Genomic DNA, 55,989 nt, shown 5'->3' on the forward strand with positions numbered 1-55,989 from the left:
GCCGAGGGCGTCATCCTGTTCATCGAAGACATCAACGAGCCGCTGTATCGCATCGACCGGTTGCTGACTCATTTGCGTCTGGCCGGCACGTTGCACAAGCTGCGTGGGGTTCTGGTGGGGGATGTGGCAGGGGTTGATGCGATCGCGCTGAAGAAGTTGCTCAAGCAGACCTTTGCGCCGTTGCGCATCCCCGTGCTGGCCGGATGGCGTAGCGGGCATTGTGATCCGAATTTGACGCTGCCGATGGGCGCGCTGGTCAGGCTGGATGCGGGGGACAAGGCGTTGGTGCTGGAGCAGGATGTGGTAATCAGGTAACAACAGTCGCAAAAAAAGATCGCAGCCTTCGGCAGCTCCTACAAGGTTTTGTGTACACCTGTAGGAGCTGCCGAAGGCTGCGATCTTTTGCTTCTAGCGGCTGCGCAACCCTTCCAGCAACTTGTGCGTCGGATAACCATCCGCCGGCCAGCCAAACGACTGCTGCGCGCTGCGGATCGCTTTGCGGGTATTGGCGCCGATAATCCCGTCGGCGGTCCCTGCGTCGTAGTTCTGGGCGCTCAGCAGGTTTTGCAGCTCGATTCGCTCGGTACGGCTCAGCGGCAAGTCATCTTTTGGCCATAGACCGCTGATCAAACCGCCACCATTGAAGCGCTCGGACAGCAGACTCACGGCCAAGGCGTAGGACGAAGAGTTGTTGTACTTGAGAATCGCGCGGAAGTTATCGAGGACCAGGAACGCCGGGCCGCGATAGCCTGCCGGCAACAACAGGGCGGCCGACAGGTGTTCGGAACCTGCCGGAACCTGGCCGCCATTGGGCAGGGTTACCCCCAGTTGTCGCCACTCAGCCACACTCTTGCGAATCGCGCCATCGGCCAGGACGTAATTGAAGCCGCTCGCCAGTTGTACTTCGAAGCCCCAGGGCTGACCTTTCTGCCAGCCGGAGCTTTGCAGGTAGTGCGCGGTCGAGGCCAATGCATCGGCGGAGCTGTTCCAGATGTCGCGGCGGCCATCGCCGTCAAAGTCTACGGCATGGGTGTTGTAGGTGGTCGGAATGAACTGGGTCTGGCCCATGGCGCCGGCCCAGGAGCCGAGCATTTTCTCGGGGGCGATATCGCCCTGTTGCAGGATTTGCAAGGCCGCGATCAGTTGCGCATGAGCAAAGCCCGGACGTCGACCTTCATAAGCCAGGGTCGCCAGGGAATTGATCACCGACTTGCTGCCCTGGAACTGACCAAAGTTACTTTCCATGCCCCACACCGCGACCAGAGCCTGACGGTCGACGCCGTAGCGCTGTTCGATGCTTTGCAGGATGTCGGCGTGCTCGCCGACAAGCGCCTGACCTTTGCGCACCCGTAGCGGCGACAGCGCGCCATCGAGGTACTCCCACACCGGGCGAGTGAATTCCGGTTGGCTGCGATCGGCACGGATCACGCTGTCGTCCACGCTGACATTGGCAAAAGCACGATCGAACAGGTCGGCGCGAATGCCGGCGGCGAGGGCGTCCTTACGGAAACCCGCCTGCCATTCGGCAAAGGTCTGGGTAGGTTGGATGTCGAGATTTTCACCGGTTGGAACCACCGGCGGAATGACCGCAGGGGCCGTCGCAACGGTGCGGGTCTGAAGCGGTTGGGCGTCGGCAGCGGTGGGTTTTTCCGCGCAGGCGACAAGCAGAACGAGGCTGGAGGCAGCTATCAGTTGGCGAAGAGGCCAACGACGGGAAATACAAAGGGGCATGCACAGGTCCAGAGGATACGAATCAGGTGCAGACCTTAACATGCCTGCTGAGAGAATCGGTCGCTTGGCAAACATTTGGACTGAAAGCTTGCTAGCCAACTGGCTAACCTAGTCCCATTTCATGCTCTCTTCAACTGTCAGATCTGGCAGCTATTCGGGACTCTTTTCAAACTGTTAAATGATCGATACAGGCAACTTTATCGTTCATCGATGGGGACTTTTTACATGAAAAGGATAGTGCTTTCGTTGTTGTTTTTCCTGATTTTGGGCTGTTCGACATCACATGATGTGAGCAACGATTCAATTTACAACAATATGACTACCTCGGCGACGACGGAACCGCCGTTGGCAACTCGCGGTCCGTTAGTGGCAGCCGAGTTGGCTGCGCGTTACAGAGATACTGCCACCACTCGATGCGATGGACTGGATAGAAGGCCAGCATTCTTGTGCAGTGGAATTTTGCTACGTGGAACGGCCACTGCAGACGGATTCGATGTCTGGGATCCGAGCCCTACGGCAGTAAGGGTGGGAGGCACTTCATTTTCATTTGTCCGTTCGGACTACAAGATGAAAAGACTTGCCATGGGCTATAAGAAGGGTCTGATTTTTTACCCTGTTTTGAAAACTCCTCCAAATAAACTCAAGATCCCCGTTTTGTGTTTCTTTCCCGTGGACGGGGATTCCGATCATCGTAGCGACAAGGGTTGCGGCGGTATTTCCGGGTACGCCTCAACCGTTGCCTGCGCTTCTCAGGGTATCGACACCCCTGAAAAATGGGCAGGGAACTACCAACAATATGCTTCTGAAAGTCACAACAGGAGGGGGGTGTGCAGTTTTGATGTCCGAGATTCGATTGATGCGCTTGCCGGCCCCAACTTTGTCAAAGGCATGCAGGCGGGTCGCCTGGTGACGCCTAGAGCTTTTGATATACCCAATGATGTGAAGATGGAAACTTGGGAAAAGGGGGCGGCCGCGGTTCTGCCAATTGAGGCCTTCTTTTATGTCATTGTCGGAAGTTCTTCAGGATTGACGGAAGTGCAAAAGGATCAACTTCGATTCAAGGAGGTCACTGGAGAAAGCATACCCATTATCAAAGTGACAATGCCCGCAACGCTGGACGAAAAAGTGACCTTCGCTTTTCAGGCGCAAGATCAGGCAGTGAATTGATTGCTGATTCAAGCGGCCAGAAAGTAAGAAGCCTCCCAGCTATTAGACTGGAAGGCTTCGCGGCGGTAGCTGCCTTTGCCCTTGCCGGCTCGTTCCTGACGGCTGCGGAACAGTGGCTGGGCGACGATGGATTTGGCCTTGTTGGGGCCATGTTTAGATGGCTTTTTGCTCATGATGATCTCTCACAAGTGAGTGGGTTTTGCGGGGGGAATGATCTGCCGAAGCAAGGATTTTGTCTAGTCCCTACATTGTGTAGGACCTTTCGGCATTCTTTGTAGTGAGGTTGGTTTTTGTGGCGAGGGGGCTTGCCCCCGTTGGGCTGCGAAGCAGCCCCAAAACCGGCTGTGGAGGTACAACAGGTAAAACGCGTTGATCGGATTTACGACTGCTGCGCAGCCGGACGGGGCGGTGCGGCGTTCCGACAAGCCCCCTCGCCACAAAAACATTACTCGGCAGGCAGCGATAATCTCTGGCCAGCCATCAACAGCGTCAACCGACTCAGACTCATCCACGGCGAACCCGCCGCCTGGCCTTTGATCTGCGCATCGATGCGCTGGGCTTCCAACAGCAACTGCGCCCAGCGTTGTGCCGAATAGCGTTGCAGCGCTTTGCTCATCAACGGTTTGCGTTTGTCCCAGATTGGCGGTCGGGCCTGGCTGAAGGCTTTGTCGAGCGGCACGCCTTGGCTGTATTGCAGCGACAGGTTGGCCAGCAGACGCAGTTCCCGGGCCAGCGCCCAGAGAATCACCGGCGGTTCGACGCCTTCGCCGCGCAACCCTTCGAGCATGCGCAGGGCGTGAGCAGCCTCGCCATTGAGAATCGCATCGGTCAGGCCGAAGACATCGAAACGGGCACTGTCGGCTACTGCCGCTTGCACGGTTTCGACGGTGATCTGGCCACCCTCGGCCATCAGCTTGAGCTTTTCGATTTCCTGGGCGGCAGCCAGCAGGTTGCCCTCGACCCTGGCGGCAATCAGTTCGACGGCGTCCTGGCTGGCGGAAAGCCCGGCCTGGGACAGGCGTTGACGGATCCAGCTCGGCAACTGGTTGGTGTCCACGGGCCAGATCTGCACGAACTGGGTCTGCGGGCCTTCGACCAGCACCTTGCCCCACTTGGTCTTCTGCGCACTGCCGTCAAGCTTGGGCAGACTGATCAGCAACACCGTGTCTTCGGCGGGGCGCGAACAGTATTCGATAAGTGCCGCGGCGCCTTTGTCTCCGGGTTTGCCGGAGGGCAGACGCAGTTCCAGAAGACGTTTTTCGGCGAACAGCGACATGCTGGCGCCGGCCTGCAGCAGCGTACCCCAGTCGAAACTGGCGTCGGCGGCAAAGACCTGGCGTTCATCGAAACCTTGCTGGCGGGCAGCTGCGCGAATGGCGTCGGCGGCTTCCTGACACAGCAGTGGGTCATCGCCACTGATGACGTAGACCGGCGCGAGGGCACCTTGCAGGTGTTTAGCGAGTTGGGCGGGGGCGAGTTTCATAAGAAGAGGCAAACGGGGCGCCTGAGCGCCCCGTAAGGCTTATTGCTGCGGAAGTTCGATAGGCGACTGACGCGGCGTCTGCGCTTCAGCTTTCTGTGCCGCTTCCAGCGCGTCGGTTTCAGCCTTGGCCTTGGCGTCAGCGGTCTGCTGCAGCTGTTCCAACTGAGTTGGGGAGAGCTGTTGCAGGCGCAGCATCATGCGTTGAACCAGTTCACGACGCATTTCCTTGCGGGCATCGTTGGCTTCCTGGTCGGAACCCACCAGGTTGTTGCCGTCATGGATGAAGACTTTCTGCACTTCGAGCTTGTCGCTCAGCAGTGGCAGGTTGCTCTGACCCCGGATGTCGTAGTTCAGCACCATGGTCATCTGGTACTCGCCAGTACGACCGGCGCCTGCGTAACTGAGGATGCGCTGGCTTTCCTGCTCATCGGTCAGCACCAGTTTGTGAGGTGCGCCGCTGTAGACCTTGACGCCACTGCTTTCCAGCACCTGACGCAATTGCGTTACGGTTTCGCCGTAGGCATTGCGGGCGTTCAGATCGAGTTCCTTGATCGCCAGTTCAGTGGTGCCGGTGCCGCGCAGCTGGAAACCGCAGGCGCTCAGCAGGACTGCAAGGCCCATCACCAGCAAATTGCGTTTGATCATCTTGTTGCTCCCCTTGAAACCATGTGGGCCGGTCAAGCGGCCCGAAAGGTTTTACTCGGCGCCAGGCATCACCTGGCGCCCGATCCAATTTAGCTGGCGACGATATTGACCAGTTTCCCGGGCACTACGATCACTTTGCGAATAGTCAGGCCATCGACGAAGCGCAGGACGTTTTCGTTGGCCCGTGCGGCCGCTTCGACTTCTTCGCGGCTGGCGCTGGCCGGCATTTCGAGGTGGCCGCGCAGCTTGCCGTTGACTTGAATGACAAGCTGCAGGCTGTCCTGTACCAAGGCGCTTTCATCCAGCACCGGCCAACCGGCATCGATGACCGGATCGGCGTGACCCAGGCGATGCCACAGTTCGTGGCTGATGTGCGGGGTGATCGGAGCCAGCAGCAGGACTACGGTTTCCAGACCCTCGTGAATCAGTGCGCGATCCTGTTCGGTGCTTTGCGCGGCTTTTTCCAGCACGTTCATCAGCGTCATCACTTGGGCGATGGCGGTGTTGAATTTGTGGTTCTGGCCGACGTCGTGGCTGGCCTGCTTGATGGCCTGGTGGATCGAGCGGCGAATGGCTTTCTGCTCGTCGTTCAGGCTGGCGATGTCCAGTTTGCCCGGCAGGCCCTGAGTGACGTGCGCTTGAGCCAGGCGCCAGACGCGCTTGAGGAAGCGGTGCGAACCCTCTACGCCGGAGTCGGACCATTCCGCGCTCATGTCGGGTGGCGAGGCGAACATCATGAACAGGCGGCAGGTGTCTGCGCCGAACTGGTCAATCATCGACTGTGGGTCGACGCCGTTGTTCTTTGACTTGGCCATCTTCTCGGTGCCACCGATTTCCACCGGCAGGCCGTCTGCGATCAGCTTGGCGCTAATGACCTTGGCCTTACTGTCGCGTTCAAGTTCGACATCCGCCGGGTTGAACCACGTGTAGGCACCGTTGGCTTCGCGACGGTAGTAAGTCTCGGCGATCACCATGCCCTGAGTCAGCAGGTTCTTGAACGGCTCGTTGGAGCTCACCAGGCCTTCATCACGCATCAGCTTGTGGAAGAAGCGCGCGTAGAGCAGGTGAAGAATCGCGTGTTCGATACCGCCGATGTACTGATCCACCGGCAACCAATGGTCGGCCGCCGATTTTTCCACCAGACCACCTTCATAGTGTGGCGAGGCGTAGCGGGCGTAGTACCACGAGGACTCGACAAAGGTGTCCATGGTGTCGGTTTCACGCTTGGCTGCAGCGCCGCATTTCGGGCAGCTGCACTCGTAGAACTCGGGCATGCGCGCCAGTGGCGAACCGGCGCCGTCCGGTACGACGTCTTCCGGCAGCACCACGGGCAGTTGATCTTCCGGGACCGGCACATCACCGCAGGTGTCGCAGTGGATGATCGGGATCGGGCAGCCCCAGTAGCGCTGACGGCTGATGCCCCAGTCACGCAGGCGGAACTGGGTGCGCGAGGCACCGAGGTTTTTCTTGATCAGCGCCACTTCAATGGCGTCGAAGGCGCCTGCGAAGTCGAGGCCGTCGAATTCGCCGGAGTTGATCAGCGTGCCGTGCTCGCCGTACGCATCCTGCCAAGGAGCCGGGTTGGTGTCGCCGGAACTTGTGCGCACCACGGATTTGATCGGCAGGTTGTACTTGGTGGCGAACTCGAAATCACGTTCGTCGTGAGCCGGAACAGCCATGACCGCGCCATCGCCGTAATGCATCAGCACGTAGTTGGCGACCCATACCGGGAGTTTCTCCCCGGTCAGCGGGTGTTCGACGAACAGCGAGGTCGGCAGGCCTTTTTTCTCTTGAGTGGCGACGTCGGCTTCGGCAACGCTGCCGCCCTTGCATTCAGCGATGAACGCTTGCAGCTCAGGGTTGTTCTGCGCGGCCAGGGTCGCCAAATGGTGTTCGGCGGCCACCGCAACGTAGGTTGCGCCCATCAGGGTGTCCGGACGGGTAGTGAAAACTTTCAGTGCGCCGGCTTCGCCGATGGAATCGACGTCGTACGGGAACTGCACTTCCATGCCGCGGGATTTGCCGATCCAGTTGCGCTGCATGGTCTTGACCTGTTCAGGCCAGCCCGTCAGTTCGTCGAGGCTTTCCAGCAGCTCATCCGCGTAGGCGGTGATCTTGAAGTAGTACATCGGGATTTCGCGCTTTTCGATCAGCGCGCCGGAACGCCAGCCGCGACCGTCGATCACTTGCTCGTTGGCCAGAACGGTCTGGTCGACCGGGTCCCAGTTCACAGTGCCGCTTTTTTTGTAAATCACGCCTTTTTCGAACAGGCGAGTGAACAGCCATTGTTCCCAGCGGTAGTAATCAGGCTTGCAGGTGGTCACTTCGCGCGACCAGTCCACCGCCAGGCCCAGGCTGCGCAGCTGGCTTTTCATGTAGGCGATGTTTTCGTAGGTCCACTTGGCGGGCGCTACGTTGTTCTTCATCGCGGCGTTTTCCGCCGGCATGCCGAAGGCGTCCCAACCCATGGGTTGCAGGACGTTCTTGCCTTGCATGCGCTGGTAGCGGGAGATCACGTCGCCGATGGTGTAGTTGCGCACGTGCCCCATGTGTAGCTTGCCGCTGGGGTAAGGGAACATCGACAGGCAGTAGAACGTCTCCTTGCCTGGCTGTTCACTGACTTCAAAGGACTTTTGCTCGTCCCAGAATGACTGGGCGGCGGCTTCGATTTCACGGGGCTGATATTGTTCGTGCATGGCTACTTTTGAACTGAATAGGGGTGGCCTAATCCTCTTCAATGCAACGCTGGACGGTGATAACGCCAAATCGGCGTTTCGGTGCCCAGGCGAGCTGGAAGTGGAGTTACAGGAAGCGCCGTAGCATACATGACCGCACTCTACCGAGGGAAACCCTGATTACACGCCAGGACGTGGCCAATACCCGCTCCGAGGGCCGTTGGTCGCGGCACTCAGCCGGTTTTTTCAGCAAGGCTAAGCTCTAAAAGGGGAGTGAGTCTTATCTTCAATGAGGTGATGGATGGTTGAGTCACAGCAAAAAGCTACAAAACCGGAGCTGTACGAAAAACTGATAGACCGTCTCGCAATGGCGCTGGATTCGGCCAAAACTGCCGGACGGCTGCGTGATGAGCGTCCCCTGGAGCTGGAGCTGCGTGGTTTGAGCCCCGCGGAGTTTGAACTGGTCAAGGCCTATCTGGATCGTAGTGAACGTGAAACGCAGGGATGCTTGTCAGCAGCAGTGAAGCAACTCGAGGCACCACGTTCGGCCAAGATCATCTGGCTCAAGGATAAGGCACCCGGCAAAGGCGCGGGAAAGGTCCGGTCTTTGCAATTCAAGTAAGGGCACTTGAAGCCATGGAATATGGTTTTTTGAAACAAAGTCCTTCCACATTTGTTGTCGCATTGCGTCAACCCACCTAGGCTTCGGGCATCTATGGAGATGCCCGATGCCTTTTCGTTATTTCATTAAACAACTTCTTCTGCCGCCCGGCATTTTATTGCTGCTGCTGGTACTTGCCTGGTGGTGGCGCCGCTCAAGGCCGAGGCTGGCGGGGGTGTGTTTCATCTTGGGCGTGGGCGGCTTCTGGTTGATGAGCCTGCCGGTCGTGGTGGAGTGGAGTGCCAAGGCGCTGGAACGCGAGTCGCCGCTGGCGCGCGAGGAATGGGCAACCTTGGGCCGACGGGCGGACGCGATCGTGGTGCTGGGTTCAGGGCGTGAGCGGGGCGATCCGGCCTGGGGCGTTGACCAGCCGACCGGAGTAGGCCTGGGACGTGAGCGCTATGCCGCGCGCCTGGCCAAGGCGTCCGGCTTGCCGATTCTGACCAGCGGCGGCCTGCATTACGGCACTCCACCGACCGAAGCGAAGCTGATGGCGGACTCATTGCTCGATGATTTTGGCGTGACGGTACGCTGGCAGGAAGGGCGCAGCCGCACGACCTGGGAAAACGCGCAATTCAGCGCTCAGGTGTTGTTGCCCGAGGGGATCAAGCGGGTGGCGGTCGTGACTCAGGCCTGGCACATGCCGCGAGCGGTCTGGAGTTTCCAGCAGGCGGGATTTGAGGTAGTGCCCGCGCCAGTGGGGTTTTTAGGCGTGGACAATGCCCGGCCGCTGGGTGGCTGGATGCCGGAGTTCAAATCGATCTGGCAGAGCGGGCAGTTGATGAATGAGGCGGTGGGGCAGATCGGGTATTCGTTGTTTTATCGAGGCGATGTTGACGCTGATTGATGTTGTGCCTGTGATTCCGTCTTCGCGAGCAAGCCCGCTCCCACAGTAGATCTGCGGTGAACACAGTATGTGTGAACACTCGAGATCAAATATGGGGGCGGGCTTGCTCGCGAAGCTTTAAACGGTTTTCGCCATCCGGTTGGCCACCAATGCCCAACCAAACAACAACACGCAACTGATGATCAACGGCCACGAACGCCATTGCAGGTAGGGCGTCAGGTTGTGCATCGGCACCACTTCGCCATACAGAATGCCTTGTTCGAACTGCGGGATCTGCACAGTGATCTGGCCAAACGGGTTGATCAGGCCGGTCACGCCGTTATTGGTGGCGCGGATCATCCAGCGGCCGGCTTCAAGTGCGCGCATCTGCGCCATCTGCAAGTGTTGCAGGGGGCCGATCGAGGTGCCGAACCAGGTGTCGTTGCTGATGGTCAGCAGCAAATCGCTACGGGCGGCGAGGCCGGCGGCGAATTCCGGGTAGACCACTTCGTAGCAGATGAACGGCGCAATCTGATAACCCTTGGCTTGCAGCAGCGCTTGATCGGCCGGCCCTCGGGCGAAGTCGGACATCGGCAGGTCGAAGAAAGCGATCAGGCCGCGCAAGACTTCCTGCAGTGGCACGTATTCGCCGAACGGCACCAGTTTCTGTTTCAGGTAAGTGCCATCGCCTTCACCGACGACGGTAATGCCGTTGAAATAGCGCTTCTCGTGATGGAGTTCCTGGCGAATCGGCACGCCGGTGATCAACGCGGATTTACGCTCGGCGGCGAAGCTTCCCATCATGTTCAGGTAGCCCTCGGCGGACTCCTTGAGCACCGGGACCGCCGTTTCCGGCCAGATCAGCAGGTCGACGCGTTTGGAGCTGAAGCTCATGTCGCGGTACAGCGCCAGCTGCGCATTGAGCTGCGAGGGGTCCCACTTCATGCTTTGTTCGATGTTGCCCTGAATCGCCGCGACGCTCAGTGGTGCGCCTGCCGGGCTGGTCCAGGCATGTTCCTTGAGCGCCATGCCGGCCACCCATGGTCCTGCCAGCAGTAACACGCCGACAGCGATGAAGCCTTTACGACCAGTGCGTACCAGGCGCGCAGCGTTGTAGATCAGCGCAGCCGTCAGGGCCAGGGTGAAGGAAATCAGCCACATTCCGCCGACCGGCGCGAGCCCGGCCAATGGGCCGTCGAGTTGGCTATAACCGGAATAGAGCCATGGGAAACCGGTAAGGAACCAGCCGCGAAAGGCTTCCTGACCCACCCACAACGCCGCAAATGCCAAGGCATCGGCCAGAGGCGCTTCGTTACGGCGCAGCCAGCGCGCCCAAATCCAGGCGGGCAGGGCGAAGAACCAGGCAATCGCCGCGGTGAACAGCAGCATCAAGAATCCGGCCAGCAGCACCGAGGCGCCACCAAAGTTGTGGATGCTGTAGTAGATCCAGCTAGTGCCCGCGGCAAACAGGCCGAAACCGAAACACCAGCCACGGCCCAGGGCCTGACGGGGGTTCAGTTCACGCAAAGCGGCGTAAAAGAAACCGACCGCCAGCAATGCCAGCGGCCAGATATCGAACGGCGCCAGGGCCAGAGTGGTGAGTGCACCGGCCGCCACGGCCAGCAGGTTACCGGGCCAGCCGGGGCGGGTCATCCAGTGCATTTCTTTCCTTAATTTTTACCGGGCAATAGGTGTCAGACGCAGCAAGTGAATCCGACGGCTGTCGGCGTTCAGGATGCGGAAGCGATAGGCGCCGATTTCAGTGATTTCGTTGCGTTTTGGCAAGTGCCCGAACGCGCTCATCACCAAGCCACCGACGGTGTCGAATTCATCGTCGGAGAATTCGCTGTCGAAGAACTCGTTGAAGTTATCGATCGGCGTCAGGGCCTTGATCAGGAAGTCACCGCTGGGCAGCGGCTTGATGTAGCTGTCTTCTTCGACGTCGTGCTCGTCTTCGATGTCGCCGACGATCTGTTCCAGCACGTCTTCGATGGTCACCAGACCGGCCACGCCGCCGTATTCGTCAATGACGATGGCCATGTGGTTATGGTTGGCGCGAAACTCACGCAGCAGCACATTCAGGCGCTTGGACTCGGGCACGAAGGTCGCCGGGCGCAGCAGGTCCTTGATGTTGAAGCTGTCGCCGTTTTCCTTGAGGATCAACGGCAGCAAGTCCTTGGCCAGCAACACACCCATCACGTCATCGTGGCTTTCGCCGATCACCGGGTAGCGGGAGTGGGCCGAGTCGACCACGGCGGGCAGGAACTCGCGGGGTGTCTGGGTCGCCTTGATGCTGATCATCTGCGAGCGCGGGACCATGATGTCCCGTACTTGCAGGTCTGCAACCTGGATGGCACCTTCGACGATGGCCAGCGCTTCGCTGTCCAGCAACTTGTTTTGATGTGCATCGCGCAGCAGCTCCAGCAGCTCCTGGCGGTTTTTCGGCTCGTGGGCAAAAGCCTGGGTGAGCTTACCCAGCCATGACTTCTGCCCGTTGCTCGATCGATCTTCGCTCATAGCGATTACTCTGAATCCTTTGTTGTTACGATTGGGGATGTGTCTGTTTCGTCGTCCGCATAAGGGTCTGGATGACCCAACTCTGCAAGCAACGTTCGTTCCAGTGCTTCCATTTCTTCGGCTTCATCGTCATCTATATGGTCGTAACCAAGCAGATGCAAGCAGCCGTGAATGACCAGGTGCGCCCAGTGAGCCTTTAATTCCTTGCCTTGTTCCGCCGCTTCGCGCTCGACCACCGCTACGCAGATCACCAGATCGCCGAGCAGGGGAATATCGAGAAACTCATCGGGGACATCGGCCGGAAATGACAAAACGTTGGTGGCGTAGTCTTTCTGCCGCCAGGTGAAGTTCAGTTCGCGGGCTTCCTCTTCGTCGACCAGACGGATGGTCATTTCGGAGTCGGCAGTACGCTGGCGCAGGGCCAGTTCGCACCATTGGCGGAATTCGGCTTCGCTTGGGGCAGACGCTTCGGTAGCCAGTTGCAGGTCAAGCTCAAGCATCGGGGCGAGTGTCCTTGGGAGAGGGCTTCGCCGTTTCGTCGGCTGTGCGATTTTCGAAGCGCTCATAGGCCTCGACAATGCGTTGCACCAACGGATGGCGCACCACGTCCTTGGGCATGAAGTGGGTGAAGCTGATCCCCGGAACGTCTTTGAGCACCTCGATCACATGATGCAGCCCGGATTTGGTGCCTTTCGGCAGATCGACCTGGGTGATGTCACCGGTGATGACCGCAGTGGAGCCGAAGCCGATGCGGGTCAGGAACATCTTCATCTGTTCGATGGTGGTGTTCTGGCTTTCGTCGAGGATGATGAAACTGTTGTTCAGCGTACGCCCGCGCATGTAGGCCAGTGGCGCGACTTCGATCACTTGACGCTCGATCAGCTTGGCCACGTATTCGAAGCCGAGCATTTCGTAGAGCGCGTCGTAGAGCGGGCGCAGGTACGGATCGATCTTTTGCGACAGGTCACCCGGCAGGAAGCCGAGCTTTTCGCCCGCTTCAACCGCCGGACGAACCAGCAGAATGCGGCGAATCTGCTCGCGTTCCAGCGCATCTACCGCGCAGGCAACGGCCAGATAGGTCTTGCCGGTACCGGCCGGGCCTATGCCGAAGTTGATGTCGTTACCGAGGATTTCCTTCACATAGCGCACCTGATTCAAGCCGCGAGGGCGAATCATGCCTTTCTTGGTGCGCAAGGCGACGGACGGTTCGGCGGGGGAATGGTTGTCCAGTTCCTCGACGGCCGATTCCTGCAGGAACAGGTGAACCATGTCTGGCGACAGCTCGGTACCTTTGGTTTCCCGGTACAAGCGGCGCAGAAGGTTTTCCGCGGAGGTGGTGTGCTTGGGCTCGCCGATCAGTTCGAACTGATTCCCGCGGTTGCGGATCTCGATCGCGAGGCGCTGTTCGATCAAGCGCAGATGCTCGTCGAATTGCCCGCACAGATTGGCGAAGCGGCGAGCTTCAAAAGGCTCGAGGATGAAACGATGTGGTTCTATGGGTGCGTTCAAGGTCGTATTTAGCCGCCCTGGGGCAATTATGATGAATCAAGGATAGCGCCAGTCGCCTGGGTACGAAAGCTCTTAAATATCGCAAAGTCGGTCACCGTCCCTGTGGGAGCCGGGCTTGCCCGCGATGAACGATAACGCGGTTTGTCAGACAGACCGCGGTGTAGCCATCGCGGGCAAGCCCGGCTCCCACAGGTGACGAGGTATTATTGGAGCAGCGAGCCCCGCAGCGAGTGCGGTTGCGCGGCATCGATATGCACGTCGGCGAACTGGCCGATCAGGGTCGGATTGTCGCAACGGAAGTTGACGATACGATTATTCTCGGTCCGGCCTTGCAGTTCACCGGGGTCTTTTTTCGAATAATCGGTGACCAGAATCCGCTGAATGGAGCCCACCATTTGTCGGCTGATCTCGAAACCTTGCTGGTTGAGGCGATGTTGCAGGGCGTTCAGGCGTTCTTTTTTCAGTTCTTCCGGCGTGTCGTCGACCAGATCGGCAGCCGGTGTACCCGGACGCTGGCTATAGACGAACGAGTAGGAAAAGTCGAAACCGACGTCTTCGATCAGCTTCATGGTCTGTTCGAAGTCTTTTTCGGTCTCGCCCGGGAAACCGACGATGAAGTCAGAACTGATGCAGATCCCCGGCACGGCAGCCCGCAACTTGCGCAGTTTGGATTTGTACTCCAGGGCGGTGTGGTTGCGTTTCATCGCCGCGAGGATCCGGTCGGAACCCGATTGCACTGGCAAATGCAGGTGTTTCACCAGCTCCGGCACGTCGGCGTGGGCCTGGATCAGGCTGTCGGAGAATTCCAGCGGGTGCGAGGTGGTGTAGCGAATCCGGTCGATGCCATCGACAGCGGCTACTACCCGGATCAATTCCGCCAGATCAGCCAGGCGCCCATCATGAGTGGTGCCGCGATAACCATTGACGTTCTGCCCCAGCAAGGTCACTTCGCGCACGCCGTTTTCGGCCAGGTGAATGATCTCGGCAATCACGTCGTCGAACGGTCGGCTGACTTCTTCACCGCGCGTATAAGGCACCACGCAGAACGTGCAGTACTTGCTGCAGCCTTCCATGACCGACACGTAAGCGCTTGGCCCGTCGATGCGCGGTTCGGGCAAGTGGTCGAATTTTTCGATTTCCGGGAACGAGACGTCGACTTGCGGCAGTTTGGTCAGGCGCGCGGCGTCGATCATTTCCGGCAGGCGGTGCAGGGTCTGCGGGCCGAATACCACGTCGACGTACGGAGCGCGATCACGGATGGCCGCGCCTTCCTGGCTGGCCACGCAGCCGCCGACGGCGATGACCATGTCCGGGTTAGCCAGTTTCAATTCGCGCCAGCGACCCAGCTGGGAATACACCCGGTCCTGGGCGCGTTCGCGGATCGAGCAGGTGTTGAGCAGGATCACGTCGGCGTCTTCAGCGCGAGCGGTGACTTCCAGGGCCTGGTGTTCACCCAGCAGATCGACCATGCGCGAGCTGTCGTACTCGTTCATCTGGCAACCGTGGGTTTCGATGTAAAGCTTCTTGGCCATGGATAGAGTCATCACGTGATTCAAAGAACCGCGCATTATAGGGAACATGCACCAAGGTTCCTACCGTTGCGCGTCCGGTGGCTATGCTATAGTTCGCGCCCTCATTTTTATCCCCGATGTGTTACCCGCCCACCATGACCAAACGTGAAGCTCCAATCTACAAGGTGATTTTCCTCAATCAGGGCCAGGTGTACGAAATGTACGCCAAGCAGATCTATCAAAGTGATCTGTGGGGCTTCCTGGAAGTGGAAGAGTTCGTCTTTGGCGAGCGCACGCAAGTGGTCGTCGATCCGAGCGAAGAGAAGCTCAAGGCTCAGTTCGAAGGCGTTGTGCGCAGTTTTGTGCCGATGCATTCGATCGTGCGCATCGACGAGGTCGAGCGCCTCGGCACGCCGAAAATCAGCGAAGCCCGCGGCGCGGTAGGCAATGTCATGCCGTTTCCGATGCCGATGCCTGAGAAGTAAGCCGCGGATTGATTGGCTAGAGGGGCTTGTTGTGGCGAGGGAGCTTGCTTCCGTTGGGCTGCGAAGCGGCCCTGAAACCCTGGCCCCTGCAATTACAGTCTGTCTGGCACACCGCATTCTTCGGTTTTACGACTGCTGCGCAGCCGAGCGGGAGCAAGCTCCCTCGCCACAGGGGCCAGCTTCAATTCAGGGAAGTGGCGAAAACGGCGTACGCCCATCGGCGCTCTGCAACTCCATCAGGTATTTACGGAAAATTTGCCCCAGCACCTGGGTAGCGACTTCCAGATCTTCGCGGGGCATTTTTTCGGCGACTTCGTCGGCGGTGTCCAGCGCCTCTTCGGCGCCGTTGACCGCGGCCATTTTCAGCACGATATACGCCTGAACGTTATTGGCCGGTACGCCTTCGCCATGGAAGAACATGGTGCCAAGTTTGAATTGCGCCTGGGCGTGGCCTTGCAGCGAGGCCTTTTCGAAGTAGCTCAGGGCTTGATTGAGGTCGCGCGGCGCGTTTTTGCCGTCGTAGTAGAACTCACCCAACTCGTATTGCGCTTGCGCATCCCCTTCATCCGACGCTTTCTGACAGGCGGCGAGCGCTTGTGTCAGGTCTTGCGGCTGAGTATTGAGGGTGCAGCGACCCATCGCCGGGATCAACAACGAGTTGCCGCCTGCTTGTGCGAGCGCGAGCAGGGGCTGAAGGAGCAACAGGCAGCCCAATGCAAGGGTGCGGCCGGTGCGGTTCATGGGAATCGACTTACCTCTGAGGGGCGCGTGGACCCATCGAGGGATCCAATAAGCGCGCATTATGAAATAAGCAGGGCCAACCTTACAAAGTCTTTACTCGTTTTTCTGCTGCGCGGGGAATATATCGCCCACTTTGCGGGGGATTATTGGCAGATGAGTAGGAAAAAGGGGCGGATGTAGGTGAAAGCTGACGTTGGCAATCGCCAACGTCAGCGTTGCAGCTTTATTTCAATGCGGCGAATGCACGCTCGGCGGCGTCCAGTGTCAGTTTCAACTCGGTCTCACCGTGGGCGATCGAGGTGAAACCGGCTTCGAAGGCGCTTGGCGCCAGGTACACGCCGCCTTCGAGCATCAGGTGGAAGAAACGCCCGAACAGGCCGGCATCGCTGGCCATCACATCCTCGAAGGTCACGATGTCGTCGGCGCCGCTGAAGTACAGACCGAACATGCCGCCGGCCTGAGTGGTCACGAACGGAATGCCGGCGGCGTCGGCGCGCTGTTGCAGACCATCAAGCAGACGGCTGGTGTAGTCGCTCAGCTCGGCGTGGAAACCAGGACGACTGATCAGGCGCAGCGTGGTCAGGCCCGCCGCCATCGCCAGCGGGTTACCCGACAACGTGCCGGCCTGGTAGACCGGCCCCAGTGGCGCGATTTGCTCCATGATCTTGCGTTTGCCGCCGAAGCAGCCAACCGGCATGCCGCCACCGATGATCTTGCCGAAGGTGCTCAGGTCCGGCGTGACGCCGTAGTGGGCTTGGGCACCACCGAGGGCGACACGGAAACCGGTCATCACTTCGTCGAAAATCAGCACCACGCCGTGCTTGTCGCACAGGGTCCGCAGGCCTTCGAGGAAGCCCGGTGCCGGCGGTACACAGTTCATGTTGCCGGCCACTGGCTCGACAATGATGCAGGCCACGTCCTGGCCGACTTCGGCGAGCATGGTTGCTACCGCGTCGATGTCGTTGAACGGCAGGGTCAGGGTGTGTTTGGCGAACGCCGCCGGTACACCGGCCGAACTTGGTACGCCTTGGGTCAGGGCGCCGGAACCGGCCTTGACCAGCAGGCTGTCGGAATGGCCGTGGTAGCAGCCTTCGAACTTGATGATGCTGTCACGGCCGGTAAAGCCACGGGCCAGGCGGATGGCGCTCATGGTCGCTTCGGTGCCGGAGCTGACCATGCGCACCATTTCCATCGACGGCACGATCGAGCAGACCAGGTCGGCCATTTCGGTTTCCATCGCGGTCGGGGCGCCGTAGGACAGGCCGTGTTCCAGCTGTTTGCGCACCGCGTCCAGCACGTCCGGATGGCTGTGGCCGAGAATCATCGGGCCCCAGGAACCGACGTAATCCACATAACGCTTGTCATCTTCGTCGGTGACGTAGGCGCCTTCGGCGTGTTTGAAGAACAGCGGCGTGCCGCCAACACTCTTGAATGCACGAACAGGCGAGTTCACGCCTCCGGGAATGTGTTTCTGGGCATTGGCAAACAGGGTTTCGGAACGAGACATGATCGGGCTCTCAAAAATCAGGATTTGAACAATTCGTTAAAGGCGCGGGCACGACGGGTCACTTCAGCCGTGTTGTCGGCGCCAAACAGGCCATGCACCACCGCCAGCAAGTCGACCCCGTGGGCCACCAGTGGCGCAGCGTTGTCCAGCGTGATGCCGCCGATCGCGCAGATCGGCAGATGCAATTTGCTGCGGGCCTGATCAAGCAGTTCGAGGCCGCAGGCCGGTGCGCCGGGTTTGGTATTGGAATTGAAGAAGCGGCCGAAGGCGACGTAACTGGCGCCTTCTTTGGCGGCTTGCTCGGCGAGTTCGAGTTGCGCATGGCAGGTCGAGCCGATGATGGCCTGACGACCGAGGAGTGCCCGAACCGGCATCAGCGGGCCATCGGTCTGGCCCAGGTGCACGCCGACGTTCAGGCGTGCGGCCAGTTCGGCGTCATCATTGATGATCAGATGAGTCTTGTAACGTTCGCACAGATCGCGCAGGGCTTCGGCTTCGCGCAGGCGGCGGGCCTCGTCGCTGCTCTTGTCACGGTATTGCAGCAGGGTGACGCCGCCTTCGAGCGCCGCCTCCACGTACGAAAGAAATTTCCCGGCCAGTAACTGGCTGTCGGTAATGGCGTACAGGCCACGTAGTTTCATCGGACAAGCCTCATGGCGTTACGAACAGAAGTCCAGTGGCAAGCGGCGCGGCACGAACTGGCCTTTGCCCAGCTGCTCCGCATCACGCAAGGTGCGCCAAGTGTAGTCAAGCGCGGTCTTTACGGCACTGGCGAGGTGTTCACCCTGGGCCAGACGACCGGCGAGGGCGCTGGCCAGTGTGCAACCGGAACCGTGATAACTGCCGGGCAGGCGCTGGCAGGTAAAGGTTTCGCGGCGACCGTCGCGGCTGTACAGGCGATTGTGTATTTCGTGTTCGTCGCCATGACCGCCGGTGATCAGCAGGTGTTTGACGAATGGCAGAAGTTTTTCAGCGCACTCGTCCGCGGTGCCTTCCGGCAGTTCGGCGAGAATGCGAGCTTCGGGAAGGTTGGGGGTGGCAATGATCGACAGCGGCAACAGGCGTTCGCGCATGGCGTAGCCGACTTCGTCCTTGCCCAGTCGTCCACCGCCGCCGGCGCGCAGCACCGGGTCGCAGACCACCGGCAAATGCGGGTGTGCTGAAAGCAGTTCGACCACGGTGTCGACCATTTCCAGGGAGCCGAGCATGCCCAGTTTGACGGCGGCGACTTCGGAGTCATTGAGCACGGCGTTGGCCTGGGCCAACACCCACTCGCGATCGAGAACGCGGAAGTCAGTGACGTTGACGGTGTCTTGCACCGTCAGGGCGGTGACGGCCGGAGCGGCATGACAACCCTGAGCGAGCAGGGCTTCGATATCTGCCTGCAAGCCGGCGCCACCACTAGGGTCGTGGCCGGAGAGACAGAGGACAACGGGGCGAGAGCTGTAGATATTCATGGTGCGCGAGCTTACCACCAAACATGTTTTTTCGGGTGTTGTGGCAGCCATCGCGGCCGATACATTGTGGTGAGGGGGCTTGCTCCCGTTCGGCTGCGCAGCGGTCGTAAACCTGCCAATGCGGTGTTCCAGACAGAAGGCAAAGGGGGGCGCTTCGCACCCCAACGGGAGCAAGCTCCCTCATCACAGGAATCGCTGCGCATTGAGGCATTGTCACAACCTGACCAAGCCAACAGCTCTAACTCAATGTATAGAGCTGGAACGCTTGTTCTAGAGCCTTTTCAGGAAAAATTTCAATGGTGCTCAATGGCCACCAACGGCTATGCTAGAGTGGATCCAAACCAATAACAGGTAATACCGGTTTTACGTCTACTCAAAAGGAATGGGGGGCTTCCTGACAGAACCGGACAGGCCACGCTGGGGCTTAAATGCGCTATTTGCTGATGTTGCTGTTGTGCTTGCCCCTCCTGGCGAGCGCCGTCGAATTCGACGAGTTCACCCAGAGCCTTCCCCTGGGCCGAACGATGCAGGTTTATGAAGACGCGGGCGGTCAGGCGACCATCGCCGATGTCCGTGCGCAAGCGGCGGCCGGGCAGTTCAAACCTCATGATAAAACCACCCTGAACGCCGGTTATTCGCGTTCGGCGTTCTGGCTGAAAATCGATCTGCAGTACCGCCCGACCAACCCGTCGGCGCAACGGACCTGGTTGCTGGAACTGGCTTATCCGCCCCTCGATCACCTTGATCTGTACTTGCCCGATGCTGGCGGTGACTATCAATTGGTCCGGCAGACTGGTGATGCGTTGCCGTTCGCCACTCGCGAGATCCGCCAGAACAACTATCTGTTTGGTCTGAACTTTGCGCCCGAGCAGGCGCAAACCGTGTATTTGCGCCTGCAAAGCCAAGGCTCGATTCAGGCGCCCGTCACCTTGTGGTCAAGCACCGCTTACCTCGAAGAGCAGCCGGTGCGGCTTTATGTGCTGGGGCTGATTTATGGTGTGTTGCTGGGGATGCTGGTCTACAACCTGTTCATCTTTCTCAGCGTGCGCGACACCAGCTACTTCTATTACATCGTCTATATCGCCTCGTTCGGCTTGTATCAGCTGTCGGTGAATGGCGCGGCCGTGGAGTATTTCTGGCCGAACAATCCCTGGTGGGCCAACGCCGCGACGCCGTTCTTCATCGGCTGCTCAGGATTGTTCGGCAGCCAGTTCGCCCGCAGCTTTTTGCAGACGGCCACCCACAGTCGCTGGCTCGACCGTTTGCTGCTGGCGTTGATTGCGTTCAGTGCGCTGGTGGTCGGGTTGTCATTGATGACCAATTACGCCCTGGCCCTGCGGCTGGCGACGTTGCTGGCGTTGGTTTTCACCGTGGTGATTTTCGCCGCCGGGATTTTCGCCTGGTGGCGTGGCCTGCGGGTCGCGCGGTATTTCATCATTGCCTGGTCGGCGTTCCTGCTCGGTGGTGTGGTCAACACCCTGATGGTGCTGGGTTATTTGCCCAACGTATTCCTGACCATGTACGCCAGCCAGATCGGCTCGGCGATCGAAGTGGCGCTGCTGTCCCTGGCCCTGGCCGATCGCATCAACGCCATGCGCGAGCAACAGGCGCAAACGCTGTTTGATGCCGGCCAGAAGCTCGAAGTGTTGAACCAGCAACTGGCTCACAGCAACAAGCTCAAGGACGAATTCCTCGCCACCCTGACCCACGAACTGCGCACGCCCATGAATGGTGTGATCGGTTCGCTGGAGTTGATGCAAACCGTCGAGATGAACCCTGAGATGGAGCAATATCAGCAAACGGCTGCAGGTTCGGCGCGGGACATGATGCGCATGGTCAACGGCATCCTCACCCTGACCGAATTGCAGGCCGGCAAGCTCAAGGTCTATCCGGACACCTTCAGTTTGCGCGGTGTGGTCGAGGCCTTGCGTCTGCAGTTCGATGGCAATGCGGCGAGCAAGTCGCTGGACTTCAAGGTCGAGGTGACATCCGGGCTGCCGGATCGTTTGCACGGCGACAGCGGCAAGCTGACACAATGCCTGGAATGCCTGCTGGATAACGCGATCAAATTCACCCGGGTCGGCGGATTGGCGCTGCGGGTGACGGGTAAACCGGTAGCGCCCGATCGGCTGGCACTGTCCTTTGCAGTGATCGACACTGGCATTGGCTTCACCGATTTGGACGAGGCAACGCTGTATCAACGCTTTTTTCAGGTCGACGGCTCGATGACCCGTGAATATGGTGGTTTGGGTGTTGGCCTGGCCATTTGTCGGCAACTGGTCGAATTGCTCGGCGGGCGCCTGAGCCATCGCTCGGAACCGGGTCGCGGTAGTCGCTTTCAACTGGACGTCGAGTTCGAGCTGCCGTTGCCGGTGGTGGAATCTGCACCCGCAATCACCCGGCAAACCACCGGCCTGCGTTTGCCTCAGGACTGCACGGTGTTGCTGGTCGATGACAACAGCATCAATCAATTGGTGATGCGTGGCATGTTGCTCAAGCTTGGGTTCCGCGTGCGCACCGCTGACAGCGGCGTCGCGGCGCTCGATCTCTTGCAGCGTGAAACCGTTGATGCGGCGCTGCTCGACTGTCAGCTGCCGCCACTGGATGGCGCCTCGATCTGCGGTCGGATCCGCGCCTTGCCGGGTTGTGCCGAGTTACCCGTGTTCATGATTGCCCAGAGTGCGGATCGGGCCTATTGCCCAAGCGACACCTTGGTCGACTACCTGAGCAAACCGGTGAAATTCGAAGATTTGCAGGCGGCGCTCTATCGGCGGGTGCTCTGTCCGGGGCAAGGCGAAAGCGCCGACAGTTAGGCAGATATGCCACTTTGTTCAACCTCGGGGCGGTGCTTAACTGAAAGTCCCTTGGCTGACCAAAGGAGCCCCGTCATGAACCTGCATCAGTTCGCCGAAACCCACGAAGTCACCAATCAGCCGCCGTCGCTGGACGGCGCCAATCTCTATCGCATCGACCTGCCTTTGCAGGAGTGGTCGCAGCGTTTCGATGCCGGTTGGGCCGAGTCGCGAATTGACGCTTATGGCGTATTGGCCGGCGGGCCGCTGATGGAGGCGGGGTTTGTGGCCAATCAGAACAAACCGGTGTTTGTCAGTCATGACCGTTACGGCCATCGCATCGATCTGGTGGAGTTTCATCCCGCCTACCACGAATTGATGCGCACGGCGGTGGAACATGGCCTGACCGGTTTGCCCTGGACCGACCCGCAACCGGGCGCTCACGTTGCCCGCGCGTCCATGACCTATTTGCACAGTCAGGCTGAAGCCGGCAGCGGTTGCCCGTTGACCATGACCTTCGCCAGCGTCCCGGCGATGCGCCTGCAACCGGATCTGGCCGAACAATGGCTGCCGAAAATCCTCGCCACCGAATACGACCCGCGCAACGTCGGCATGGCCCACAAGGCCGGGGTCACCATCGGTATGGCCATGACGGAGAAACAGGGCGGCACCGACGTGCGGGCCAACACCACCAAGGCGTATCCGGTCGGCGCCAGTGGCCCGGGCCAGGCGTATGAACTGGTGGGCCACAAGTGGTTCTGTTCGGCGCCGATGTGCGACGCCTTCCTGACCTTGGCCCAGACCGACAAAGGCTTGACCTGTTTCCTGCTGCCGCGTCATCGCCCGGACGACACACGCAATCAGTTCTACATACAGCGGCTGAAGAACAAACTCGGTAACTGGTCCAATGCCTCCAGCGAGGTGGAGTTCCGCGGCGCCCTGGCCTGGATGGTCGGCGAAGAGGGCCGGGGTGTTCCAACCATCATCGAAATGGTTGCCATGACCCGCTTCGATTGCATGGTCGGCTCCAGTGCGCTGATGCGCCAGGCCCTGACCCAGGCCAGCCATCACTGCGCCCATCGCAAGGTCGGTGGCAAATTGCTCAGTGAGCAACCCTTGATGCAAAACGTGCTGGCCGACCTGGCCCTGGAAAGCGAAGCGGCGTTGGCTTTGAGTTTGCGCATGGGCCGGGCGCTGGATCATCTGGATGACGATCACGAAGCGAAATTCGCCCGACTGGTGACGGCGGTGGGCAAGTACTGGATCTGCAAACGCGCGCCCGCGATGATCAATGAGGCTGCCGAATGCATGGGCGGCGCCGGTTATGTCGAAGAAAGCATCCTGCCGCGTCTGTACCGTGAGGCCCCGGTCAACTCGACGTGGGAAGGTTCCGGCAACGTGCAATGCCTCGACGTATTGCGCGCATTGTCGAAAGAGCCGGGTGTGCTTGATGTGCTGTTCAGCGAGTTGGGCGACGGTCATGGCGACAAACGTCTGGCGGCGCACATCAGCCAATTGCAGGCCGCGTTCAAGGACACCGCCGACATTCAATACCGCGCCCGCCAGCTCACCGAAGACATTGCCTTGGGGCTTCAGGCCAAGTTGTTGCTGGAGGCGGGGAATGCGGCGGTCAGTGATGCTTTTATCGCCAGCCGTCTGGGTTCGGCCGGTCGGGTGTATGGAACATTGCCGCGCGGGCTGGATGTGGAAGCGATTGTTGCCCGGTCGACCCCGCAAGGTTTCTGACCACAATTGAATAAACACCACAAAACCTGTGGGAGCGGGCTTGCCCGCGATAGCGATTATACATTCAACAGAGATGTTGGCTGATAGAGCACTATCGCGGGCAAGCCCGCTCCCACAGGGTCTGTCTGCGCATCACATCTTGGTGTACAACCAACACGCCACTGTTCCCGTGAAGCGATGATGCAGGCAAGATGAAGGTCTGCAAGTCAGAACACAGGAAGCTGATCGTGACCGAAGCGTTTATTGTCGTTCAAACCGCCGAGCAAGCCGTGGATCGGCTTGCTGCCTTGCACGAGCGTGCAACCACCGCGCTGAATCAGGCGCTCAAGCGTTATCTCAAGGATCGCGTCGAACCGGACGCTGAACAGCGGGCTCTGTTTCGTTATCCCGAGTTGCGTCTGACCTACCTTTGCCAAGGCGAAGTCCCACAGACCACTCGCGCCTATGCCAAGGTTCAATTGCCGGGGACCTACAGTGTCACCGTCACCCATCCCCGCGCTTTCCGCAAATACCTGCTGGAACAACTCGTCCCGTTGATGCACGACTTCACCGTGACCGTGGAAGTCGGCGTCAGCCAGCAGAACATTCCTTATCCGTACGTGGTCGAGCAGGGCGATGAACTGGCCGGTTCCGGCGTTACGGCGGCGGTGCTGGCGCGAGTGTTCCCGAGTACGGATCTGTCGGCCGCCACCGATGGCATCGCCGATGGCTTGTACGACTGGGAAAACACCGACCCGTTGCCACTGGCCCTGTTCGACGCCGCGCGAGTGGACTTCTCCCTGCGCCGGCTGGTGCATTACACCGGCAGCGACTGGCGCCATGTGCAGCCGTGGATTCTGCTGACCAACTACCACCGCTACGTCGACCAGTTCATCGTTCATGGCCTGGAGCAACTGCGCAATGATCCGCGTTTTGTGCGCATGGTGTTGCCCGGTAACGTGATCATCGAAAAGGGCATGGACCACGGCGAGGCGTCGGCGATTGCCGCGGGCGTGGTCTGGCACCGTTACCAGATGCCGGCCTATCACCTGATCGCCAGCGACGGCCATGGCGTGACCCTGGTGAACATCGGCGTCGGCCCGTCCAACGCCAAGAACATCACCGACCACCTGGCGGTGCTGCGTCCGCATTGCTGGCTGATGATTGGTCACTGTGGCGGCTTGCGTCAGTCGCAGACCATTGGCGATTACGTGCTGGCCCACGCTTATATGCGCCGCGACGGGATTCTCGATCGCGTCGTGCCGCCGAACATTCCGATTCCGGCCCTGGCTGAAGTGCAGATGGCGTTGCAGCAAGCGGCGGCCAACATCACCGGTGAGAAGGGCGACGAACTGAAGAAGCGCCTGCGCACCGGCACCGTGCTGACCTACGACGACCGTAACTGGGAACTGCGCTGGGCGCAGGAGCGTCCGCTGATCAACCTGTCCCGCGCCGTGGCGGTGGACATGGAAAGCGGCACCATCGCCGCCCAGGGTTATCGCTTGCGGGTGCCGTATGGCACGTTGCTCTGCGTATCGGATAAGCCGTTGCACAGCGAAATCAAACTGCCGGGTTCGGCCAACGCCTTCTATGAGCGCGCGGTCAGCCAGCACTTGAAGATCGGCATCGAAGCGGTGGATCTGTTGCGCACCGAACTCAACTCGCTGCACTCGCGCAAACTGCGCAGCTTCGATGAGCCGCCGTTCCGCTGATCGAGAGTTGTCATGGTCATTTGGCGGTCAGGGCACTAGCATTAGCAGCCCTGACCGTTAGATGTTCTTTTCGCCATGCCTCGTCCACCTCGTCCTGCCTCCCGCCGTCCAGGCGTGAAGCCTGCGCCATCCTCTTCAGCCCCGCGCCGTGTCGCCAAAGCGCCGCCTGCCGAGCCGAAGCTGATTCTGTTCAACAAACCTTTCGATGTGCTGACGCAATTCAGCGACGGCGAAGGGCGGGCGACGCTCAAAGACTTCATCGAGATTCCGGGAATTTACCCGGCAGGGCGGCTGGACCGTGACAGCGAAGGCTTGCTGTTGCTGACCAACGACGGCCAGCTTCAGGCGCGAATTGCCGACCCGAAACACAAACTGGCCAAGACTTACTGGGTGCAAGTGGAAGGTGAGCCAACCGCCGAGCAGTTGCAGCGATTGCGCGATGGCGTCGAGCTGAACGACGGCATGACGTTGCCGGCCGAAGCGCGACAATTGGATGAGCCGCAACTGTGGCCGCGCAACCCACCAGTGCGCTTTCGTAAAAGCGTGCCGACCAGTTGGCTGGAACTGGTGATTCGCGAAGGCCGCAACCGTCAGGTACGGCGCATGACCGCGGCGGTCGGCTTGCCGACGTTGCGTCTGGTGCGGGTCAGAATCGGCGACTGGACGATCGAGGGGCTCGATCAAGGCCAGTGGAAGGAAGTGCCGGCGCGCTTATAGAGTGCCGGATTCGATCAGGCCGATCACCACGCTTTTGATCACGAACGCGGCCACGCCCAGCCCCAGTACGAAGAACAGAATGAACGAGCCGAAGCGCCCGGCCTTGGATTTTTTCGCCAGATCCCAGACGATGAAACCCATGAAAATGATCAGGATGCTGACCAGTCCAGTCATCATCCACTCTTCGAGTACTGCAGGATCCATTGAACATCTCCAGCGTGGGCGGGGCTAAAAGGCGCTGGAGTATACGCCATGGGGGATTGGCGGGGCATTGACCTGCGGCAGTGTGCCGCACCGTGGCGAGGGGGCTTGCCCCCGTTGGGTTGCGAAGCAGCCCCAAAACCAGCCAATGAGTTGTACCTGACACACCGCGTTGTCTGATTTTACGACCGCTGCGCGGCCGAACGGGGGCAAGCCCCCTCGCCACAGAGGCATTCTCAGCTGCGCAGATGAGTCAGCGGCAACTCGGTGCTGTTGAGCACCTGGTTCAACACAAAACTCGACCGCACGCTGGTCACCCCTTCAATCCGGGTGAGATGCCCCAGCAGCAGTTTCTGATAGTGGTCCATGTCCGGCACCACCACCTTGAGCTGATAATCGGCATCCATCCCCGTCACCAGGCTGCATTCCAGCACCTGCGGCAAGGTGCGAATGGCGGCTTCGAAGTTCTCGAAACGCTCGGGAGTATGGCGGTCCATGCCGATCAGCACGTAGGCGGTCAGGCTCAGGCCGAGCATCTTGCGGTCCAGCAGGGCGACCTGGCGGGTGATGTAACCGTCGTCTTCCAGCTGCTTGACCCGCCGCGAGCAAGGCGAAGGCGACAGGCCGATGCGTTCGGCCAGCTCCTGATTGGAGATGCGCGCGTCGCGCTGTAATTCAGCCAAAATGCTCAGGTCGTATCGGTCGAGTTTGCTCATCAATCAGGCCTTTGTCATAACTATTGCGGCGGATTATCTATCCTGAGTTAAAAATTGCGCAAGTGATGTTTATTTGAGCAATCTTCGCAATCCTCTGCCGGTGCTCCGGGCCTATTCTTATCACCAGAATCACTGCTCGGACAAACAGTCCAGTGCGGCTCGCCCAATCAGGCCAGCTGCGGTCGCCACCCCCACCGGGGATGTGTTGACCCCCGAGCTACACACTGTCCAGAAGACGGCGTGAGGTGAGCCGACGTCATAAGCGTCGAGCACGGACGAAGTTCTCAAAGGGAGGCCGACGGGTCTCCCTTTTTTCTTGCCCGGAATTTATGGGCGACCCTCAATAAATAAGTTGCGTGACTGATAACCTGTTGCAGAACCGGCCTGTGCTTTCCCAGTCTTACGTACAGGCCCTAACCCGCAGTGAGGAAAAGCATGAAGTCGCGCATCTGGCGTTTGGCCGGTGTTGGTTTGCTATGTGTGAGTGTCACTGCGCAATCGCTGGCCGATGAGCCGCAAATCCGTGGGCCTGATGGCGGCCAACGCGGGCCGGATCATCAGGGTAAAGGTCAGGGTCATGACGGTAACAATCAGCCGCACCGGCAGAACAACGAAATCATTCGGGGTGACAACAGCCGCCAGTTCGAGCTCCACGACCAGAATCAGGGCGGCGAGCATCAGAACCGTCCGTCGTACGATCCCAATGTTCAGGGCCGACCGCCGCAACAACCCGGTAACAATCTGCCGATCCAGGGCCGGCCCGATACTGTGCGCCAGACCCAGGAACCCCGGCGTGGCTACTATCAGGATGAGCAGCCGCGCAACTATGACAACCAGCACTGGCAGACTGGCGGGCAGGGCTCACGTCATGATGATCGTCGCTGGCCCGGTCGCCCGGATGGGCGCGGCAATGGCTGGGGCCCCGGCCCACAGTATCGCCCGGGGTACGTGATCGACCGCTTTCCGGAGCGCAACTACCGCGTGCCGTATCGTGGCCAGGATTATTTCTATTCCGGTGGTTATTGGTATCGCCCGCAAGGCCCGCGTTACGTGGTGGTTCAGCCACCTCGCGGGATTCGGGTCAGCTACTTGCCCGATTACGCGCGTGAAGTGTGGATTGGCGGTGCGTTGTTGTTCCTGGCGGCCGGCGCGTATTACGCCTATCAGGAGAGCACTCGGGATTACGTCGTGGTCGAACCACCGGTGCAGCCGCAACCGGTGAGCAGTGGTTATGACGTGGTGGCGTATCCGGCCAACGGCCAGTCGCCGGAGGAGGTCAGTCGGGACGGTTACGAGTGTTATCGCTGGGCCGTGGAGCAGAGCGGTTTCGATCCGCGTGCCGTCACCTACCAACCGGCCCCGTCGGTGGTGCAAGTCTACCGACAGGCCCAGGGCAACTGCCTGAGCAGTCGCGGTTATCAGGTGAGTTACTGAGCCCTGGCGGCGTTCACCACTTCCTGCGGGTCGGCGTGCACCAGCACTTCGGCTCGCGGGTAAGCGGCGTGAATTGCATCGGCGGCTTGATCGCTGATGCCGTGGGCGACTGACAGCGTCAGCTCTCCCGGCAACTCCAGATGCAATTGCACAAACCACTGGTTGCCGGAGATTCGTGTGCGCAGATCGTGGGCGCCCAAAACCCCCGGCACGCTGCAGGCCAGTTCAAGCATGTGCTGGCTGACACCCGGCGGCAGCTCTTCATCCATCAGCACGGCAAAACTCTCTCGGGCGATATGAATGGCACTCCAGAGGATGTAGGCGGCGATCCCCAATCCGAACCAGGGGTCGACTTGATGCCAGCCAAACCCGGCCAACACCAGCGCCACCAGAATGCTGCCGTTGAGCAGCAAGTCTGAGCGGTAATGCAAGGAGTCGGCACTCACGACGTTAGAACCGGTTGCCTTGATCACCCTATGTTGCAACATCAGCAGGGCCACGGTCAGGGCGAGGGAGAACACAATCACCCCGATGCTGAGCCACGCAGCACCTATCGGCTCCGGATGTTTCAACCGTTCGATCGCCTGCAACGCAATCAGCACCGCACTGCCGCCAATGAACAGCGCCTGAGCCATGCCCGCCAATGATTCGGCCTTGCCATGCCCGTAGCGGTGATCGTCGTCGGCCGGGCGCAAGGCGTAATGCACGGCCAGCAGATTGAGCAGCGAGCTGACGCCATCGAGTGCAGAATCGGTCAGCCCGGCGAGCATGCTCACCGAACCGCTCAACCACCAGGCGATGGCTTTGGCGACGATCAAGATGCACGCCACCGCCACCGAGGCGCGCGTCGCCAGCCGTAGCAGGCGGGCGTGTTCGGTACTGCTGGTCATAAGTGCGGCTTTTCCTTTTTGGTGCACCGATTACGCGGCCGGTTGCAGGCCGAACATGGCCAGTTGCTGGGTGCTTCCCTTGTGCTGGATCAGGCGTGGATCGTCCAGCGGGAAGCTGCGGCCCAACTCAGCTTCGAGAATAGTCTGCAACTTGTGGTTATCGACCTTGCCGTCGGCTCCGATGGCCTCCTTGAGTTTTTCCGGAGCCACCTGGGCGGTTCGGCCGGGCTCGTAGTAAATGGCGCCAGTCGCAAAGTCCACCGCAAAGGCAATCAACCCCGGAATGATATAAAACAGCAGGCCCACGGCATCCAGCGCGACGATGACCGGGTCGATCTTGCCATCGATCTGCCCGCGACGATCGGGGTAGAAAATCGTGCCGCAGGCGGTCATTTGGGTCAGCAAAGTCGCGACCAATACACCGCCGATCAAGCGAAAGGGAGCACGCATGTGAAATCTCCTGGGTTATCTGGAAACGAAGGGACGTCTATATGAATTAGGACCGCGCCGAACGCCGTTATACTCGGCCCTCTGTTTGGGAGCCAGCATGATTTCTTTGCCGATTGATGAAGTTTTACCCGCCCTGCGTGAAGCCCTCGCTACACGCCACGAAGCCGTGCTCGAAGCACCGCCCGGCGCCGGTAAAACCACCCGCGTGCCCTTGGCCTTGCTCAACGAGCCATGGCTGGCCGGGCAGACCATTCTGATGCTCGAACCGCGCCGCTTGGCCGCACGGGCGGCGGCGGAGCGGTTGGCCAGTGAGCTGGGTGAGAAGGTTGGCGAAACCGTTGGCTATCGCATTCGTCTCGACAGCAAAGTCGGCCCCGACACCCGCATCGAGGTGGTCACTGAAGGTATCCTTACCCGGCGCTTGCAGGATGATCCGGCGCTGGAAGGCGTGGGTTTGCTGATTTTCGATGAATTCCACGAACGCAGCCTCGACGCCGACCTGGCGTTGGCCCTGAGCCTGAATGGCCGGGAGCTGTTTCGCGATGACCAACCGCTGAAAATTCTGTTGATGTCGGCAACCCTGGAAGGTGAACGCCTGGCCGGGTTGCTCGATGATGCGCCAATCCTGCGCAGCGAAGGTCGCATGTACCCGGTGGCGATGCGTTGGGGGCGACCGTTTCAGCCAGGTGAATTTATCGAGCCAAGGGTGGTGCAGACCATTCTCGACGCGCTGAACGATGAGACCGGCAGCCTGCTGGTGTTCCTGCCGGGGCAGGCGGAAATTCGTCGGGTGCATCAGCAACTCGCCGATGCGCTGGGCGATAGCACACAGGTTTTGCTTTGCCCGTTGCATGGTGAACTGGACCTGGCGGCGCAGCGTGCAGCGATCGATCCGGCGCCCGCCGGCAAACGCAAAGTGGTGCTGGCCACCAACATCGCCGAGACCAGCCTGACCATCAACGGAGTGCGCGTGGTGATCGATGCCGGGCTGGCGCGAGTGCCGCGTTTCGACCCCGGCAGCGGCATGACTCGCCTGGATACTCAGCGGATTTCCAAAGCCAGCGCCACGCAGCGCGCAGGTCGGGCTGGGCGGTTGGAGCCCGGCGTGTGTTATCGCTTGTGGTCGCAGGATCAGCATGAGCAACTGGCGGCTTACGCCAGTGCGGAAATTCTCTCGGCGGACCTCGCCGGGCTGGCCTTGCAACTGGGTCGTTGGGGCGTGACGCCGGGGCAGTTGGTTTGGCTCGATGTCCCTCCGGCAGCAGCTTATGCACAGGCTCAAGATCTGCTTGAACGTTTGGGCGCGCTGGAGGGCGAGGCGCTGACCCGTCACGGTCAGGCCATGGCTGAACTGCCGGCCCATCCACGGATCGCTCATTTGCTGTTACGTGGCCAGGCGCTCGGTCTCGCCGACATGGCCTGCGATGTCGCGGCATTACTCGGTGAGCGGGATATCTTGCGTGGTGCCGGGGCGGATCTGCACAGCCGATTGGTGCTGTTGTCCGGCGAAGAACGGGCTGCTCGTGGTGCCCAGGGCGGTGTTCAACGGGCTCGGCAACTGGCGCGGCAGTATCGCGGTTATCTGCGGGGCAAAGCGTCGGAGCCGGTCAGCGATCCTGAACATCCGCGCTGGCTTGGCGCGTTGCTGGCGTTGGCGTATCCCGACCGAGTTGCGCAACAGCGGCGGGCCGGTGGCGCGGAGTATCGTTTGGCCAACGGTCGCGCAGCGCTGTTCGCCGAAGCCGACAGTTTGATGAAACAACCGTGGCTGGTGATCGCTGATCTGGGCAGTCGCCAAGGCCAGCGTGAGGAACGGATTTATCTGGCGGTGGATTTCGATCCGGCGTTGTTCGATTCGGTGCTGGCCGAGCAGGTGCGTTGCGTCGATCAACTGGATTGGGATGAGCGCGAAGGCGTGCTGCGGGCCGAGCGTCAGCGCAAGGTCGGCGAATTGATCCTCAGCCGCGAACCGCTGACCGGGCTCGATGAAAGCGCTCGCAGTCAGGCGTTGGTGAATCTGGTGCGGCGTAAAGGCCTGGAGCTGTTGCCCTGGACGCCAGAGCTGCGTCAGTGGCAGGCGCGGGTTGCGTTGTTGCGTCAGTTGGATCTCGGCAGTAAGGAGCAGAGTGAATGGCCGGATGTCAGCGACGCTGCACTGCTCAAAAGTCTCGAACACTGGCTGATGCCGTATCTGGGCAAGGTCTCGCGACTCAGTCACTTCGCCAATCTGGACCTGTCGAGCATCGTTCATAACCTGTTGCCGTGGCCGCTGCCGCAACGGCTCGAAGAACTTGCACCGCATCATTTGAGCGTGCCGTCGGGCTCATCGATTCGTCTGGATTACAGCGAACAGCCGCCGATACTGGCGGTGCGTTTGCAGGAGTTGTTCGGCTTGGCCGAGACCCCGCGCATTGCCGGTGGCCGGCAAGTGGTCAAGCTTCATCTGCTGTCCCCGGCACGGCGGCCGGTGCAGGTGACGCAGGACCTGGCGAACTTCTGGCGCAGTACGTATGCCGAGGTGAAGAAGGATTTGAAGGGACGGTATCCGAAACATTACTGGCCGGATGATCCACTGGTGGCCGAGGCGACGGCACGGATCAAACCCCGAAAATAATCTTCCTCAGACAACGAAGAACCCTGTGGGAGCTGGCTTGCCTGCGATGACGTCGTCACATTCAACATCTATGTTGCCTGACACACTGCTATCGCGGGCAAGCCCGCTCCCACAGGTTTTGCATTTGCCTGACGTCATGCGCTAAGGCGAAGCCGGCAACAGAAACCGCGCAATCACCGGCAAGTGATCGGAAATGCGCAACGTATCGTCCTGCCTCACCCTCGCCTGGACCCGTTTGAGGTGCGGGCTGTAAAACAGGTAGTCGACAGTCCGGTCCGGGCCGTTCAGGCCGGGATCATTCGGGTAATGGGTCAGCCATTGGGCCCGGTCGATACCGCTGGCTTCGTTGTTGGTGGGGATCATCGGGTATTTGTCCCACAGCACATGCAGCGCGCTGTCGGCGGAGTAGGGCGTGCGTTGCTCGGAGGGCAGGCGTCGATACTGGCCCAACGGCAACAGGTTGAAGTCACCACCGATCAGCCACGGCGTGCCGCGGCTTTCGTACTTGTCGAGGACCTTGGCCACGGCTGTCACCTGGCGTTGCAAGGTTTCGTCGAGCGGGGGCGTGGCACGTTCCAGATGGGTATTGAACACGGCCATTTGGCCGCCATTACTCAATGGCAGGTGAGTGACCAGCAAGGCGTTTTTCGGCTTGAACTGACGGCTGATGAAATTGGCCGGTGCGACCGGTAATTGCAGGCGTTCGGCATGTTCGATCTGGTAGCGGCTCAGGGTTGCCAATTGCCGGCCAACGCTGCCGTAGATGGGCGGTTCAGGCACGAAGTCGGCGTTCCAGTCGAAGGCTTGAGCGCTGCAGGGATACAGGTCGGTGACTCGATCCTGAAGCAATTTGAACTGGTTCTGGTAGTCACTGGCCTTGGCGCCGTCATCGAGTTCCTGCAACAGCACGATGTCCGGTTGCTCGTCGCGAATCACCCGCGCCACTTCGTCGAGGCTGAAGGCCATGTCTTCAGGCGTAGGGCGCTCGTCGTTCCCTGCGGCCAAGTCATTCCAGAACACATAGCGCTTGCCCGCCAGGTACTGGACGTTCCAGGTCATCACCTTCAGCGCCTGGCCGGGCACCAGCATCGGCGCCTGGGTGTTGCAACTGACCGGCAGCACTTCCTTGGCCTGGGGGCGCCAGGTCAGGCTGTAGATCAGCGATGCAATCAGGCCAATGGCAATCAGCAGGCCCAGCAGGGTGTAGCGCAGTAGACGGGTCATGGCTCGGCTTATAGCGTTACAAAAGATGGCCCCGAGCATAACCGAGCGCAAACGGCATGCCCATCAATTAGCCGAGACACATTGTTCCTCAAAGTGCCCCGTCAGCCTTCTCGGGCGCATCGCTAATCAGCATGAACAAGCGGAACACCACCACGCTGGTGAACAGTTGCAGGAAGCTGTGGGCGCTGTCGATCAGCAGCGAGATCACCGGGTTCTGTGGATCAGGGTAAACCGCCAACGTCGCCCCCTTGAGCACCCACAGCGGGCCCATCACGCACAGAATGCACACCAGAATGCGCAGGAAATTCCCGCGGGTCAGGCGCAGGCTTTCTTTCATCGCCGCCAGCGGTGCCAGGCCGCGCAGCACCAGCAGGTACTCGCCGAACGCCAGTGTCACCATCAACCAGATCCCCGGCAGGAAATACAGCGACAGGCCGATCAGAATCAGCAGGGTATTGAGGGCGGTCAGCAGGGCGAAACGCGGCCACAGGGTCGCGGAAGTCGCCAGCAAGTCGCGGGTGCGCGGCGTTTCGCCACGGCTGCGGGCATCGAGAAACAGGATCAGCGCGGCGGTGTATAGCGGATACACCAGCAGGCCGACAATCACACTGATGCCGGGGAAACTGTCCGGCTCCGTGGAGTGGTCGACCACTTGTTGCAGCAGCGCCTCGACAATCACCAGCGGCAGGCACAGCTGCATGATCTGGCGCAGATTGCGCTTGAAGAAATACAGAGAGTCACGCAGTACATCGAACGGATTCATCAGTCGGTATCGCAGGTCGAAAGCAGGTGCCTCACTTTAACCGATGAACCCCTTTGGGGCGCAAACGTAAACGTTCGGTAAAGGTCATTGAAACATCCTGTATCAGCCCCATTACTGGTGAGCACCTTGTCCACCGTGGATGAGGGCGACGATATTCCCGGCAATCTATGAGGTCGCCATGAACAGCGAAGAACAAACCCTGATCGATGGACTGTTTTCCCGGCTGCAACAGGCCGAAACGGATTCAGCCCCGCGCGACGCCCAAGCCGAAGCACGGATCAAGGAACACCTGACTCGCCAGCCAGCGGCGGGCTATTTCATGACCCAGGCGATTCTGGTGCAAGAGGCTGCCATCAAGAGCCTCGACGAACAGAACAAGCAACTTAATCAACAAATCCAGCAATTGCAGGCTGAGCTGCAATCGGCCAAGGCTCAGACGACGGCACCGGTGCCGAGCAGCGGTGGCTTTTTGTCGAGCATCTTCGGTGGTGGATCTCGTGATCCACAGCCTGCGCCGACTCAAGGCGCAACCCCGTCGAATGGCGGCTGGCGTGAACCGGGGCGGCCGTCATTCAACTCGCAGCCGCCACAGCAAAACTTCAGTGCGCCGGCTACTCAGCAGAACTTCGGAGCGCCGCCCCAGCAAAACTACGCACCGCAACAGGCCGCCGGTAGCAGTTTCCTCGGTGGTGCATTAAAAACTGCAGCGGGCGTGGCCGGTGGCGTGATGCTGGCGCAGGGCATCAGCAGTCTGTTTCAGCATCATCAGCAGCCGGAAGTGGTTGAAGTCATCAAGGAAGAGCCGGCTCAGGTCAACGATCAGAGCGACAGCGGCAATGATCAGCGCGTGGCTGACAATTCCAGCGATCAAGGCGGATACGCCGACGCCGACTATAGCGATGACAGCTCATCGTTCTTCGGTGGCGACGACGATTCCTTCGTCTGACACATCTGTGGCGAGGGAGCTTGCTCCCTCACCACATGGCCGATTATTCGCGGAACAATCCTTCGGGCTGGCATACTGGGCAACTTTTCGGGCCTGGTGCCTGATCCTGCCCGCGCTTCGGCACGCCAAAGAGGATGTACGGTGAAAAAAATCGCAGTGTTCGCCGATGTCCAGAACCTCTATTACACCGTGCGTCAGGCTTATGGTTGCCACTTCAACTACGCCGCGCTGTGGGCTGACGTCAGTAAAGAAGGGCAAATCGTCGAGGCCTATGCCTATGCGATCGATCGTGGCGACAGCAAGCAGCAGCAATTTCAGCAGATCCTGCGCAATCTCGGCTTCATTGTGAAGCTCAAGCCCTACATCCAGCGCAGCGACGGTTCGGCCAAAGGTGACTGGGACGTGGGTATCACCCTCGACATCATGGACGCCGCCGACCATGTCGACGAAGTGGTGTTGGCCTCCGGTGACGGTGATTTCGATATGTTGCTGGAGCGCATCATCAGCAAGCACGGCGTGCAAGCGGTGGCCTATGGCGTGCCCGGTCTCACCGCCAATTCGCTGATCCGCGCTGCCAGCCGTTACGTGCCGATTGAAGGCGCGTTGCTGCTCAAGAATTGATTTTTATGGAGTTGAAACAGGTTTGGAACGCATAGCAGTCATCGACTTTGAAACCACCGGACTCTCCCCAAGCAGCAGCTGCCGGGCCACGGAAATTGCCGTGGTGATTCTTGAACAGGGGCGCATCGTCGAGCGTTACCAAAGCCTGATGAACGCTGGCGTGCGGGTGCCGGCTTTTATTGAGCAACTCACCGGCATCAGCAACGCCATGCTGCGCACCGCGCCCTCGGCCGAGCAGGTGATGAACGAGGTCAACGAATTCGTTGGCATCACGCCGCTGCTGGCGCACAACGCTGCATTCGACCAGAAGTTCTGGGACTACGAACTCGGGCGAATCAAACGCACACGCTTGCAGAACTTTGCCTGCTCGCTGTTACTCGCCCGCCGCCTGATGCCCGCCGCGCCGGACCACAAACTCGGCACCCTCACCACTTTCGCCAGCCTGCCCAATACCGGCAAGGCTCACCGGGCCATGGCCGATGCCGAAATGGCGGCCAACCTGACGGCGCACTTGGCTGAAGAGTTGCGACGCAAGCATGGGTTGCGGGAGTTGTCCCATGATCTGCTCGTCAGTTTGCAGAAAGTGCCGGCGGCGAAGATCAATGAGCATTTGAAGCGGTATCGTGGGTTCTGAAACGTACCTAAACCCCTGTGGGAGCGGGCTTGCCCGCGATGAGGCCGTCACATTCAGCATCGTTGTCGACTGACAGTCCGCTATCGCGGGCAAGCCCGCTCCCACAGGGACCGTGCAACATCACGATTTTCCATTCCCTTCCAACTGCCCCAACGGCACGCGCTTCTCGATGGCGCTGGACAGCACGATCGAGGTCTTGCTGAACCCGAACGTGGCAATCCGGTTGATCAACTCTTCCAGCTCCGGCATCGAGCCCACCGCCGCTTGCATGATCACGCACGGGTCGCCGGTGACGCGGTGGCATTCGGTGAGTTGTGGGATTTTGATCAGTTCGTCGTAGGTTTTCTGGTTGCCGTGCTGGTTGAGGCGCAGTTCGATGACGCACTGGATCGGCAGGCCGAGTTTGGCCATGTCGACTTTCGCCTGGTAGCCGGTGATCACCCCGCAGGCCTCAAGTTTGGCCACGCGCTCGGCCACCGCCGGAGCGGACAGGTTCACCTTGCGCGCCAGTTCGGCGTAGGACGCACGACCGTTTTCCAACAGGGCACTGAGGAGCATGCGGTCGTATTTGTCCATCGTGGTATTCCTGAAAAAAGACTGACTTTCGAAAGTACGGTTTATAGCGCTGAACTCCGTGTTTTGAAAAGTGTACCGGCGCTATAAACAGGTTTTGTAACTTATTTTCCGCTGCTGGCCTTTCTAGAATAGCGGCTCTCTTTGTCTTGTTCTCGAGCTGCCCATGCCTGGCATACGCCGTTTTTCCTTACCGCTGATTGCTGCTTTTTTCGCGCTGTACGTGATTTGGGGATCCACCTACCTGGTGATTCGAATCGGCGTGCAGTACTGGCCGCCGTTGTTGCTCGCCGGTATTCGTTTCGTGATCGCCGGTACGTTGATGTACGCGTTCCTGCGCTGGCGCGGGGCACCGGCACCGACGTGGGCGCAGTGGAAAGCGGCGGGGATCATCGGGATTTTGCTGCTCACGTGCGGTAACGGGGCGGTGAGCGTCGCCGAGCATACAGGTGTGGCCTCCGGCGTTGCCGCGTTGGCGGTGGCGACGGTGCCACTGTTCACTTTGTTGTGTGGATATTTCTGGGGCGCGCGTAATACCCGTCTCGAATGGGCCGGGATTGTGCTCGGGCTGATCGGTATCGCCATGCTCAACCTCGGTTCCAATCTGCAATCGAGCCCGTTGGGCGCGGCATTGCTGGTGTTCGCGGCAGCGTCCTGGGCGTTCGGTTCGGTGTGGAGCAAACACTTGCCGTTGCCACAAGGCGCGATGGCCAGTGCCGTTGAAATGCTGGTGGGCGGCGTGGTGTTGTTGATCGGCAGCGCGGTGAGCGGTGAGCATCTGGAGGCTATGCCGCCGATCGAAGGTTGGGCCGCATTGGCCTATCTGACGTTCTTCGGTTCGATCATCGCCTTCAACGCCTACATGTACCTGCTGAAACACGTGCGTCCGGCGGCGGCCACCAGTTATGCCTACGTCAACCCGGCGGTGGCGGTGTTGCTGGGTATCGTATTTGTTGGCGAGACCATTGGTATTGAAGAAGCGCTGGCCATGACAGTGATCATCAGTGCCGTGGTGCTGATCGGATTGCCGCAGTGGCGCCGAGGTGCGGATCGGCCTGGCGTAGTGGTGCCGACAGAATCCCGCGCGAATTAGGGTAAACTGCGCGCCATTGCATCTTGTTTTGCACACTTGTTTTGAAAAACCCGCGCTGAATTTTCCTACGGTACTCCCATGACTTTCGCCACCCTTGGCCTGATCGAACCTTTGCTGCGCGCTCTCGAGACGCTCGGCTACCAGACTCCTACGCCGGTCCAGGCGCAAGCCATTCCGGCGGTGCTGGCCGGTCGCGACCTGATGGCCGCCGCCCAGACCGGCACCGGCAAAACCGCCGGTTTCGCCCTGCCGCTGCTGCAATTGCTGGCCATGGAAGGGCCGAAAGTCAGCGCCAACTCCGTGCGCGCACTGATCCTGGTGCCAACCCGCGAGCTGGCCGAACAGGTTCACGAAGCCGTGCGCCAGTACGCCGAGAACCTGCCGTTGAGCACGTACGCGGTGTACGGCGGCGTCAGCATCAACCCGCAAATGATGAAGCTGCGCAAGGGTGTCGACCTGTTGGTGGCGACTCCGGGCCGCTTGCTCGACCTGTTCCGCCAGAACGCGCTCAAGTTCAACCAGTTGCAAACCCTGGTGCTGGACGAAGCCGATCGCATGCTCGATCTGGGCTTTTCCGAAGAGCTGGGGAATATCTATAAAGCCCTGCCGAAGAAACGTCAGACGCTGTTGTTCTCCGCGACCTTCTCCGACGCCATCCGCACGCTGGCCGGGCAAATGCTCAACGACCCTCTGAGCATCGAAGTCAGCCCGCGCAACGTCGCCGCCAACACCGTCAAGCAATGGGTGGTGACGGTGGACAAGAAGCGTAAGCCGGAACTGTTCGTTCACTTGATGCGCAAGGGCAAGTGGAAGCAGGTGCTGGTGTTCGCCAAGACCCGTAACGGCGTAGACGCGTTGGTGGAAAAGCTCCAGGGCCTGGGCATCAATGCCGACGGCATCCACGGCGACAAACCTCAGGCGACTCGTCAGCGGGCACTGGATCGTTTCAAGGCCAGTGAAGTGCAGATCCTTGTAGCCACCGACGTGGCAGCGCGTGGCCTGGATATCGAAGATTTGCCATTGGTGGTCAATTTCGACCTGCCGATCGTGGCCGAGGACTACATCCACCGCATTGGTCGCACCGGCCGTGCGGGCGCAACCGGGCAGGCGATTTCGCTGGTGTGTGCTGATGAGGTGAATTTGCTATCGGCTATCGAGACGTTGACCCGTCAGACGTTGACTCGCCAGATGGAGCAGGATTTCGAGCCTGAGCACCGCGTGCCGGATACGGATGCCAGCGGTCAGGTGGTCAAGAAGCCCAAAAAGCCGAAGAAGCCCAAGACCTCCAGTGGCGGCAAGCACAATTTGGGCAAGTGGGTCGAGAGCGGTGATGCCTCGGCGCCGGAGCCTTCGATCAAGCCTGTGCGTAAAGTGCCGGTGTTTAATACCGGGCCGCGTAAGCGTAAGCCTTGATTAGCTGCGGCGCCTGTTAGGCCGCCATCGCGAGCAGGTTCGCTCCCACAGGTGACCGAGTTCTTTCATAGGAATACGGTCAATGTGGGAGCGAGCCTGCTCGCGATGGACGCGACACGGTCTTCAATCCTTGCGCTGCAACCACTCCACCATCCCCAACCCCGCTGCTCGCCCACTGGCAAAACACGCGGTCAGCAGATAGCCGCCGGTCGGCGCTTCCCAATCGAGCATTTCCCCCGCGCAGAACACGCCGGGCAGTTGCTTGAGCATCAAACGTTCATCCATCGACTCGAACATCACGCCCCCTGCGCTGCTGATGGCCTCGTCCAATGGCCGGGTTTTCACCAACGTCAGCGGCAATGCCTTGATCGCTTTGGCCAGCAATGCCGGATCGGTAAAACAGTCGGCCGGTGTCAGCTCTCGCAACAGCGCCGCTTTCACCCCATCAAGCCCAAGCTGACTGTGCAGGTGTTTGGCCATGGAACGGGAGCCGCGAGGTTTGCTTAGCGCCGCCTGGATTTTATCCACAGGCTTGCCCGGCAACAGATCGAGATGAATGGTCGCCGAGCCGTGCTGATTGATCGCTTCGCGGATTGGCGCCGACAGGGCGTAGATCAAACTGCCTTCAATCCCCGTGGCAGTGATCACGCATTCCCCGAGTCGCGGCACGTCGTCATTGAGGCCAATGGCGATGTTTTTCAGCGGGCTGCCTGCGAATTTGCTGACCATCAATTCGCTCCAGGCCTGCACCTCGAAGCCGCAATTGCTCGGTTGCAACGGCGCCAGTCCTACACCGCGCTGTTCCAGCGCCAACATCCAGGCACCGTCCGAACCGAGGCGCGACCAACTGCCGCCGCCTAGGGCCAGCAGGGTCGCGTCGGCTTGAATGGTTTTTTCACCTTCGGGGCTGTCGATGCGCAAGTCACCGTTGTGATCCCAACCAAGCCAGCGATGGCGGGTGTGGATAACTACGCCGGCATCGCGCAGGCGTTTGAGCCAGGCACGCAACAGGGGCGCGGCTTTCATGTCGGTAGGAAACACCCGGCCGGAGCTGCCGACAAAGGTTTCGATGCCCAGGTCATGAATCCATTGGCACAAGGCGTCGGCGCCGAAGGACCGTAACAGCGGCGCAATCTGCGGTGCCCGTTCGGCATAGCGTGAGAGAAACTCCGGGTAGGCCTCGGAATGGGTGATGTTCATGCCGCCGACCCCGGCGAGGAGGAATTTTCGCCCCACTGAAGGCATGCCGTCGTACAGATCGACCTTGATCCCGGCCTGGCTCAGCACTTCAGCCGCCATCAAACCGGCGGGGCCGCCGCCGAGGATGGCGACGTGAGGGGGGAGGGAAGTGGAGGGCTGGGTCATGGCGAGAGCTGCGGTATGGCGGAATAAGCCGCGCATTCTACCAGTGCACGATAACTGTGGGAGCGGGCTTGCCCGCGATAGCGGACTGTCAGGCAACAAAGAGGTTGAATGTGCCGGCCTCTTCGCGGGCAAGCCCGCTCCCACAGGATTGTGGGTGGATTCGAATGCTGGTTAAAAAACAACCACCGCTCTGTAGCCTACACCCCGCATGGCCTGCAGACCCTTTCACTCAGGTTATCCACAGGCGGTTCCACAGGCATTGTGGGTAAAGACTCACACATCAATGACAACCTGATGACTGCCACACCCGTTGGGCGCTGTGATGGAGGATGCCATGACGGCGCGCCAGGGCCTTGCGGTCTTTGCTGTAACCGCCGCCGATCACGCCGACCACCGGAATATCCCGGCCCAGGCAATGGCGCATCACGCTTTCATCGCGAGCGGCGACGCCTTCGTCTGTCAGTTTCAGATAACCCAGTGCGTCATCCTTATGCACATCGACACCGGCGTCGTACAGCACCAGGTCCGGTTGGTAGAGCGGCAGCAAATAGTTGAGTGCGTCGTCCACCACTTTCAGGTAATCGGCATCGCCCATGCCCATCGGCAACGGAATATCCCAATCACTTTCGGCTTTGCGTGCAGGAAAATTCTTTTCGCAGTGCAGGGAAACGGTTATCGCCTCAGGGGTGTTGTGCAGGATTCGTGCAGTCCCGTCACCCTGATGCACATCGCAGTCGAAGATCAGCACCCGATTCACTCGGCCACTTTCCAGCAGGTAATGGCTGATCACCGCCAGGTCATTGAAGATGCAGAACCCGGCGGGATGATCGTAATGCGCGTGGTGGGTGCCGCCGGCCAAGTGACAAGCCAAACCATGTTCCAGTGCCTGTTCGGCCGCCAGCAGCGAACCGCCGACCGCTCGCACCGTGCGCCGGGCCAGCGCTTCGCTCCAGGGCAAGCCGAGGCGTCGTTGATCTTCGCGGGACAATTCGCCGCCCATGTAGCGTTCGATATACGCAGGGTCATGGGCGAGGGCGAGAATCTCTGGCGGGCAGAGGTCCGGGCGCAGCAAATCGGTGTCGCGGGTCAGCCCACTGTCCACCAGGTGATCGCGCAGCAGGCGAAACTTGTCCATGGGGAAGCGGTGATCCGCCGGGAACTCGGGGCTGTAGTCTTCGTGGTAGATCAGTGGCAGGGGCATGGCAGATTTATACAGGAAGGCATGTAGGAATGAGTGAACGATCCTACCAGCGATGTAGACTTGCGGCATGGAAACGGGGGAGAAGGCACGATGGAGCCGATACTGGAACTCGAAAGCGCACGACTGTTGTTACGGCAGTGGCGTGATGAGGATTTGCCGGCGTTTGCGGCGATGTGCGCCGATCCACAAGTGATGCGTTATTTTCCGGCACCCTTGAGTCGACTGGAAAGTGCCTCGTTGATCGGGCGGATTCGCGGGCATTTTGCCGAGCATGGTTTCGGTCTCTGGGCACTGGAGCGCAAGGACACCGGGGCGTTCATCGGGTTTACCGGGCTGGGTGTGGTCGGCTTCGATGCGCCATTTACGCCTGCCATCGAAATCGGCTGGCGCCTGGCGCGCGAGCACTGGGGGCTGGGTTATGCCGGTGAAGCGGCGTGGACCGCTCTGCGCTGCGGGTTTGATCGGTTGGCGCTACAAGAGGTCGTTGCATTCACCACAAAGACCAATTTGCCATCCGAGAAAGTCATGCAAGCGATCGGCATGCACCATGCCCCCGCCGATGACTTCGAGCACCCGCGGCTTGCAGCCGATCATCCGCTGCGTCCGCACGTGTTGTACCGCATCACCCGTGAGCAATGGCTGCAAACCTTGCATGGATAAGCAGGCGCGGACGTTTACAATGGCCCTCATGTTGAAGCGGGCCATAAACTGAATCGACCGCCGCAGCCAAGACTGCGCGGCATTGCGTTGTGTGAGGAGAGTCTGAATGAGCCAAGTGTTGGAAGATCTGGTAGACCTGCTGACCCTGGAACCGATTGAAGAAAACCTGTTCCGTGGCCGCAGCCAGGACCTGGGGTTTCGTCAGTTGTTCGGCGGTCAGGTACTCGGCCAGTCCCTGTCGGCGGCCAGTCAGACAGTCGAGCCGGCGCGCCATGTGCATTCGATGCACGGTTATTTCCTGCGCCCGGGCGATGCCAAATTGCCGGTGGTGTATCAGGTCGATCGGGTGCGCGATGGCGGCAGTTTCAGCACGCGCCGGGTGACGGCGATCCAGAAGGGCCATCCGATTTTCACTTGCAGCGCCTCGTTCCAGTACGACGAAGAAGGCTTCCAGCACCAGACTGAGATGCCGCAAGTGGTCGGCCCGGAAAACTTGCCGTCGGAGCTGGAACTCACCCAACAGCGCGCGCACCTGATCCCTGAACACATGCGCGAAAAACTGCTGTGCCCGAAACCGATCGAAGTCCGGCCGGTGACCGAAAAAGACCCCTACAACCCGCAGCCTGCCGATCCTGTCAAATACGTCTGGTTCCGCGCCGACGGTGCGTTGGCTGACACCCCGGCGCTGCACAAATACCTGCTGGCCTACGCGTCGGACTTCGGTCTGCTGACCACCTCGATGCTGCCCCACGGCAAATCGGTCTGGCAGAAAGACATGCAGGTCGCCAGCCTCGATCACGCCTTGTGGTTCCATGCCGACCTGCGCGCCGATGACTGGTTGCTGTACGCCATGGACAGCCCGTGGGCCGGCAACTCGCGCGGATTCTCCCGGGGCAGCGTGTTCAACCGTGCCGGGCAACTGGTGGCTTCGGTCACTCAGGAAGGCCTGATTCGCCATCGCAAGGATTGGGCATGAGCCTGGCCGAGGTGCGGCACTGGGTGTTCGACATGGACGGCACCCTGACAGTGGCCGTGCACGACTTCGCGGCGATTCGCGTGGCATTGGCGATTCCCGCCGAACACGACATCCTGACCCACCTCGCTGCGCTGCCGGCCGATGAAGCCGCGGCCAAACACGCGTGGCTGCTGGAGCACGAGCGGGATCTGGCGCTGGGTTCGAAGCCGGCGCCGGGCGCGGTGGAACTGGTGCGTGAGTTGGCCGGGCGCGGTTATCGCCTGGGCATTCTCACGCGCAATGCTCGTGAGCTGGCGCATGTCACGCTAGAGGCTATCGGCCTGGCCGACTGCTTTGCGGAAGAGGATGTACTGGGCCGCGATGAAGCACCGCCCAAGCCGCATCCTGGTGGATTGCTGAAACTGGCCGAAGCCTGGAAAGTGCCGGCGAGCGAGATGGTGATGGTTGGTGATTACCGCTTCGATCTGGATTGCGGCCGGGCGGCGGGGACGCGGACGGTGCTGGTGAATCTGCCGGATAATCCGTGGCCGGAATTGACTGATTGGCATGCTGCCGATTGCATCGAGTTGCGGCAATTGCTTTCAGCTTGAGAAATTGGTCGTCACCGCAAGACTCACTGATCAAACAACACCTTCTGCCCCTCAGGCGATGTAAACATCCCATCCCCATTGTGCCCGACCCCAGGCACTTCAATGAGCTGCTGACTCAACCCTTGCGGATGGCGCCGTTTCAGATAATTGAAATAATGGCGCCCACGAATCAATCGAGAAGCACCCTGGGCTTTGGCCTCGCAACTTTTATCCAGCGCCGGATGATTCGGGTCGATGTCCTGCTGCCCGAGTAAATAAACGATGTCACGTTTGACGTAGTTGTCTTCGAGTTGCGCAGGTGTTTGTCCATCGGCATAGGGGGGCAGATCCGCCAGCCCGTATTTCCAGCGATTGAAATTCGGACATTTCGCGTGACTGAACGCCACTGGCCGTTGCTCATTGAAGTAAGCGTACGACGAAGCATTGGCGATCACATAGCGCACCTTCACGCCCTCCGCCTCGAGGGCTGGCTGAGGGTGGCTCAGCAAGGCATAACGTTGAACCACCTGAGCGCCGCCGGAGTGGCCGGCAATGACGATTTGCTTCACGTCCGGAAACTGTCGCCGATCACCCAGTCGCGCGATGATTTCGTCGAGCGCCGCATAGGAACTCAGCGTAAACGGCGCGGTGGATAAACCGCCGGCCATCCAGTCATTGCCTTGCCAGCGTAAAACACTGTCAGGCACCGGATGGCTCGCGACGTCGGTTTCGTTGAGAAACTGCGGGGCGAGCACCAAGGTGTTCGCGCTTTGCCCGGCCTGCTCGGCAGCGCGTTCGGCGCTTTGGCGATAGGTTTCAGCATCGCGTAATCGACCATGGACGATGATCACTACGCGTTCGATTTTTTCCGGTGTCGGGCCCATGCTCACCGCGATTTCCCCGGCGCTCAACAGCAGGCGCCCGGAACTGATCGCCTTGACCCCTTGCTCGGCAGCCTGGGTGCTTGCGCAGGTGATTAGCAGAGCCAGCAGCCACTTGCGCATCACAGACTCTTCGCCGCGAAGGTGTCGCACTGGCCGACTTGGCCCTGTGCGAACCCGGCCTTGAACCAGCGCACTCGCTGGGCCGAAGTGCCATGGGTGAAGGAGTCCGGCACCACGCGGCCCTGACCCTGCTGTTGCAAGCGGTCGTCGCCGATGGCGTTGGCGGCGTTCAAAGCTTCTTCGATGTCACCGGGTTCCAGCCAGTTCAGACGTTTTTGCGCATTGTGGGCCCAGACGCCGGCCAGGCAATCGGCCTGCAATTCCTGACGTACCAGCAAACCATTGTCGCCTTCCATTTGCCGGCCCTGTTGGCGAGCGTCCTGAATCTTCGCGGAAACGCCGAGCAGGGTCTGCACGTGGTGCCCGACTTCGTGAGCGATCACGTAGGCCTGGGCGAAGTCGCCGGCGGCGGAAAAGCGTTGGGACATCTCTTGAAAGAAACTCATATCGAGGTAGACCTTCTGGTCAGCCGGGCAATAGAAGGGACCGGTCGCCGAAGTCGCCAGGCCGCAGGCCGAATTGACGCGGTTGCTGAACAGCACCAGGGTCGGGTCTTTATATTGTCGATCGGCCTGCTGGAAAATCTGGCGCCAGGTGTCTTCGGTATCGCCGAGGATCGAGCGCACGAATTCGGCCCCTTCATCATTGGCCGGTGGCGCCTTGCGGGTTTGGGTGGGGGCCGGGGCTGACTGTTCACTCATTTGCCCGGTCAGTTGGCCGAGGATCTGCAGCGGGTCCTGGCCAGTGATCCAGCCAATCCCGACGATCAACAGGATTGCCGTCAGGCTCAGGCCCTTGCCTCCACCGAAGCGCATTCCACCGCCCCCACCACCGACGTCATCGCCACGGGCATCGACCACGTTGTCGCTGCGTCGGCCTTTTTTCCAAAGCATGGGGGATCCTCTTTTTTACCTGATGAAGGCGCATGGTGATGAGTGTTGCCGGTGAGTAGGTATGGCGCCAGTCCGGTCGTCTGACAGCCCTTGGCGACTGGGGTTCTCCTAAGTGGCGACATTAGCGGTTTCATGGACGGACGGGGACTGCAGGTTCGGTCAAGACTGCTGTCGGACAGGTTCCAGATTTTGCTTCTTTCGAGTTGTCTTTTAGAATCAGTCAAATTTCGTTTTGGAATCCCCATGGCAGGCAGTCAGATCGAACGTGTTTTCAGCGTGCTGGAAAGCCTTGCCGGTGAACCTCAAGGTTTACCGATGCAGACCCTGGCCGAGCAACTGGATATTCCCAAGAGCGCGACCCATCGTCTGCTCGCCGAACTGATTCGTCTGGGGTATGTGCGGCAGAATCCGCAAAACCTGCGCTATCACTTATCGACCAAACTGGTCGCCATGGGCTTTCGTTACTTGTCCGGCAGTGGTGCGGACATTGTCCAGCCAGTGCTGGATCGGCTGGCCCGGGAGACCGGTGAGCTGGTGCGTCTGGGGGTGATCGAAGGCGAGCGCCAGACCTGGATCGCCAAATCCCAGGGCGCCCGTTCCGGCCTGCGTTACGACCCGGACATGGGGCGCGATGCGCCGTTGTTCTATACCGCTTCCGGGCATGCGTGGCTGGCCAGCATGAGCGATGCCGAAGCGTTGTCGCTGGTTGAACGCCAGGCCATCGAGACGCCCGAGGGCCTGGGGCCCAATGCGCCACGCTCCAACATCGAACTGCTGGAGCGGCTGCGTCTGGCGCGGGAGCAGGGCTATGCCTGGGTCGAGGAAAGTTCGGCGGTAGGCACGTCGGCGATTGCTGCCGTTATCCGTCATCCCTTGCAGGGGCGAGTGATCGGCGTGCTCAGCATTGCCGGACCGAGCGCGCGGATGCCGGGGGCGCGACTGCATGAACTGGCGCCGACGTTGTTGGCGTTCGCCCAAGAGCTGTCGGCAGCGAGTCAGGCGTCGGAGCTCTTTAGCGGATAGCGCTTGCCCCCATCGATCCGGAAGTCGATTAAAAAACCGTGCGCTGTTCGCACACTTTCAGGCGGTGCGACTATAAGAATCTGGAACCGGGTTCTAAATTATTGGAATTATCCCGCCAGAAGAGAACCTCGCCTTGACGTCGTCTATCAGCACCCCGCTCTGCGGCGTCAATCATCCTTTCAAAGGGATCCTGCTGGTGGTGGTCGCCACCTTTCTGTTTTCCAGCCATGACGCCTTGTCGAAATACCTCTGCGGGTTTTACCCGGTCGTTATGGTGGTCTGGGCTCGCTACGTGATTCACACCTTGTTGATGGCCGGGATTTTTCTCCCGCAATCCGGGTTGCGCGTCCTGCGCACCAAGCGGCCATTGCTGCAGTTGATGCGGGCGTTGTGCTTATTGGGAACCAGCCTGCTGTTTACCGGTGCGCTGTTGTTCATCCCGTTGGCCGAAGCCACGGCTGTGAATTTTCTCGCACCGGTATTGGTCACGGCGTTGTCGGTGCCACTGCTCGGTGAACAGGTGACGCGCGGGCAATGGCTGGCGGTGATTTGCGGGTTCATCGGGGTGTTGATCATCGTCCATCCCGGCGGCGAACTGTTCACGCCTGCGGTGTTGCTGCCGTTCTGCTCAGCGCTGTTTTTCTGCTTCTATCAATTGCTCACCCGCAAGCTCAGCGAAATCGATAGCCCGACCACCAGCAATTTTTTCGCCGGGCTCTGCAATACGTTGGTGATGAGTGCGCTGGTGCCGTTCTTCTGGCAAGTCCCAAGCGTGGGTCATGGAGTTTTGATGGTGGCGCTGGGGGCGTGTGGAATGACGGCGCATCTGTTGTTGACCCAGGCTTTCCGTCACGCCGCGCCCGCGTTGTTGGCGCCGTTCGGCTATTGCCAGATTGTCTTTGCCGGTTTGCTGGGCTGGTGGCTGTTTTCCCACACGCCGACCCTGACTACGGTGATCGGGATCGTGGTGATTTGCTGCAGCGGGTTGGCAGCGGCGTGGCAACAACGGCGTCGACAAGAGGAGGGCGGCAGGCCTGGAATCAGGCCTGCCGGGGGAAGGGAGTTTACGCGGTGACGGTAGGAATTTTGCGCGGTGCCATGAAGTACATCCAGATCAGTGCGATGAAGTACATCGCCGGAATCATGGTGAACAGCACGGTGTAGTTGTTGTGGGTGACCGTCAGAATGTGGCCGACCAACTGGGTCATGAACATCCCGCCGATTGCCGCGCACATCCCGCCGAAGCCGAACACCGTACTCATCATGTGCTTGGGCGTGTAGTCCATCACCAGGCTCCAGATGTTCGCGGTCCAGGCCTGGTGCGCACCGATGGCCAGGGAGATGGCGAACACCGCGAGCCACAGGTTGCTTGAGCCGGCGGCCATGACCACGCCGATGATGCAGCAGGCGAACAGGAACATGGACATCAATCGCGCCTTGATCGGGTTGATCCCGCGACCGATCAGGAACGAGGACAGGATGCCGCCGCCGACACTGCCGAAGTCAGCCGTGAGGTAGATGATGATCAGCGGAATACCCATCTGGGTCACGTTGATTCCCAGGTTGTATTGCTGATTGAGAAACGGCGGCAGCCAGTACAGGTAGAACCAGAACACCGGCGCGGTAATCGAGTAGGCGAGGGCGAAGGCCCAGGTGCCACGCATGCGCAGGATTCGCGAGAACGGTACGCGGGATTGTTCCGGCTCGACTTCCTTCTGGATGTAGTCCAGTTCCGATTGCTTGACGCTCGGGTGCTCTTCCGGGTTGAAGTACTTCAGACCCCAGAACAGCAACCAGATGCCGCCCAGTGCCGCCATGCACAGGAACGCGGCTTGCCAGCCCCAGGCGTGGAGGATCAGCGGCAGCAGCATGGGCGTGAACATCGCGCCAACGTTGGTCCCGGCGTTGAAGATGCCGGTGGCCACGGCACGCTCGCCGGCGGGGAACCACAACCGGGTGGTTTTCACGCAGGCCGGGTAATTCGCCGCTTCAGTCAACCCGAGAATGAACCGGCAGACCATGAAGCCCACCGCCGAAGTGGCCAGGCCATGAGCACCGGTGGCCAGGCTCCAGAGCAGCACCGCGCAGAAGAACACGCGTTTGACGCCGACCCGGTCGATCAACCGGCCCTGCAGCACAAAGCCGATGGCGTAGCCGACCTGAAACCAGAAGTTGATGTTGGCGTAGTCCATCGCCGTCCAGCTCATTTCCTTGGCCAGGATCGGCTGCATGACGCCCAGGGCAGCACGGTCGATGTAGTTCAGAGTGGTGGCGAAAAACACCAGCGCCAGCATCCCCCAGCGGGTTTTGCCGACCGCCATGGCGCCGCGGATTTTGTCGCCGATGCCGCCAGTGGCGACGCCCATGGCCGGAGCCACGCGAGAGCTTTGAGAAGGAATCATGTGTATGTGCCATCCGTTCAATGACTGACAAGCGAGGCTTGTCGGGACTTCAAGGGCGCGTGATCAATCGACGGCGCCAGGCGCGGGTGTGATTGATCGGCTGAGGTGTTTTCGTCGGACTGACGACAACGCGTTATTCAGCGAGCGGCACGGTTCGGCCGAGAGGGCGCAAGGTTCGGATGGATGCCAGATACAGCGTGAGGGTGGAGCAAGCAAACAAGGCGTTGAATAAGCGCATGAGCGTGTACCCGTTTTTTGAAATTTTTATGTGGTGTTCAGGGTCTTTGGTAACCGAGTCCATAGGGTCGCGGCCGGACTCAATGTGGTGTCGATGTTGCGCAGTGGACGAAAAATCGTCAATTCGCCAACCGCCATTGTGTTCGATAATCGCCCGCAAAACTAACCGGGTAGTACACTTTGAATTGCTGTGTGGATTCGTCAAGCCAATAATTTGCCCAACAAGAATGTCCCCACCACCGGGAGTCGACACATGCAGCGTTCCATTGCCACCGTTTCCTTGAGCGGCACCTTGCCGGAAAAACTCGAAGCCATCGCCGCCGCCGGTTTTGACGGCGTGGAGATTTTCGAGAACGACCTTCTCTACTACGACGGCAGTCCGCGGGAAATCCGACAGATGTGCGCCGATCTCGGGATCGCCATCACGCTGTTTCAACCCTTTCGGGATTTCGAAGGTTGCCGCCGCGATCGCCTGCCACGCAATCTGGAGCGGGCCGAGCGCAAGTTCGATTTGATGCAGGAACTGGGCACCGACCTGGTGCTGGTGTGCAGCAACGCCTCGGCCGACTCCATCGGTGATGAGCAGATCCTGGTCGATGACTTGCGCCTGCTCGCCGAACGGGCCGGCGCTCGTGGTTTGCGGATCGGCTACGAAGCGCTGGCGTGGGGTCGACACGTCAACACGTATCAGCAGGTGTGGAACATCGTTCAACAGGCCGATCATCCAAGCCTCGGCGTATTGCTGGACAGTTTTCATACGCTGTCGCTCAAGGGCGACCCGAGCGCCATCGCCGAGATTCCCGGCGACAAGATTTTCTTCGTGCAAATGGCCGACGCGCCGATCCTGGCCATGGATGTGCTGGAGTGGAGCCGACACTTCCGCTGCTTCCCGGGTCAGGGCGAATTCGATCTGCCGGGCTTCCTTGCGCCCATCATCAAGAGTGGCTACACCGGGCCGCTGTCGCTGGAGATCTTCAACGACGGCTTCCGCGCCGCACCGCCACGAGCCAACGCCGCCGACGGTTTGCGTTCGTTGCTGTATCTGGAAGAGAAAACCCGCCAACGTCTGGAACAGGAAGCCACGCCCGCAGCCAATCGCGACATTCTGTTCCAGACCCCAAGCGCCAGCGAATACAACGGCATCGAGTTTCTTGAATTCGCAGTGGATGAAAGCCTCGGAGCCAAGCTGTCCCATTGGCTGGAGCGGCTGGGTTTCGTCAAGGCCGGGCAGCACCGTTCCAAAAGTGTCAGCCTGTTGCGTCAGGGCGATATCAACCTGATCCTCAATTGCGAGCCTTATTCCTTCGCCCACAGTTTTTTCGAGGCCCACGGCCCATCGCTGTGCGCCACCGCCGTGCGGGTCCAGGACAGCGCCAGTGCGCTGGCCCGTGCCGTGGCTTACAAAGGCCAGCCCTATCGCGGCCTCGTTGGCCCCAATGAGCTGGAACTGGCAGCGGTGCGAGCGCCGGACGGCAGCCTGATTTACCTGGTGGACCAGAACGCTGACGTCTACGGCACCGACTTCAACCTGCAACCGACGGCCGTGGCCAGCGGTGGCCTCAAGCGTATCGATCACATGGCGATGGCGCTGCCCGCCGACAGCCTCGACAGTTGGGTGCTGTTCTATAAAAGCCTGCTGGATTTCGAAGCCGACGATGAGGTGGTGCTGCCTGATCCGTATGGTTTGGTGAAGAGCCGTGCGTTGCGCAGCCGTTGCAGTTCGATCCGCCTGCCGCTGAACATTTCCGAGAACCGCAACACCGCCATCTCACACGCACTGTCGAGTTATCGCGGTTCCGGCGTGCATCACATCGCTTTCGATTGCGACGACATCTTTGCCGAAGTCAGCCGCGCCAAGGAGGCGGGCGTGCCGCTGCTGGATATCCCGCTCAACTACTACGATGACCTCGCTGCGCGGTTCGATTTCGACGATGAATTCCTCAGCGAACTGGCCTATTTCAACGTGCTTTACGACCGCGATGCTCAGGGCGGCGAGCTGTTTCATGTGTACACCGAGCCGTTCGAAGGGCGGTTCTTCTTTGAAATCATCCAGCGCAAAAATGGCTACGCGGGTTACGGCGCAGCCAACGTGGCGGTGCGACTGGCGGCCATGGCTAAATCGCGAAGTGGTGGCGTACGTCAGGCAAAGTTGTAGGAAAATCGTAAACACGGGTACATAACTGCTGCCTCGCGACTTCCTTCACTGGGCGCGGCAGCCCATAATCGCCAGCTTGTGCAGTGATGGCCGTGAGCCCGCAATGACAATAATTACAGAACTCTCCGTAGCGCCCGAAAAGCCAATTGCCGAGCCTCGCAAGAGTCGCAAGAACAACCCGGAAAAGACCCGCGAGAACATTCTTCAAGAGGCCATTGTCGAGTTCGTTCAGCAGGGGCTTTCCGGTGCGCGCGTCGATGCAATTGCCGAACGCATCCACACCTCAAAACGCATGATCTATTACTACTTCGGCAGTAAGGAACAGCTCTACGTCGAGGTGCTGGAGAAACTCTACGGGGATATCCGCAGCACCGAGAACCGTCTGCACCTGGCCGAGCTGGCGCCGGTGGAAGCGATTCGGCGGTTGGTGGAGTTCACCTTCGATCACCATGATCGCAACGTCGATTTCGTGCGTATCGTCAGCATCGAGAACATTCACAACGCCGAGTATGTGAAGCGCTCCGATGCGATCAAGGCAATGAACAACACCATCCTCGATTCACTGGGCGAGATTTTGCGTCGCGGCTGCGAAGAAGGTGTATTCCGCACCGACCTCGATCCATTGGATGTGCATCTGCTGATCAGCTCGTTTTGCTTCTATCGGGTGTCGAACCGTCATACCTTCGGTGAGATCTTTCAGATCGACTTGCCGGACGAAAGCATCAAGCAGCGTCATCGGGAGATGATTTGCGAGTCGGTTTTGCGATATCTGCAGGCCTGATCTGTGGCGAGGGGGCTAGCCCCCGTTGGGCTGCGCAGCAGCCCTCAGATCTTTTAAACCTCAACCCTTCATGCTCTGAAAATGCGCCAGCATCCGCTGAGCATCCGGCACCACGCCGCTGAACAGTTCAAACGCCTTCACCGCCTGAAACACCGCCATGTTGCCACCATCCAGCGTTCGGCAACCCAGCGCGCGAGCGTTGCGCAGCAGTTCGGTTTCCAGTGGGAAGTAGACGATCTCCGCAACCCACAACTGCGCCCGAAGCAACTCAACCGGCACGGGCATGCCCGGCAGCTTTTTCATGCCCATCGGCGTGGTATTCACCAGTCCGTCGGCTTCGGCCATGTTGCTCGCCAAGTCATGCCCGGCCACGGCACGACCGAAACCGAAATGCTGATTGAGGTTGTTCGCCAGCGACTGAGCGCGACCTTGATCCACATCGAAAATGCTTAGCAGCTGTACGCCTTCGCTCAATAGCGCGTGGGCCACTGCCGCGCCTGCGCCACCAGCGCCCATTTGTACGACGCGCTCAAGAGCAACGCCCTGCAAGCCACGGCGAAAGCCTTCGGCAAAACCCAGGCAATCGGTGTTGTGGCCGATGCGTTTACCGTCCTTGAGCACCACCGTGTTCACCGCGCCAATACCGCGGGCTTCCGGCGACAATTCGTCCAGCAACGGGATGATCGTCTGCTTGCACGGGAAGGTGATGTTCAGCCCGGTGAAATTCATTCGTTCGGCGGCCATCAGCAGGTCGGGCAGGGCACTGCTGTCGAGCTTCAATTGATCCAGATCGATCAACCGATACAGGTAACGCAAACCCTGAGCGTCACCTTCATGCTCGTGCAGCGCGGGAGTGCGGGAAGCCTGAATGCCGGCACCGATCAGCCCGGCCAATACCACGGTGTTCTGTGTCATGACGCTTAACCTTCCAAACGATGGCTGAAATGCTCCAGCGCCAAACGATAGCCGTGGCTGCCGAAACCGCACATGACCGCAGTGGCGATGGACGAAACAAAGGAGTGATGCCGAAAGGGTTCACGGGCATGGACGTTGGACAGATGCACTTCGATCACCGGCAGTTCGCTGGCGACCAGGGCGTCACGAATGGCGACCGAGGTGTGAGTCCAGGCGGCCGGGTTGATGACGATCCCGGCGCAGCGGCCACGGGCGGTGTGAATCCAGTCGAGCAATTCGCCTTCATGGTTGGTCTGGCGAAACTCCACTGTCAGGCCGAACTCTTCGGCCGCGCGACCGCACAGCGCTGAAATGTCCGCCAGGGTTTCGTGGCCGTAAGTCGCCGGTTCACGGGTGCCCAGCAGGTTCAGGTTCGGGCCGTTGAGCACCAGAACGATAGGGGACATCGGATCTCTCCACATATTATTTTTGGCATTGGCCGAGGATTTCAGCCTGTGGAGAGAAATTGTACTAACTGGTTAATAAGGTCAATTGAAGAGGGCTTCAGGCCTGGATTATTTGTGCGGTGATCGAACATGCGCAAAAAGATCGCAGCCTGCGGCAGCTCCAACAGGTGCGATCTTTTCAGCGCGGCAGATGCTCAACCAGAAAATCGATAAACGCTCTTAGCCGCAACGGCACATGGCGGCTTTGCGGATACAGCAGAGTGAAGGGGCGGGAACGTCCGCCGTAGGGCTCGAGCACTTCCACCAGCGAACCGTCCGCCAGTTCCTTTTCGACGATGAAGCGATAGGTTTGAAAAATCCCCGCGCCGCTTTTTGCCAGCGTCACGCCGCCCAATACGTCATCGGAACAGCAGTAGTTGCCCTCGGCCAAAATCTCCCGCGGCACATCGTTGTCGTTGAACAGCCAGGCAATCCGCCGCCCACTGCTGGGCAGTTCGTACTGGATGCATTCGTGCTGAGCCAAGTCATCCAGGGTCTGCGGGGTGCCGGCGCGCTTCAGGTAATCAGGGCTGGCAATCATCACCAGCGCGGCGTCCTCCAACGGCCGTGCAATCAGCCCGGAGTCGGGAATGGCCCGCACACGGATTGCCATGTCATAGCCTTCGCCGACGAAATCGATGTTGCGATTGCTGATGTGTGCCTCGACTTTCACGGCGGGAAAGCGAGCCCGAAACGCAGGCAGCAACGGCAGGATTCGATGATGGGCATAGGTCGTGGGAATGCTGATGCGCAAAGTGCCGGAAGGTTCTTGCTGCTGCCCCATCACCTCGCGCTGGGCCTCGACCAGTTGTGCGAGAGCCTCACGACACTCTTCGAAATAACGCCGGCCACTGTCGGTCAGCTTGACGCTGCGAGTGGTACGCGCAAACAGCCGCACGCCCAAGCGTTCTTCCATGCGCGACACCGAGCGGCTGACGGCGGCCGGGGTCACACCTGCCACCAGAGCCGCGGCAGTAAAGCTGCCAGCTTCGGCGGCCAGGCAAAACAGTTCGATGCTGCCAAGCTGAAGATCGTCGAAATGTCGCTGCATGATTGATTACACCGGGAATCAAATGAAGTGTCTGAGTCTGTATCTATCAAATAAGAGCGCACAAATACAGGGCCGGGTTACCGGCCAGGTATTGGCGATGAAAGGATTGCTTACTCTTTTTTGCCTTGATTGGCGGAGCCCGATCGACCTGGAACGCTAGGCTCAAACGTGGCCAGTTGATCCAAGCGATCAGCGCCACTTATCGGATTCTTCAAGGAATGGCGAATCTTCGAGCTCTATAACCTAACAGATGGGTTAGCATAAATGTATGCCGCTACAAAGGGTTTTCACTGGTGGTCATGTTGCGTGATGAGCATTGCCCGCCACACGTTCACGTCGACGCAGGCACATGGAGCGCGCGCTTCAGGTTCAGCTTCTGGCACAACGGCGTCGAGCTCTGGGATGTGTCCCTCATTCGCATCGACCTCCTCTGGCTGTGCTGGAGGGATTGCGTCAGGCGCTCAGGCAACCTGCCCATTTACGGCGAGCCCGTGGCATCTGGTGGAGCAAATTGCAGACGGCTTGCCTCGACAATCAGTTATGGGATTGGCAGGGCAATGAAGTGGTCGTGATGAAGAGGATTGCCAGTACGACTTACATGATTGGTTCGACTCGCTATGAGCCTGAAGGCAACAAGACCCTACTGACCCTGATGGGAGCACCTGAGGGGGTGGAGATCGAATTATGAAAGCGATAAGCGCAAAAATGCAGGTCGATCACCCCGTGACCGAAGGCGTTTTGGACGAAGCGATCGAGAGTGGTGAGGCGCGCCGTCGCGCTGGATTGAATGCGACCACGGTGATCTTTCTTGATCCATGTCTCGCCGTCGGTTTTGAGGA

At 59.9% G+C, this 55,989-nt stretch carries 52 protein-coding genes and 2 pseudogenes (2 of these 54 running past the window's edge); 25 read left to right on the plus strand and 29 right to left on the minus strand.

The genetic code is table 11. From position 1 onward, the window contains the following. Positions 1–315, plus strand: partial view of a S66 peptidase family protein gene (locus AB7M26_RS09160; protein WP_123498559.1) — the 3' portion only. It extends 633 nt beyond the left edge of the window; 315 of the gene's 948 nt are visible here — the last part of the coding sequence; its start codon lies off the left edge, out of view; its stop codon occupies positions 313–315. Between the two features lie 93 nt (positions 316–408). On the opposite strand, the gene AB7M26_RS09165 is transcribed toward AB7M26_RS09160, so the two are convergent. Next, positions 409–1,731, minus strand: coding sequence for a lytic murein transglycosylase (locus AB7M26_RS09165; protein WP_123498561.1), 1,323 nt, complete (start codon positions 1,729–1,731; stop codon positions 409–411). 225 nt (positions 1,732–1,956) lie between these two features. Between AB7M26_RS09165 and AB7M26_RS09170 the strand changes: the two genes are divergently transcribed. Further along, positions 1,957–2,898, plus strand: a complete 942-nt coding sequence (locus AB7M26_RS09170) for an N-acyl homoserine lactonase (protein ID WP_148050149.1) — start codon at positions 1,957–1,959, stop codon at positions 2,896–2,898. Positions 2,899–2,906: 8 nt separating this feature from the next. Here the strand turns inward: AB7M26_RS09170 and arfA are convergent, their stop codons facing one another. From arfA to leuS, 4 genes are all read right to left on the minus strand, one after another. Then, complete coding sequence (gene arfA / locus AB7M26_RS09175) at positions 2,907–3,071, minus strand: alternative ribosome rescue factor ArfA (protein ID WP_046069682.1); 165 nt, start codon at positions 3,069–3,071, stop codon at positions 2,907–2,909. Positions 3,072–3,343: 272 nt separating this feature from the next. After that, on the minus strand, positions 3,344–4,381 hold the full coding sequence (holA, locus tag AB7M26_RS09180; RefSeq protein ID WP_123498565.1) for a DNA polymerase III subunit delta: 1,038 nt from the start codon (positions 4,379–4,381) through the stop codon (positions 3,344–3,346). A 39-nt stretch (positions 4,382–4,420) separates the two neighbouring features. Beyond that, on the minus strand, positions 4,421–5,026 hold the full coding sequence (locus tag AB7M26_RS09185) for an LPS-assembly lipoprotein LptE (RefSeq protein WP_123498567.1): 606 nt from the start codon (positions 5,024–5,026) through the stop codon (positions 4,421–4,423). A gap of 89 nt (positions 5,027–5,115) precedes the next feature. Next, positions 5,116–7,722 (minus strand): leucine--tRNA ligase, encoded by a 2,607-nt coding sequence (gene leuS, locus AB7M26_RS09190; RefSeq protein WP_429388707.1) that lies wholly within the window; start codon positions 7,720–7,722, stop codon positions 5,116–5,118. 280 nt (positions 7,723–8,002) lie between these two features. Here leuS and AB7M26_RS09195 point away from each other — a divergent pair, with 280 nt between their 5' ends. Then, positions 8,003–8,323 carry a hypothetical protein gene (locus AB7M26_RS09195; protein WP_123498571.1) on the plus strand — a complete coding sequence of 107 codons (321 nt, stop codon included), beginning with the start codon at positions 8,003–8,005 and terminating at the stop codon, positions 8,321–8,323. A gap of 106 nt (positions 8,324–8,429) precedes the next feature. Then, positions 8,430–9,209, plus strand: a complete 780-nt coding sequence (locus AB7M26_RS09200; RefSeq protein WP_123498573.1) for a YdcF family protein — start codon at positions 8,430–8,432, stop codon at positions 9,207–9,209. A 117-nt stretch (positions 9,210–9,326) separates the two neighbouring features. Here the strand turns inward: AB7M26_RS09200 and lnt are convergent, their stop codons facing one another. The 5 genes from lnt to miaB all read right to left on the minus strand — a co-directional run bounded on the left by lnt (position 9,327) and on the right by miaB (position 14,746). Continuing rightward, entirely contained in the window at positions 9,327–10,850 is a 1,524-nt protein-coding gene (gene lnt / locus AB7M26_RS09205) for an apolipoprotein N-acyltransferase (RefSeq protein WP_123498575.1), read from the minus strand. 15 nt (positions 10,851–10,865) lie between these two features. Continuing rightward, positions 10,866–11,705, minus strand: coding sequence for an HlyC/CorC family transporter (locus tag AB7M26_RS09210; protein ID WP_007894419.1), 840 nt, complete (start codon positions 11,703–11,705; stop codon positions 10,866–10,868). Between the two features lie 5 nt (positions 11,706–11,710). After that, a complete protein-coding gene (gene ybeY, locus AB7M26_RS09215; protein ID WP_052967417.1) occupies positions 11,711–12,205 on the minus strand; it encodes an rRNA maturation RNase YbeY in 495 nt (164 codons plus the stop codon). Further along, positions 12,198–13,214: a PhoH family protein gene (locus AB7M26_RS09220; RefSeq protein ID WP_429388712.1), complete on the minus strand. Its 1,017-nt coding sequence runs from the start codon at positions 13,212–13,214 to the stop codon at positions 12,198–12,200. Before AB7M26_RS09220 ends, ybeY begins: the two co-directional genes overlap by 8 nt. 203 nt (positions 13,215–13,417) lie before the next feature. After that, the gene (gene miaB / locus AB7M26_RS09225; protein ID WP_429388715.1) at positions 13,418–14,746 is read right to left on the minus strand and encodes a tRNA (N6-isopentenyl adenosine(37)-C2)-methylthiotransferase MiaB; all 1,329 of its coding nucleotides are present in this window, start codon (positions 14,744–14,746) and stop codon (positions 13,418–13,420) included. Between the two features lie 134 nt (positions 14,747–14,880). On the opposite strand from miaB, the gene AB7M26_RS09230 reads away from it, so the two are divergent. Beyond that, complete coding sequence (locus AB7M26_RS09230; protein WP_007894425.1) at positions 14,881–15,210, plus strand: DUF1820 family protein; 330 nt, start codon at positions 14,881–14,883, stop codon at positions 15,208–15,210. Between the two features lie 186 nt (positions 15,211–15,396). Here AB7M26_RS09230 and AB7M26_RS09235 read toward each other — a convergent pair whose 3' ends face one another. The 4 genes from AB7M26_RS09235 to AB7M26_RS09250 all read right to left on the minus strand — a co-directional run bounded on the left by AB7M26_RS09235 (position 15,397) and on the right by AB7M26_RS09250 (position 18,915). Further along, entirely contained in the window at positions 15,397–15,951 is a 555-nt protein-coding gene (locus AB7M26_RS09235) for a tetratricopeptide repeat protein (RefSeq protein WP_008070087.1), read from the minus strand. A gap of 223 nt (positions 15,952–16,174) precedes the next feature. After that, positions 16,175–17,458: a glutamate-1-semialdehyde 2,1-aminomutase gene (gene hemL, locus AB7M26_RS09240; protein WP_123498583.1), complete on the minus strand. Its 1,284-nt coding sequence runs from the start codon at positions 17,456–17,458 to the stop codon at positions 16,175–16,177. A gap of 17 nt (positions 17,459–17,475) precedes the next feature. After that, positions 17,476–18,099, minus strand: a complete 624-nt coding sequence (gene thiE / locus AB7M26_RS09245) for a thiamine phosphate synthase (protein ID WP_429388719.1) — start codon at positions 18,097–18,099, stop codon at positions 17,476–17,478. Positions 18,100–18,117: 18 nt separating this feature from the next. Continuing rightward, positions 18,118–18,915, minus strand: a complete 798-nt coding sequence (locus tag AB7M26_RS09250) for a hydroxymethylpyrimidine/phosphomethylpyrimidine kinase (RefSeq protein WP_123498587.1) — start codon at positions 18,913–18,915, stop codon at positions 18,118–18,120. Between the two features lie 428 nt (positions 18,916–19,343). On the opposite strand from AB7M26_RS09250, the gene AB7M26_RS09255 reads away from it, so the two are divergent. The 4 genes from AB7M26_RS09255 (at position 19,344) to AB7M26_RS09270 (ending at position 25,861) form a co-directional block, all read left to right on the plus strand. Beyond that, positions 19,344–21,728, plus strand: a complete 2,385-nt coding sequence (locus AB7M26_RS09255) for a hybrid sensor histidine kinase/response regulator (RefSeq protein WP_123498589.1) — start codon at positions 19,344–19,346, stop codon at positions 21,726–21,728. A 75-nt stretch (positions 21,729–21,803) separates the two neighbouring features. Further along, entirely contained in the window at positions 21,804–23,453 is a 1,650-nt protein-coding gene (locus AB7M26_RS09260) for an acyl-CoA dehydrogenase family protein (protein ID WP_429388723.1), read from the plus strand. Between the two features lie 191 nt (positions 23,454–23,644). Then, on the plus strand, positions 23,645–25,144 hold the full coding sequence (amn, locus tag AB7M26_RS09265) for an AMP nucleosidase (RefSeq protein ID WP_161794734.1): 1,500 nt from the start codon (positions 23,645–23,647) through the stop codon (positions 25,142–25,144). Between the two features lie 75 nt (positions 25,145–25,219). Then, positions 25,220–25,861, plus strand: coding sequence for a pseudouridine synthase (locus AB7M26_RS09270; RefSeq protein WP_123498593.1), 642 nt, complete (start codon positions 25,220–25,222; stop codon positions 25,859–25,861). Here AB7M26_RS09270 and AB7M26_RS09275 read toward each other — a convergent pair. Together AB7M26_RS09275 and AB7M26_RS09280 are read right to left on the minus strand one after the other, a co-directional pair. Then, a complete protein-coding gene (locus AB7M26_RS09275; protein ID WP_007894445.1) occupies positions 25,856–26,065 on the minus strand; it encodes a DUF2788 domain-containing protein in 210 nt (69 codons plus the stop codon). The two genes, AB7M26_RS09270 and AB7M26_RS09275, sit on opposite strands and share 6 nt — an antisense overlap. 233 nt (positions 26,066–26,298) lie before the next feature. Continuing rightward, the gene (locus AB7M26_RS09280) at positions 26,299–26,778 is read right to left on the minus strand and encodes an Lrp/AsnC family transcriptional regulator (RefSeq protein ID WP_007894448.1); all 480 of its coding nucleotides are present in this window, start codon (positions 26,776–26,778) and stop codon (positions 26,299–26,301) included. Positions 26,779–27,213: 435 nt separating this feature from the next. On the opposite strand from AB7M26_RS09280, the gene AB7M26_RS09285 reads away from it, so the two are divergent. Beyond that, positions 27,214–28,212 carry a DUF6515 family protein gene (locus AB7M26_RS09285; protein ID WP_429374747.1) on the plus strand — a complete coding sequence of 333 codons (999 nt, stop codon included), beginning with the start codon at positions 27,214–27,216 and terminating at the stop codon, positions 28,210–28,212. On the opposite strand, the gene AB7M26_RS09290 is transcribed toward AB7M26_RS09285, so the two are convergent. Together AB7M26_RS09290 and AB7M26_RS09295 are read right to left on the minus strand one after the other, a co-directional pair. Then, the gene (locus AB7M26_RS09290; RefSeq protein ID WP_123498597.1) at positions 28,206–29,102 is read right to left on the minus strand and encodes a cation diffusion facilitator family transporter; all 897 of its coding nucleotides are present in this window, start codon (positions 29,100–29,102) and stop codon (positions 28,206–28,208) included. The two genes, AB7M26_RS09285 and AB7M26_RS09290, sit on opposite strands and share 7 nt — an antisense overlap. A gap of 30 nt (positions 29,103–29,132) precedes the next feature. Next, positions 29,133–29,552: a hypothetical protein gene (locus AB7M26_RS09295; protein WP_052967426.1), complete on the minus strand. Its 420-nt coding sequence runs from the start codon at positions 29,550–29,552 to the stop codon at positions 29,133–29,135. Between the two features lie 97 nt (positions 29,553–29,649). Here AB7M26_RS09295 and hrpB point away from each other — a divergent pair, with 97 nt between their 5' ends. Beyond that, positions 29,650–32,166, plus strand: coding sequence for an ATP-dependent helicase HrpB (gene hrpB / locus AB7M26_RS09300; RefSeq protein WP_123498599.1), 2,517 nt, complete (start codon positions 29,650–29,652; stop codon positions 32,164–32,166). A gap of 141 nt (positions 32,167–32,307) precedes the next feature. On the opposite strand, the gene AB7M26_RS09305 is transcribed toward hrpB, so the two are convergent. Both AB7M26_RS09305 and AB7M26_RS09310 read right to left on the minus strand, forming a co-directional pair. Then, positions 32,308–33,390 (minus strand): endonuclease/exonuclease/phosphatase family protein, encoded by a 1,083-nt coding sequence (locus AB7M26_RS09305; protein WP_123498601.1) that lies wholly within the window; start codon positions 33,388–33,390, stop codon positions 32,308–32,310. Positions 33,391–33,478: 88 nt separating this feature from the next. Further along, positions 33,479–34,153: a YciC family protein gene (locus AB7M26_RS09310; protein WP_123498603.1), complete on the minus strand. Its 675-nt coding sequence runs from the start codon at positions 34,151–34,153 to the stop codon at positions 33,479–33,481. Between the two features lie 178 nt (positions 34,154–34,331). On the opposite strand from AB7M26_RS09310, the gene AB7M26_RS09315 reads away from it, so the two are divergent. From AB7M26_RS09315 to AB7M26_RS09325, 3 genes are all read left to right on the plus strand, one after another. Then, positions 34,332–35,099, plus strand: a complete 768-nt coding sequence (locus AB7M26_RS09315) for a DUF2076 domain-containing protein (protein ID WP_123498605.1) — start codon at positions 34,332–34,334, stop codon at positions 35,097–35,099. Between the two features lie 141 nt (positions 35,100–35,240). Next, complete coding sequence (locus AB7M26_RS09320) at positions 35,241–35,720, plus strand: LabA-like NYN domain-containing protein (RefSeq protein WP_030129509.1); 480 nt, start codon at positions 35,241–35,243, stop codon at positions 35,718–35,720. Positions 35,721–35,742: 22 nt separating this feature from the next. Further along, entirely contained in the window at positions 35,743–36,354 is a 612-nt protein-coding gene (locus tag AB7M26_RS09325) for a 3'-5' exonuclease (RefSeq protein WP_007895390.1), read from the plus strand. A gap of 120 nt (positions 36,355–36,474) precedes the next feature. On the opposite strand, the gene AB7M26_RS09330 is transcribed toward AB7M26_RS09325, so the two are convergent. Beyond that, positions 36,475–36,930 carry an Lrp/AsnC family transcriptional regulator gene (locus AB7M26_RS09330; RefSeq protein ID WP_052967442.1) on the minus strand — a complete coding sequence of 152 codons (456 nt, stop codon included), beginning with the start codon at positions 36,928–36,930 and terminating at the stop codon, positions 36,475–36,477. 163 nt (positions 36,931–37,093) lie between these two features. Between AB7M26_RS09330 and yedA the strand changes: the two genes are divergently transcribed. Beyond that, positions 37,094–38,020 (plus strand): drug/metabolite exporter YedA, encoded by a 927-nt coding sequence (gene yedA, locus AB7M26_RS09335; RefSeq protein WP_123498607.1) that lies wholly within the window; start codon positions 37,094–37,096, stop codon positions 38,018–38,020. Between the two features lie 78 nt (positions 38,021–38,098). Next, entirely contained in the window at positions 38,099–39,433 is a 1,335-nt protein-coding gene (locus tag AB7M26_RS09340; protein ID WP_123498609.1) for a DEAD/DEAH box helicase, read from the plus strand. Positions 39,434–39,556: 123 nt separating this feature from the next. On the opposite strand, the gene AB7M26_RS09345 is transcribed toward AB7M26_RS09340, so the two are convergent. Together AB7M26_RS09345 and AB7M26_RS09350 are read right to left on the minus strand one after the other, a co-directional pair. Continuing rightward, a complete protein-coding gene (locus AB7M26_RS09345) occupies positions 39,557–40,798 on the minus strand; it encodes a TIGR03862 family flavoprotein (protein WP_185022188.1) in 1,242 nt (413 codons plus the stop codon). Between the two features lie 280 nt (positions 40,799–41,078). Next, the gene (locus AB7M26_RS09350) at positions 41,079–41,999 is read right to left on the minus strand and encodes a histone deacetylase family protein (protein ID WP_008070042.1); all 921 of its coding nucleotides are present in this window, start codon (positions 41,997–41,999) and stop codon (positions 41,079–41,081) included. 90 nt (positions 42,000–42,089) lie between these two features. On the opposite strand from AB7M26_RS09350, the gene AB7M26_RS09355 reads away from it, so the two are divergent. The 3 genes from AB7M26_RS09355 (at position 42,090) to AB7M26_RS09365 (ending at position 44,225) form a co-directional block, all read left to right on the plus strand. Beyond that, a complete protein-coding gene (locus AB7M26_RS09355) occupies positions 42,090–42,659 on the plus strand; it encodes a GNAT family N-acetyltransferase (protein WP_123498613.1) in 570 nt (189 codons plus the stop codon). A 106-nt stretch (positions 42,660–42,765) separates the two neighbouring features. Beyond that, the gene (gene tesB, locus AB7M26_RS09360; protein WP_123498615.1) at positions 42,766–43,635 is read left to right on the plus strand and encodes an acyl-CoA thioesterase II; all 870 of its coding nucleotides are present in this window, start codon (positions 42,766–42,768) and stop codon (positions 43,633–43,635) included. Continuing rightward, positions 43,632–44,225, plus strand: a complete 594-nt coding sequence (locus AB7M26_RS09365) for an HAD family hydrolase (RefSeq protein WP_123498617.1) — start codon at positions 43,632–43,634, stop codon at positions 44,223–44,225. The genes tesB and AB7M26_RS09365 overlap by 4 nt, the downstream gene beginning before the upstream one ends. A 23-nt stretch (positions 44,226–44,248) precedes the next feature. Here AB7M26_RS09365 and AB7M26_RS09370 read toward each other — a convergent pair whose 3' ends face one another. Continuing rightward, positions 44,249–45,208 carry an alpha/beta fold hydrolase gene (locus tag AB7M26_RS09370; protein ID WP_123498619.1) on the minus strand — a complete coding sequence of 320 codons (960 nt, stop codon included), beginning with the start codon at positions 45,206–45,208 and terminating at the stop codon, positions 44,249–44,251. Then, complete coding sequence (gene ypfJ, locus AB7M26_RS09375) at positions 45,208–46,101, minus strand: KPN_02809 family neutral zinc metallopeptidase (RefSeq protein WP_123498621.1); 894 nt, start codon at positions 46,099–46,101, stop codon at positions 45,208–45,210. Before ypfJ ends, AB7M26_RS09370 begins: the two co-directional genes overlap by 1 nt. Before the next feature lie 243 nt (positions 46,102–46,344). Here ypfJ and AB7M26_RS09380 point away from each other — a divergent pair, with 243 nt between their 5' ends. Together AB7M26_RS09380 and AB7M26_RS09385 are read left to right on the plus strand one after the other, a co-directional pair. Further along, entirely contained in the window at positions 46,345–47,124 is a 780-nt protein-coding gene (locus tag AB7M26_RS09380; RefSeq protein ID WP_123498623.1) for an IclR family transcriptional regulator, read from the plus strand. A 133-nt stretch (positions 47,125–47,257) separates the two neighbouring features. After that, positions 47,258–48,139, plus strand: a pseudogene (locus tag AB7M26_RS09385) (DMT family transporter); the annotation flags it as partial. Between the two features lie 49 nt (positions 48,140–48,188). On the opposite strand, the gene AB7M26_RS09390 reads toward AB7M26_RS09385, so the two are convergent. After that, on the minus strand, positions 48,189–49,526 hold the full coding sequence (locus tag AB7M26_RS09390; protein ID WP_123498627.1) for an MFS transporter: 1,338 nt from the start codon (positions 49,524–49,526) through the stop codon (positions 48,189–48,191). Between the two features lie 490 nt (positions 49,527–50,016). Here AB7M26_RS09390 and quiC point away from each other — a divergent pair, with 490 nt between their 5' ends. Together quiC and AB7M26_RS09400 are read left to right on the plus strand one after the other, a co-directional pair. After that, positions 50,017–51,918, plus strand: a complete 1,902-nt coding sequence (gene quiC / locus AB7M26_RS09395) for a 3-dehydroshikimate dehydratase QuiC (protein ID WP_123498629.1) — start codon at positions 50,017–50,019, stop codon at positions 51,916–51,918. A 103-nt stretch (positions 51,919–52,021) separates the two neighbouring features. Then, the gene (locus AB7M26_RS09400) at positions 52,022–52,699 is read left to right on the plus strand and encodes a TetR family transcriptional regulator (protein WP_123498631.1); all 678 of its coding nucleotides are present in this window, start codon (positions 52,022–52,024) and stop codon (positions 52,697–52,699) included. Positions 52,700–52,759: 60 nt separating this feature from the next. On the opposite strand, the gene AB7M26_RS09405 is transcribed toward AB7M26_RS09400, so the two are convergent. The 3 genes from AB7M26_RS09405 to AB7M26_RS09415 all read right to left on the minus strand — a co-directional run bounded on the left by AB7M26_RS09405 (position 52,760) and on the right by AB7M26_RS09415 (position 55,150). Then, positions 52,760–53,614 (minus strand): shikimate dehydrogenase, encoded by an 855-nt coding sequence (locus AB7M26_RS09405; protein ID WP_123498633.1) that lies wholly within the window; start codon positions 53,612–53,614, stop codon positions 52,760–52,762. 5 nt (positions 53,615–53,619) lie between these two features. Beyond that, a complete protein-coding gene (gene aroQ, locus AB7M26_RS09410; protein WP_123498635.1) occupies positions 53,620–54,060 on the minus strand; it encodes a type II 3-dehydroquinate dehydratase in 441 nt (146 codons plus the stop codon). A 178-nt stretch (positions 54,061–54,238) separates the two neighbouring features. Then, the gene (locus AB7M26_RS09415; protein WP_123498637.1) at positions 54,239–55,150 is read right to left on the minus strand and encodes a LysR family transcriptional regulator; all 912 of its coding nucleotides are present in this window, start codon (positions 55,148–55,150) and stop codon (positions 54,239–54,241) included. A 260-nt stretch (positions 55,151–55,410) separates the two neighbouring features. Here AB7M26_RS09415 and AB7M26_RS09420 point away from each other — a divergent pair. Further along, positions 55,411–55,838: pseudogene (locus AB7M26_RS09420) on the plus strand (DUF4160 domain-containing protein). Further along, positions 55,835–55,989: the 5' portion of a DUF2442 domain-containing protein gene (locus AB7M26_RS09425; RefSeq protein ID WP_123498641.1), read on the plus strand. It continues 292 nt past the right edge of the window; the window shows 155 of its 447 coding nt (coding positions 1–155); its start codon is at positions 55,835–55,837; its stop codon lies beyond the right edge, outside the window. Before AB7M26_RS09420 ends, AB7M26_RS09425 begins: the two are co-directional and overlap by 4 nt.

Source organism: Pseudomonas sp. F-14 TE3482 (assembly GCF_053629455.1).

Bases quoted from the DNA above. Each gene is read 5' to 3' on its own strand.
- tesB (WP_123498615.1), top strand. From the start codon at position 42,766: ATGAGCCAAGTGTTGGAAGATCTGGTAGACCTGCTGACCCTGGAACCG.
- arfA (WP_046069682.1), bottom strand. From the start codon at position 3,071: ATGAGCAAAAAGCCATCTAAACATGGCCCCAACAAGGCCAAATCCATC.
- ypfJ (WP_123498621.1), bottom strand. From the start codon at position 46,101: ATGCTTTGGAAAAAAGGCCGACGCAGCGACAACGTGGTCGATGCCCGT.
- AB7M26_RS09370 (WP_123498619.1), bottom strand. From the start codon at position 45,208: ATGCGCAAGTGGCTGCTGGCTCTGCTAATCACCTGCGCAAGCACCCAG.
- AB7M26_RS09310 (WP_123498603.1), bottom strand. From the start codon at position 34,153: ATGAATCCGTTCGATGTACTGCGTGACTCTCTGTATTTCTTCAAGCGC.
- AB7M26_RS09305 (WP_123498601.1), bottom strand. From the start codon at position 33,390: ATGACCCGTCTACTGCGCTACACCCTGCTGGGCCTGCTGATTGCCATT.
- AB7M26_RS09415 (WP_123498637.1), bottom strand. From the start codon at position 55,150: ATGCAGCGACATTTCGACGATCTTCAGCTTGGCAGCATCGAACTGTTT.
- holA (WP_123498565.1), bottom strand. From the start codon at position 4,381: ATGAAACTCGCCCCCGCCCAACTCGCTAAACACCTGCAAGGTGCCCTC.
- AB7M26_RS09340 (WP_123498609.1), top strand. From the start codon at position 38,099: ATGACTTTCGCCACCCTTGGCCTGATCGAACCTTTGCTGCGCGCTCTC.
- AB7M26_RS09350 (WP_008070042.1), bottom strand. From the start codon at position 41,999: ATGCCCCTGCCACTGATCTACCACGAAGACTACAGCCCCGAGTTCCCG.
- AB7M26_RS09390 (WP_123498627.1), bottom strand. From the start codon at position 49,526: ATGATTCCTTCTCAAAGCTCTCGCGTGGCTCCGGCCATGGGCGTCGCC.
- AB7M26_RS09235 (WP_008070087.1), bottom strand. From the start codon at position 15,951: ATGAACCGCACCGGCCGCACCCTTGCATTGGGCTGCCTGTTGCTCCTT.
- AB7M26_RS09285 (WP_429374747.1), top strand. From the start codon at position 27,214: ATGAAGTCGCGCATCTGGCGTTTGGCCGGTGTTGGTTTGCTATGTGTG.
- leuS (WP_429388707.1), bottom strand. From the start codon at position 7,722: ATGCACGAACAATATCAGCCCCGTGAAATCGAAGCCGCCGCCCAGTCA.
- AB7M26_RS09380 (WP_123498623.1), top strand. From the start codon at position 46,345: ATGGCAGGCAGTCAGATCGAACGTGTTTTCAGCGTGCTGGAAAGCCTT.
- AB7M26_RS09165 (WP_123498561.1), bottom strand. From the start codon at position 1,731: ATGCCCCTTTGTATTTCCCGTCGTTGGCCTCTTCGCCAACTGATAGCT.
- aroQ (WP_123498635.1), bottom strand. From the start codon at position 54,060: ATGTCCCCTATCGTTCTGGTGCTCAACGGCCCGAACCTGAACCTGCTG.
- AB7M26_RS09185 (WP_123498567.1), bottom strand. From the start codon at position 5,026: ATGATCAAACGCAATTTGCTGGTGATGGGCCTTGCAGTCCTGCTGAGC.
- AB7M26_RS09270 (WP_123498593.1), top strand. From the start codon at position 25,220: ATGCCTCGTCCACCTCGTCCTGCCTCCCGCCGTCCAGGCGTGAAGCCT.
- hrpB (WP_123498599.1), top strand. From the start codon at position 29,650: ATGATTTCTTTGCCGATTGATGAAGTTTTACCCGCCCTGCGTGAAGCC.
- AB7M26_RS09230 (WP_007894425.1), top strand. From the start codon at position 14,881: ATGACCAAACGTGAAGCTCCAATCTACAAGGTGATTTTCCTCAATCAG.
- AB7M26_RS09200 (WP_123498573.1), top strand. From the start codon at position 8,430: ATGCCTTTTCGTTATTTCATTAAACAACTTCTTCTGCCGCCCGGCATT.
- amn (WP_161794734.1), top strand. From the start codon at position 23,645: ATGAAGGTCTGCAAGTCAGAACACAGGAAGCTGATCGTGACCGAAGCG.
- ybeY (WP_052967417.1), bottom strand. From the start codon at position 12,205: ATGCTTGAGCTTGACCTGCAACTGGCTACCGAAGCGTCTGCCCCAAGC.
- AB7M26_RS09290 (WP_123498597.1), bottom strand. From the start codon at position 29,102: ATGACCAGCAGTACCGAACACGCCCGCCTGCTACGGCTGGCGACGCGC.
- AB7M26_RS09355 (WP_123498613.1), top strand. From the start codon at position 42,090: ATGGAGCCGATACTGGAACTCGAAAGCGCACGACTGTTGTTACGGCAG.
- AB7M26_RS09405 (WP_123498633.1), bottom strand. From the start codon at position 53,614: ATGACACAGAACACCGTGGTATTGGCCGGGCTGATCGGTGCCGGCATT.
- AB7M26_RS09280 (WP_007894448.1), bottom strand. From the start codon at position 26,778: ATGAGCAAACTCGACCGATACGACCTGAGCATTTTGGCTGAATTACAG.
- AB7M26_RS09210 (WP_007894419.1), bottom strand. From the start codon at position 11,705: ATGAGCGAAGATCGATCGAGCAACGGGCAGAAGTCATGGCTGGGTAAG.
- miaB (WP_429388715.1), bottom strand. From the start codon at position 14,746: ATGGCCAAGAAGCTTTACATCGAAACCCACGGTTGCCAGATGAACGAG.
- AB7M26_RS09260 (WP_429388723.1), top strand. From the start codon at position 21,804: ATGAACCTGCATCAGTTCGCCGAAACCCACGAAGTCACCAATCAGCCG.
- AB7M26_RS09315 (WP_123498605.1), top strand. From the start codon at position 34,332: ATGAACAGCGAAGAACAAACCCTGATCGATGGACTGTTTTCCCGGCTG.
- thiE (WP_429388719.1), bottom strand. From the start codon at position 18,099: ATGAAACTACGTGGCCTGTACGCCATTACCGACAGCCAGTTACTGGCC.
- AB7M26_RS09295 (WP_052967426.1), bottom strand. From the start codon at position 29,552: ATGCGTGCTCCCTTTCGCTTGATCGGCGGTGTATTGGTCGCGACTTTG.
- AB7M26_RS09330 (WP_052967442.1), bottom strand. From the start codon at position 36,930: ATGGACAAATACGACCGCATGCTCCTCAGTGCCCTGTTGGAAAACGGT.
- AB7M26_RS09400 (WP_123498631.1), top strand. From the start codon at position 52,022: ATGACAATAATTACAGAACTCTCCGTAGCGCCCGAAAAGCCAATTGCC.
- AB7M26_RS09195 (WP_123498571.1), top strand. From the start codon at position 8,003: ATGGTTGAGTCACAGCAAAAAGCTACAAAACCGGAGCTGTACGAAAAA.
- hemL (WP_123498583.1), bottom strand. From the start codon at position 17,458: ATGTCTCGTTCCGAAACCCTGTTTGCCAATGCCCAGAAACACATTCCC.
- lnt (WP_123498575.1), bottom strand. From the start codon at position 10,850: ATGCACTGGATGACCCGCCCCGGCTGGCCCGGTAACCTGCTGGCCGTG.
- AB7M26_RS09170 (WP_148050149.1), top strand. From the start codon at position 1,957: ATGAAAAGGATAGTGCTTTCGTTGTTGTTTTTCCTGATTTTGGGCTGT.
- yedA (WP_123498607.1), top strand. From the start codon at position 37,094: ATGCCTGGCATACGCCGTTTTTCCTTACCGCTGATTGCTGCTTTTTTC.
- AB7M26_RS09275 (WP_007894445.1), bottom strand. From the start codon at position 26,065: ATGGATCCTGCAGTACTCGAAGAGTGGATGATGACTGGACTGGTCAGC.
- AB7M26_RS09345 (WP_185022188.1), bottom strand. From the start codon at position 40,798: ATGACCCAGCCCTCCACTTCCCTCCCCCCTCACGTCGCCATCCTCGGC.
- AB7M26_RS09255 (WP_123498589.1), top strand. From the start codon at position 19,344: ATGCGCTATTTGCTGATGTTGCTGTTGTGCTTGCCCCTCCTGGCGAGC.
- AB7M26_RS09250 (WP_123498587.1), bottom strand. From the start codon at position 18,915: ATGAATATCTACAGCTCTCGCCCCGTTGTCCTCTGTCTCTCCGGCCAC.
- AB7M26_RS09365 (WP_123498617.1), top strand. From the start codon at position 43,632: ATGAGCCTGGCCGAGGTGCGGCACTGGGTGTTCGACATGGACGGCACC.
- quiC (WP_123498629.1), top strand. From the start codon at position 50,017: ATGCAGCGTTCCATTGCCACCGTTTCCTTGAGCGGCACCTTGCCGGAA.